The following is a 56,565-nucleotide window of genomic DNA, read 5'->3' as shown; positions in this document are numbered from 1 at the left end:
TGCCCCCTCAAGAAGGGCCAGAGATGGAAAATCAAGCCTCCTCAGCAAGCGTCGCTCTCCTGGAAACGCTCATTTCTTTCGCATCGGTTTCCCTGACGCCAAACATCGCGCTCATCAACACGGTCCAGGACATCCTGGCGGAAGCCGGCATCGAATCGATGCTCGCGCCCGACCCGCAAGACCCCAGCCGCTCCAATCTGTTTGCGACGGTCGGTCCGGTGGGCGTTCCGGGCGTCCTGCTCTCCGGTCATACCGATGTGGTGCCGGTGGAAGGCCAGCCCTGGACTTCACCCCCTTTTGAGGCAACGCACCGGGATGGCCGCATCTACGGACGCGGCACAGCCGACATGAAAGGCTTCGTGGCCTGCGCCGTCACCGCCATGGTGGCAGCCGCCCGGCGGCGGCTCCAGCGCCCCTTGCAGCTGGCGCTGTCCTTCGACGAGGAAATCGGCTGCGTTGGCGTGCGCCACCTGCTGCGCCGCCTGGAGAACAGCCTCCCCGCACCCTACCTGTGCATTGTCGGCGAGCCGACCCTGATGCGGATCGGCACCGGTCACAAGGGCAAGGCTGCCTACCGGGCAGTCTGCTGCGGCCAGGCCGGCCACTCAGGCCTGGCGCCCAGGTTCTTCAACGCCATCCACATGGCCAGCGACCTCGTCGCATCCCTGCGGGACGTGCAGCGTGAACTGGCGCAAAGCGGCCCGCGCGAGGAGGGCTACGGCGTGCCCTACAGCACGGTCCACGCCGGCGTCATCCACGGCGGCCGCGCCTTGAACATCGTGCCCAGCGAATGCGAAGTCAGCTTCGAGATTCGCAACGTCTCGGAAGATAAACCTGAGGAGATCCTGAAGCGCGTCCTGGAACGCCTGGCCGAGCGCGTCAAAAATGAGGCGCTGGATCCTGCGGCGCCCTTGCCACACATCCAGATGACGAACAGCTATCCCAGCCTGAACACGCGCGAGGATTCGCCTGCTGTCGGCCTGCTTGCCTCGCTGCTCCCCGCGGGCACCCCATGCGCCAGGGTGGACTATGGCAGCGAGGGGGGATTGTTCCAGCAGAGCTGGAACGAAACGCCAGTGCTGATCTGCGGGCCCGGGAGCATTGAAGTCGCACACAAGGCCGACGAGTATGTGGAGCTGGCGCAGATCGAAGCCTGCGACCGCATGCTGGCCGGCCTCGTCGAATTTCTCTGTCAATAAGTCCTGGCATCCTGGCCAGCTTCGGCCCGGACGCCTCAGGACGCTATCAAAATGAAGTCAGCAGGATGCTCCGGTCGACCGACTGGATATCCGTCTTGCCGCAAAACGCCATGGAGAGATCAAGCTCGTTCTGAATGATGTTCAAGGCCGTGGTCACGCCTTGCTCGCCGAGGGCGCCCAGGCCATACATCATGGCGCGACCGATATACGTGCCACGCGCCCCGAGCGCGATAGCCTTGAGCACATCCTGGCCCGAGCGGATGCCGCCATCCATATGGACTTCCACCCGATCCCCGACGGCTTCCACGATGCGCGGCAATGTGGAGATCGATGACGCGGCGCCGTCCAGCTGGCGCCCGCCATGGTTCGACACAATGATGGCATCGGCGCCGCTTGCCACCGCCAGCCGCGCATCCTCGGGGTCCTGGATGCCCTTGACGATCAGCTTCCCATCCCATCGCTTCTTGATCCATTCAACATCCTGCCAGGACAGACGCGGATCGAACTGCTCCTGAGTCCACTCCACCAGCGACCCGATATTGTCGACGCCCCTGGCATGCCCGACGATATTGCCGAACTGACGGTGTCTGGTACCCAGCATGCCCATGCACCAGCGCGGCTTGCTCGCCATGTTCACAAGGTTGCGCAGGGTCGGCTTGGGCGGCGTGGACAGACCGTTCTTCTTGTCCTTGTGCCGCTGGCCGAAGACCTGCAGGTCCATCGTGACCACGAGCGCCGAACAATTGGCATTCCTGGCACGGTCGATCAGGCTTTCGACAAAGGTCCGGTCGCGCAGCACATACAACTGGAACCAGAACGGATGGCGTCCGGTCGCTTCCGCCACCGCCTCGATCGGGCAGATGCTCATGGTGGACAAGGTGAACGGGATGCCGTGCCGCTTCGCCGCGCGCGCGGCCAGGATTTCTCCATCGGCGTGCTGCATGCCGGTCAACCCGGTGGGCGCGATCGCCACCGGCATGCTGACCGGCTGGCCCACCATGGTGCTGGCGGTGCTGCGCTCGGTAATGTCAACCGCCACGCGCTGGCGGAATTCGATACGCTGAAAATCCGCCTCGTTGGCACGGTAGGTATATTCGGTCCACGATCCGCCGTCGACATAGTCATAGAACATGCGCGGCACGCGCTTTCTCGCCAGCCTGCGCAGGTCTTCAATGCACGTCATCTCGGCCATGGGAACTCCCTTGAGAAAAACAAAAAGCTGCCGGATCACCCGATCCGGCAGCTCGTGCGTGCAACCTCGTTACCAATGACAGGTCACCGTGCAGCCTCAAGAACAAGCTCAAGACCGCTCATACGTCATGTAGCCGTTCTGGAGCACGATATGGTCAGCGATGTATTTCGCATCGTGCCAGACGCCATAGATGAAGGACGACGCCCGGTTGACCAGATTCGGCAGGCCCAGGAAATAGATGCCGCTTTCCGCGGAGATGCCGCGCTTGTGGAACGGATCTCCCTTCTCGTCGAAGGCATTCTTCACGTTCAGCCAGTTGAAATCAAACTTGAAACCGGTCGCCCAGAGAATCGTGGTGATGCCGGCGTCAGCGAGGTCGAGGCTGAGGATCGGGTGCTTGAGGCACTCCGGGTCCGGCAGCAGCTCCCAGGCGTCAGGTTCCGGCGGAAACGGCAGGCCATTCTCTTCGATATAGGCATCCGCTTCGCGCAGCACGTCGAAGTAGGCGCGGTCGCCCTCGGCGATGTTCTCGGGCAGGCCTGGCTCGAACGTCATGACGCCATCCTTGTAGGATTGGGTCAGGCCGACCAGGTTGATGCCCGCGTGCGCCAGGCGCCGGAAATCGACGGTCTTGCCGCCTTCATAGCCGCTCACGGCGAAAGCGACGTGCGCCTTCTTGGGCCGGATCCTCACTTCATCCCACAGCCCGAGGGCGCCCAGCCACCAGCAGTAGTCCCGGCCACGGTACGCGCGCGGCGGACGGTAATGCTCGCCGACCGAGAGATAAACCGTCTTGCCGGCCTGGCGCAGCTCTTCGGCGATCTGTGAGCCGGAAGCGCCCGCGCCCACCACGAGCACCCCGCCTTCCGCCAACTGGCCCGGATTCTTGTAGGCCGAGGAATGCAGCTGCCGGATTTTTTCGCTCTCGGGCACGATCTTCGGATAGGCCGGCGTCTGGAACGGGCCGGTTGCGGCAACGACGTTGTCTGCGTCGATGATGCCGTCGGATGTCGTCACCCTGAAGCCGGGACGTCCTTGATGCCGTTCCACCCGCCTGACTTCCACGCCGGTACGGACCGGCGCCTTCAGCATGGCGGCATAGCTCTCGAAATACTGGGCCATGCGCTCTTTCGACGGAAAGGTCTCCGGCGAAATGCCCTCGAATTTCATCCCGGGAAAACGGTCATGCCAGGCCGGTCCATTCGCGACCAGAGAATCCCAACGTTCCGAGCGCCAGCGTTCTGCGATTCGGCTGCGTTCCAGCACGACATGCTGCACACCCATGTGCGCGAGATGCTCGCTCATCGCGATGCCCGCCTGGCCAGCACCGACCACCACGGTGTTGATTTTTTCCACTGACATTTGAATTTCCTAAGAATGATCGCCCCGGTCAGTCGCCCCGGCACGGAAGCTTCGACGGCAAGGCGTACTGGCGCCCTGGAGACATCGCTCATCGACGGTGGCCAGTTTGATGAAGCCCACCTCGTTTGAAAATCACGTTTTTCAAACTCAGGACTTAGGAAAAAGTAAAGCGCCGGCCGAAGGGTGCCGCACCGCCACCCCGCACCCGCGCACCACCCGCGCACCACAAGGCGTTCCCGGCCATCGCATCCGCGCCGCCGGCGCAGAAACCGGGCATTTCGTTTTTTCCGAGGGACCGCATCAGTTTCTGCAAAGTCCCGATACTGGCTGTTTGACTTATCCTGCTTGCCAGTACCAGCTCGGCCTCGATGTCATTGGGCCCAAGCCTGGAGCACGGCATACTCCTCAATCTCTGTACACCTATGAACGTAGCCAACTCCGAGCCTGCCGCACAGCAACACAACGCACAGCCCGATACCGCAGTCAGCCTGGAACGGGTGGTCAAGAAGTATCACGACCACACCGTGCTGCACGAGCTCTCGCTGAAGATACGACGCGGGGAGTTCCTCACCCTGCTGGGCCCGTCCGGCTGCGGCAAGACGACGCTCCTCAACCTCATCGCAGGCTTTGCGGAAGCCGACACCGGCGAGATCTTCATCGATGGCCAGCCGGTGACCTGCGAGCCGCCGCACAAGCGGCAGATCGGCATCGTCTTCCAGAATTACGCGCTCTTTCCCCACATGACCGTCGAGCGCAATATCGGCTATGGCCTGCGTATGCGGGGCGTGGGCAAGGACGAAATCGCACAGCGCGTGAAGCAGGTGATGGACCTGGTGAAGCTGGACGGCCTCGGGCACCGCAAGCCGCGCGAACTCTCGGGCGGCCAGCAGCAGCGCGTGGCGCTGGCGCGGGCGCTGGTGATCCAGCCCAAGGTACTGCTGCTGGACGAGCCCTTCTCGGCCCTGGACAAGAACCTGCGCGGCTCCATGCAGGTAGAGATCCGGGAAATCCAGCGCCGCTTGCGCCTGACCACGGTATTCGTCACCCACGACCAGGGCGAGGCGCTGGCCATGTCCGACCGGATCGCGGTGATGTCGAACGGCACCATTCGGCAGATCGCGTCGCCGGCCGATCTGTATCAGAACCCGCAAGACCCGTTCGTGGCGTCCTTCCTGGGCGACGTGAATATCCTGCCAGCGCATTATCACGGCCAGACGGCAACGGACGTGCAACTGCGCCTAGGCTCGGGGCTCATCAGCTTTCCACATGCCCGCCTGGCCGACGCATCGCACGACGGGGAAAGGCTGGACGTGTACGTGCGCCCGGAGCACATCAAGCTTGAGCATTTGCATGCCGAATCGGTGTTGAGCGGCACGGTGATCAATCACGTCTACCAGGGCGATCACATCAATACGTTCATCGACGTGGACATTCCGATGACGGCCCGTCAGGTCGTCACGGTGCGCAGTGCGGGCCTGGGCGCCATGCAGCAATGGCCCATCGGCTCGGTCGCGGGACTTGCGCTGCCAGATGAGGGTGTCAGCATTTTCAGTCCGCAGAAGCGGACGTAAGAGCAGATGCAAGAACGCAACGCGAAGGCATGACACAACGCGTCAGACAACGCCGCCTGAGAGAACACACCCATGACCAGTCTTCCCCGCTCCATGCAAGCCATCATCGCCCGTGAACCCGGCGACGCCGGTGTGCTAACGCTGGCCGAGCGCCCCATGCCCGAGCCCGGTGCTGGCGAAGTCCTGCTACGCGTGCTCGCCGCCGGCGTCAACCGGCCCGACATCATGCAGCGTCAAGGTATCGCCAAGCCCGCGCCCGGCATCACCGACGTGCTCGGGCTGGAAGTCTGCGGCGAAGTGGTCGCCTGCGGTCCCGGTGTGGACAGCCAGCTGATGGGCCAGCGGCTGATGAGCCTGGTGCCCGGCGGCGGCTATGCGCCGTGGTGTACGGCGCCGGTCGATCAGTCCTTCATCGTGCCCGGCACGCTTTCCGATGTTGAGGCAGCCGCCTTGCCCGAGGGGCTGTTCACCGTGTGGCACAACCTGTTCGAGCTGGGCCGCCTGGCCATGGGCGAAACCGTCCTGATCCACGGTGCAGCCGGCGGCATCGGCACGCTCACGATCCGCATGGCGCATGCCGCCGGCGCAACCGTCATCGTCACGGACAACGACGAAAGCCGTTTTCCGGAACTGCGCGCCATGGGCGCCGATGCGACGATCTGCTGGCCCACCACCGATTTCACCAAGGCCTGCCTGGAGCACACCGATGGGCGCGGGGTCGACGTGGTCATCGATATCGTCGGCGGCGACTATGTCCGCCGCAATCTTGCCGCCATGGCCTTCGGCGGCCGCCATGTCAGCCTGTCCTTCATGCAGGGTTCGGCGGTCAATGTCGAACTGCTGACGCTGATGCAGCGCCAGTTGAGCCTGCACTCGTCCACCATGCGCCCCCAGAGCCATTACGAAAAGACCCGGATGGCCCAGAGCCTTGCCCGCCATGTCATCCCGCTGCTGAAGAACGGACGGGTCAAGCCGCGCATCCACGCCACCTTCCCGCTCGCGGAAGCAGTCGCGTCCCACCAGATGCTGGAAAGCGGCAAGGTCTTCGGCAAGCTGGTCCTGATCCCCTAGAGGCCAATTAACCATGCTGAAACTCCTTTTCGCTCCGACCTCGCCATTCGTGCGCAAGGTCATGGTCTGCGCACACCTGACGGGGCAGGCCGAATCCATCGAGCTGCTGGACAGCGCCGCCCATCCGGTGCGGCGCGACCCGCGCATCGCGGCCCACAACCCGCTCGCCAAAGTCCCGACGCTGATCCTGGAAAATGGCCAGTCCATCTATGACAGCCGGGTGATTTGCGAGTACCTGGCCAGCCGGGCAGACGCCGCGGACATCTTTCCCGCCTCCGGCCCCGCGCGGTGGACGGCCCTGACCCGCCAGGCGCTCGGCGATGGCCTGCTCGACGCCGCGCTGCTCGCGCGCTACGAACGGACCGCGCGCCCCGAGGAAGTCCAGTGGCCCACGTGGCGCGAAGCGCTGCTGACGAAAGTCAGCGCCTGCCTCGAGTCAATCGACGCCATCGCACCGGACCTGGTGGAAGAACAGCCCACCATCGGTGAAATCACCATTGGCTGCGCGCTGGGGTATCTGGACTTCCGGTTTCCCGAACTCGACTGGCGCGCCCAATACCGCAACGCGGCACGCTGGAATGAGGCTTTCCAAAGCCTGCCCGCCATGCAGGCCACGCGCCCCCACGAAGGTTGAGATACAGAGGCAGAACATGAGCGAGAGAATCACCATCTGGTTCCTGAACGGCCCCAACGCCAATCTATATGGCCTGGACGCCAACAAGACCTACGGCAGCGACAGCTTTCCGGTGCTGCAGTCTCGATGCGAGAAAAAGGCCGCGTCCCTGAATGCCGACCTGCGCTTCTTGCAGTCGAACTACGAGGGACAGCTGGTCGACTGGATCCAGGAAGCGCGCGGCGTGGCGGACGGCATCATCATCAATGCGGCCGGCCTGACCTACTCGTCGATTCCGATCCTCGATGCCTTGCTGTCTTTCCCCGGCAAGATCATCGAAACCCATATGAGCAACATCTGGAAGCGCGAGCCGTTCCGCCACCACTCCTACATCTCCAAGGTGGCGGATGGCGTGATCGCCGGGCTGGGCGGCGACGGCTACGAATTTGCCATCGAGGCCGTCACGCGGCTGGTGCAGAAGGGCAGAGCAGCGGTCTGATTTCCCATGCGCACGCGGAACGGCAGCAAGATGTACTCTCGCTGTCGTCCTTGCCATTATTCTCAATGCAGTTGCCAAGATGCCAATTTCTGAAGACACCCCCTCGGGCGCGCTGGCCTTCTACAGCGCATTCGACGATTTCGACACGTGGAAGCGCGCGCTCCAGGCCCAGCTCCCGAAGCTGAAGGTCATTCACTCCAGCGAAATCACCCGGCCGGCCGACATTCACTACGCGCTCGCCTGGAAACCGCCGGAGAATTTCTTTGCCGGGATGACGAACCTGCGCCTGATCGTCAATCTGGGGGCGGGGGTTGATTCACTGGTTCAGCGGCAGGACCTTCCCCAAGGCATTCCGATCACACGGCTCACGGACCCGCAGATGGCGCGCATGATGGCCGGGTACGTGCTGTTCGCTGTGCTGCGGCACGCCCGGGACATCCCGTACTTCGAGCAGGCGCAGCGGCGGGGTGAGTGGGCCTACCGTCATCCCCGTTCTCCGGAAGACATCCGCGTGGCGGTTCTGGGGCTCGGTCAGCTGGGCGCGAGAGCGGCGCACGAACTGCAGCGCCAGGGGTTCGAGGTGATCGGCTGGTCGCGCAGCCCGGCGCAGATCGAAGGCGTGGAATGCTTTGCCGGACTGGAAACGCTCGACACCGTGCTCGGACAGGCGGACATTGTCGTCGTGATGCTGCCGCTCACGCCGCAGACGGCTGGCATCCTGGATCGGGCGCGACTCGAGCGGCTGCCGCGAGGCGCGGCCTTCATCAACGTCGCGCGGGGCGCACTGGTCGATCAGGCGGCGCTTACGGACCTGCTCCAAAGCGGCCACATCGGCGGGGCAACCCTGGACGTTTTCGAGCGCGAACCTTTGCCTGCCGGGGATCCGCTGTGGAGCATGCCTAATGTGCTGATCACACCCCACCTGGCTTCGGTGGCGATTCCGTCGTCTGCGGCGAGGCAGATTGCGGAGAATATTATTCGCGTTTCTGCCGGGGAATTGCCGGAGAGCATCATCGATCCAGCACGTGGATATTGAGGTATGGACTACGTCCGGCGTAATGCGCCGGACACGTGGAAGGGGTGAGAGACGCGATCAAAATGGAGCGAAGCGGTTCTGGCTTGGCGGCGAAGAAGGGACTCGGGTCGCGAGCCCGGCTTGTTCCAATCAGGCAAGTAACCCTGACCGGCTGCTTTCTCCATAGCGGGCGTCTACATCAGACTGCTGTTTCGCTGGGTGACATGTCATCACGCAGAGGGGCACATCACCCGACACGTTGGATATCCGGCAGCTTCCAGGTCTTGTCGAACCAGGGCTGCAGCGGACCGTAGAGGCGGAAAATCGTAAACCAACTCTTGCCCGGAACCGTCTGTACCCAATTGTCAACATTCGTGGGTCGCTTAGGGCTGAAGTAGACATCCACGCTGCCGTCCGGATTCGCCTTTGGTTTGGTCTGGCTGGAGAGGCTGGGGAAGCGCTGATCAGTTTGCAACATGGAGCGCGTCTGTGTGTCATACAGGACAACCGACCAGAAATCTTTGGCCGGCACATCGGCGGGAACGCGCAAACGATAGGTCTTTGCACCATCGAAAGCCTGGCCGTTCGCATCCAGATTGGCCGATGCGTATTGTGACCCAACCCCCGGCATCGCTACGGCCATTGCGGGTGTGTTGACCGTGGCCGCATAGAAGAACATGGTTCGCGCGTCGAAATTGCGCGCCCCGCCCTTGGTCAGCCATTCGTAGCTGCCGCCAATGAACGGTGTATTCCAGTGGGCATTAGGATAGATTCTTGCTTCCTTGGCTCGGCTGCGAAAATCAATCGAACGGGCAATGGCGTTCCCGGTGGCGACTGCGTCGGTGAGGATCTTCTTCATTCGGGCATCGGGCGCAAAGGGCTGGCCCTTGACCAGTCCGATGTCATTAAAGATGCCCATCATGTCGGGGCCGTACGAATCCTCAGGTTCTTCCTGGACGATCTGGTTAAGCTCGGAAAAGAAGCTGAAATCGTTGGCGTGCACCGTATTCATTTCCCGGCCAGAAAGTTCGACGAAGTTCGGCTCGTGCGGCCGACCAGCCTCGGAGAGCGGGTAGACGCGCATATGCTGCCGGATGCTGTCCACTGCCGCCCGGGTCGACCCGTCCTTCATAAAGCCGCGACCCAGCACCAGGTTGCCGTAGGTCGGGGATTTGAAGGTGAAATAGCCTTCCGGCACGGTGCCCTTGTAATCCGGAGGCAGGATCAGGTACTTCCCGCCCTTGCCCTTGTCAGGGCCGGCATTGCCAAGGTCGGCAACATAGCGGAACCAGAAGTCGTTGACTACGCCCAGCACGTTAGGAGGACTCTCGATGACGACGGGGCCGTTCTTTAGGTCAATCCACGTTGCGTAGTAAATGCTTTCGGTATTGGCCGTCAGGTACAGCGACCTTGAATCCATCAGGTCCTGAAAGATGCCGATCGTTCCGTTGACTGCGCCGACGGCGCGACTGCCAGTGCGCAGGCCCACCATGGAGGCGCCGGGAATACCGTTGAGAAAAGCTTCGATGCCGCGGCTGAAATCCAGCTGATCATAGACCTTGGAAGCGGTATCCTCTGTCGGCACACCATCGAAGAAGCGCAGCGTGCCGATGCGCGTTTCAACCTTGTCCGGCGTCGTGATCTGCGGCGGAATAAGCGTCGTCATTTTGTACTGCCGCTCGTCGGCACTGGCGGACGGCGTGGCGAGGGTGGCTATTGCGACGGCCAGTACAGCCCTCTTTAGTACCGTTGGACTGCTTTCCGAGCGGTTCAACATGAACGCCTCCTTCTCATCATTTCCGGATCTCCGCCTTCAGGCGCCGAAAAGCTCGCTTGGGACCAAAACGCGGGCGACCCCGAAGAGTCATCCTATAGTTTTCGTCTCACAGAAAATGCAATGATGAACCCCGCGCCCCGCGCACATTATTCGCTACGAGTCGTCCGCGGTGTTTCGCGGCACATATTGGCACAATGACGTTACGGATCATCCTTTAAGGATCCTCTCTTCGGCAATTGAAAGATTTAGTGTTGCGAAGTAAAAATATCCGTCGTTGGTTCAACGAGTCGGCGACTCGACAGGTGCCGAATGACTGGTTCAACGACAGCAGACGTAGTCTGTCGGTCTTCGAGGGGGCAGCAACTAGCTTAAGGAGCAGTCACTCAACTGTAATTTCCCGATGACCGCTACTGGCCGTCTGCGGGCATAGTCGGCACGAACTACCCCCGGCTCAAACGCGTCTTTGGTTCCCGCGAGGCGATCATGGAGGCTAACGACTCCGACTTGTTCGACGCCTTGGCGACCCTTCATTCATTCCACGATCGATTCCGCTTCTTCGACGGAGGACTTGCCACGTGGAAGCGACAGTTCCCAACATTCAACGACCCAAAGCGGGTGCGAGAAACTTTGGCATATTTGGTCCATGGGGCCGGTGACATTGTGGAACGCATGGCAAATGCCATTTACTCCCCTCGCTACAAGCTTGACGAATTCGGCTGACGATGAGGACTGGCCATTTCCCACGCTCACGGAACTTGTGAAGTTACGGTGGTAAGGGAAACCCAGGGTCGCCTATCGACCCCAAATTTCTCCTCACGCACTCCATAACCGGTTTGCAGCGATTGCGGTCCATCGAGGAGGAATGGTCCTGTAATCGGCCAGACCCGGAAGCTCAGAAGAGTCAACCAGGCGGCGAACAGCCGCGCCTGCTCCGTGCGCGGGTCGTGGCGCAGGAAGCGAATGCGCCTGCGCACCTGGTCCAGCAGTCGAACGGTGCGCAACGGAGGTAGTCTGTCTGGTGCGCTGGGAGGGGGGTTCCGCGTAGGTGCGATTGACGTGACAGACATGCGGTATAAACGCGTCGGCGGTTAAGCAGCCATAGAGGAGGAGCAAAAATGAGAAACCTGAATCGATACGTTTTGGTGTTTGCAATGCTTGTTCTGCAAGGGCATCAATCTCTCGCGCAGGTTCCGCCAGACCTGCCACAGGCGTTAGTCGACGCAAACGAGGCGTACGAGAACATTGTGAGCGTCGAGAAGATTCTTCGTCGCATTGAGAACGGCGAAGACCCTGGAGCCGAGCATTTTGGAAGCGACTGGAGCAAGCTCGTCGACGGCTACCGGCGAGCAGGACAGAAACTCGACGCTGCAAGCGAGGGCGACTACAAAGATGTAGTGCTCACACCTGTCTCAGCCGAGGCGTTGGCCAAGTGTTCATCGCGACCTGCAGCCGTGGAGGTGCTCAGGGAGAATGCGAAGGCGCTGAGCAGTAAGGCAGCCGCTCACAAGAGCGAATTGCGCGATCTAGATGAGCAGAAGAAGCGCATCGACAGCAATCGAGAAGCGCTTAAGTACATGATCGACATGACGAGGCAAGCCGCCCATGTCCCGGTGATCGGATCAACCTTTGTGTGGGACTGGTATGCCTTGGAAGCTGGGGTGCGGCCTGCGCTCGGCGCCTATGACCAATCGGTTTCGCGTTACCGAAGGAAGGTGGTGCGCGCACGCGATAGAACGGAAAGCCAGCTCGAGAATCTCAACCACAACTGGATGATGCTTCCGGCATGCGAACCGAACGCCCATCCAGCCGCAGGAACGTACGTGGGAAACAAGGGTAGTAGTCAGCAACACCGGCTCGTTATCAATGCCGATGGCCGAACGGGACTCTACGTCGTCAGGAATGCGTCGGGCTACACGGCCAGCGATGCAGTTCGCAACATTTCCATCAATGGTACTTCGATAAGCTGGATGGATAGTGCGCCAAGGAGTGGCACGATAAGCGCAAACTACAAGACGATCTCCCACAAGTCCTGCTCGCAGTGTACCCCGGCAGTGTTGAAGCGGATCAACTGATCCCGCACCGCGCGATTCTCAATGCAATGCAGGAACCTTAAACGACAAAACCCCGAGACGCTGGGCCGCCGGGGTTAAGTCTTTCTTGAAACATAGATCATCATAGAGGTCGTCGTAGTAATCGTCGTCAGGCGACTGCTCTCGTGGCTCCTCGCAGGCAGCCAGCCTCGTACCGTCCCCCCCAAAAAAATAACCGCAGCCGAAGCTGCGGTTATTCCATCCCACCGGAGCTACACCCCCGGCCACATCAGCATCCCCACGCCACCGGACAAATCTCCGCCGCCGTCCGATCAAACTTCGCCTTGATCATCTCCACCAGGCACCGGATACCAAAGCAAGCATCCGAACATTCGCTTTCCACTTCCAACAGAACCAGCACCCTGTCCAATCCAGCACTGATGCAATTCAGCGATTCGCGACAATCTTCCAGATTGGCGATCAAGACGGTTTGTTGTTTCGACGCGGTTTGTTCTTCCATTGCGAGCTCCTATCAAAGTTGGAAGTCCCGCCTGATACCTGCATTAAAAGGGTGGCGGGCCTGACAGCGGGGGTACCAATACCGGCTCATTAACAGGATAGTCCGGCCAGCCTTGCGGCTGCCCCGCCCCGGCCCGCCATTAAACTGAGGGATGTGGACGTGCGACTTTGGCCGCATGAGACGGCCACCTGTAATGAGATCCGGGTTGGTACGCCCGATCACCGTTGTCTCGGTGATGGCTCTAGTGTCCCCATCTCTGTCGTCTATGGCGATCAGACGATTCGCAATCTTCCGGCGCTTCGTTGTCAGGCAGTTGCCTAGCGAATCCTGTCGAACCCGCCAGCGGCCCAGCGCTCGGCGCTGTCCCGCGTCAGCCGAAAGTCGGGCCGCACCTTCACAGTCGCCAGCACATCGCCGAAGGCATCTTCAGCCGTGAGCGTGCCAAAGGGCTCGAATTCGTCCGGCGTAATGACGAGCTTCACAATCACAGTGCCGGATTCAGACTCGATACTGACCTGCTTGTTGAGCTGCGCATGCAGTTGCTGCTCATGCCGCCGGATCACCTCTGAAGCGGTCTTCACCAGCGTCTGGTGCGCGGTGGCATCCAGCGGCTTGGGATCGACCTTGTTCCGTCCCATGGTCCAGGGCCCGACCAGCGCGGGCTCGGCGCTGCCGTCGCGGATCATTTCGACTGCCCAGCCGTCGCCATCCTCGTTCTTGATGACGCGGGCGGTCCAGCCCTTGTCGCGCCAGAGGCGGGGTTCGTGGATGGCGGTGGATTCGTGCTCGGGGAGCGCGTCGTCGGTGTGGTGCATCAATCTCGTGGTACGGGTCGGGGAACCCGCGAGGATACTATAGGGGCCGGCAGGCAGCGTTCGGCCGTGCGTGTTGGCGCCCGGCAGTTGCTGAAAGGCCGGCCGGCGGCGGGGTTGCTCCCCTCTTAAATGAGTTCCTTCATCAAGCGCTCGACAGTCATCGGTCGATTGAAATTCAGGAGTAATGCTCGCATTGCGGACGCACCTTCAGGAACATGCCGGAAGGTCATGCTATCCCTGATCCTTCTCAAACAGCGCGCTTTCCAGTAGCTCACGTGCCTCCCTTCCATGAAGCCAAATGCAACGCTTCCATTCTTCGGTGGCTCCGTGTCTTCCTAAATATGCCTCGCGCTCTTCGGCGGTTAAGGATTCCCAGAATGGAGACCAATAGTTATCCCACCAATATTCAAGGTCGCCTTGCAGGAATCCCAGCTTAAGCGGTTCGCTAATCTCCGGGAAGGCGACCCACGGAGGCGGTGGACTTGAGTTGGCCACTACTATGCGATCAAACACCGAAGTATCGTTGGTCATCACTGACACTATTGATCCAGTAAACTCATTACTGAACGCAATGGAAATGAGAAAATCTACAGCCTCATTGCCGCTGCGTTTTATATACAAGTGCTCATCAATTTTATCGAATCCGATTTTAATGTCTTCGATAAACCCATGCACCTTATCCGACTCCAGCTGAAAGTGAGCGTAAAAGGCATTTATGCCCGCTCCGGGTAATAAGCTGGAAATTTCAGGGTACTTAGATGGCCTCTTTTCAGTCACTGATAGTTGCATCGCATCTAGCGGACGAGCAAATAAACGTTGCAATTCTTCCCGCGAGCGGCCGAAGCGTGCTCGGAGAGCTCGATTCCGCTCCTCGGCGATACGCCTGTGAGTCAACATGTCGCGCAATTTCTTGAGCACTTATCTCACTCCATTTGATCGACCACCCAGTCCGCGCCCCAATAACCTAGGCTTCCGCCGATGATGCCATGGCTAGCGCCGCGCCGGCAGTAGCCGGGGCGCTTGCGCTATCGATCACGGGACAGCCCAGCAGGCTGCCGTTCGCGGCCAGCGTCGGATACGCATATGGGTCTTGCGCCGTGCGACAGCCTGCTAGGCGCGGCTGAACATCGACTTCCTGATAATGGCATGCACGCCCCAGTTGCCATTGACCACCTGCGTGATACCAAAATCCACCGCAACCGAGATCAGCGCGACCGCCTCGTCCTCACTCAGCCCCTTGACCGACATAAGGAAGCGGCGTGTCTTGCGGAAGGCGTCGCGCATGGCGTCGTCCAGGGTGGACTTCAGGTAGATATGGCTCTGCGCCATCTGGCCCAGTTCAGCCAGGTGGTTCGGCGAGCTGAAGCCGTGCAGGATCCATTCGTCGGCGGTTTCCACCAGCGGGTAGCTCAGGTCGGCGAAGGGGGCGCCGCGGTCGATCATGGTGCTCTTGTGCAGGATGAGCTGGAAGTCACCGGTGAGCGAGCATTCGATGGCCGTGCCGCACAGCTCGGAGTCTCCCTGGGAGGCATGGGGATCGCCAATCGACAGCAGGGCGCCCGGTACGGCTACCTTGAGGTAGACGCTGGCGCCGCGGGTGACGCGCCAGTTGTCCAGGTTGCCGGCGAAGCTTGAGGGCGGGATGGAGTCGATCAGGCCGTCCTGCGCCGGCGCCACGGCGATGACGCCGAAGTGGGGGCGGACCGGGATCTCGATATCGCGCAGCACGTCGTAGTTTTTGACGATGGTGTCGTGGTCGACTGGCACGCCGGGATAGTCGATGGTCGGGTGCAGCACGCCGAACGGATCGCGCTGCGGCGTCCAGCGGAAGTTGTAGACCGCGCGCGCACGGCTGTCGGCGCGTTCGCAATCGATCTCGAAGATGGTGACCACTTCGCGCTCGCGCGGCTCGGTCAGCATGTCGCGGTAATGAAAGCCCCACCAGGTCGCGGCGTTGCTGCCGAAGGCCCTGCCGGCAAAGCGCGGGTTGCAGCATGGGCGCGGCCGCACGTCCAGGATGCGCACCTCCAGCACATCGCCGGGCATGGCGCCGCGCACCGCGACCGGGCCGGTGCAGATATGCACGCCAAAGCCTTCGCCCGCGCCGCGGCCATAGACCGAGGCGTCGATGGGGCCCGCGCCGCGCCGGTTGACGTTCTTTTGCTCCGCGGTCCAGTGAAAGACGCTTTCGGCGCCGGCGTCGCCGTCGATCATGCGTTCCCGGTCGTCAGAGGCGTGCTGCGTCAGGGTTTCGATGGTGACGGTGTCGCCGGGCATGACCTCGAGCACGGGCGGCAGATCGTGGCTGAGATAGCCCCAGTGCACGGTCTTGTCCGTGGCCTGCAGCCAGTGGTGCCGGCCTTCCGGGCGCGCGGCGTGCGAGCGGGCCTGGGTGATGGGGACGATGGTGGGCGCCGCTTGCAGGCGCGCAGCAGAGCCATCGTTCGCGGGCGCGCCAGGACTGGCCGGAGCGCGTTTCGCATGGGCCGGAAGCCCGCGGGAGACATTCTGCGGTGGGCGATGCTCGGGCGTGTTCGCGGCCTGCTCACGGTAGGCGCGGGGCGAGATCCCGAACTGTTCGCGAAACGCGTGGCTGAAGTGCGAAGGGTCGTTAAAGCCCCAGCGATAGCAGATGTCGGAGACCGAGAGCTTGTCGTATTGGTGGTTGGCCAGGTCGGCCCGGCATCGCTCAAGCCGGCTGGTGCGCAGGTAGGCGGAAAAGCTGCTGCCGGATTTCTCGAAGAGCTTCTGCAGGTAGCGGGCCGACATGCGCTCGTCTGCGGCGATGGCGGCGAGGCTGAGCTCCGGCTCGGCAAGGCGTGCGTCAATGCGGCTGCAGACGCGCGCAAAGACGGCCGCGCGCGAGGGCGTCATGTCCGGCGGTGCGCTGGGCTGGCTGTCGGCCAGCGCGGCGTCAAGGCAGGCGGTGATGGTGTTGTCGAAGGGCTGGATGGCCTTGGCGTTTGCGGACACGATGGTGTCGAAGCTGGCCGCCATGGACTGGAGCAGGCGGGCAAACAGTTCCGCGGCGTCGCCGCTCAGCACCAGCGCGGAGCGAGGCAAGGGGGCGGTGATGCGTGCGCTCAGCAATGCCTGGCCGATGTGCACGATCAGCATCCGGAAGCTGGTGGCCAGGGCCAGCCTGCGGGCGGCGTGTTCCGGCACGCAGACCACCTGCCCCGGCCGCAGCGGTTCACGCAGTTCCGGCGCAGCGAGGTGCGCTTCGCCTTCGGTCAGCATCAGCAGCATCAGGCCGCGGCCGTCGCCGCTGGTGATGGCCAGCGTCTGGGGGACCGATGCAATGCAGGTCAGCTCGATGCCCGCGGGGGTGGTCCGCGACTCGATCGTGCCGTGCAGGGTGTGATCCGCGCACAGGCTTTCGCAATGCAGGCGTGCGGCGCGGAGTTCGTCACGCCAGGCTGCGCCGCGCCGGTTGCGTGGATAGGCTTCGGTGGAAAAACGCAAAAGGTGCAATTGAGCCTCCCTGGCATCACGCTGCAACAGCGAAAACGGGCGGACATTGCTGTCCGCCGCGCATCCAAAGCATTTCTTGCGAAGGCCAGGCCCTCCGCTAGCCGAACAGCAACTGCCCCCGCATCGCGGCCACCAGTACGAATCCCGCGAACGTGCCAAAGATGGCGAAGATCCCGCCGAGCACGTTCGGGGCCGGTATCGGCGCACGTACCGCAGTGTAGATAACGCCAGTCACCAAGCCAACGGCTGCGGCCTGCAGCTCGGTGCTGCCCAATGCAATTTCCACCATGTCATTCCCCCATCTCATGAATTGCGCGTGATTCAGCGGCTTTCCGGCGGCCGCCCGAAGGCGATGGTCCTGCGCCACGCGTGCACCATCAGATAGCCGATGTAGGTGAAGAGGATGGCGCAGATCCCGCCGGTGACGTTTGGCGCGGGGATCGGCAGGTTCAGCCAGGAATACAGCGTGCCGGTGACCAGGCCGACAATCAGTGCAACCAGTTCGTTGCGTCCTATATAGACGTATTGCATGCGGCGCTCTCCCTTTGTATTGAGTTGACGGCTCAGCCCTTGTCCTTGGGCGGGAAGATCGAGCGCGGCATGGTGCAATGGATGCCCTGGGTGCCATCGACGACCTGCGTCACGCCGAAGTCAGCCGAGACGCTCATGAGCGAATAGGCATCGTCGCGCGAGAGTCCCTGTTGCTCGGTCAGCAGGTGGATCATGTCGCGGGCCGCGTTCTTGCCGGCTTCATCCAGGTCCTCGTGGAAGCCATGGACGACCCAGCAATCCGGCGTTTCCAGCAGCGGCGACGGGAAGTGGAAGTCCTTGCGCAGGACGATCTGGAACAGGACGTTCAATGAGGCCTCGATGGCGGTGCCGCTGATCTCGCCGTCGCCTTGCGAGATATGCGGGTCGCCGATCGAGAACAGCGCGCCATCCACCTGCACCGGGTAGTACATGGTGGCGCCCGCGCCGATGCGCCAGTTGTCGATATTGCCGCCATGCAGGCCGGGCTCGACGGTGGTGACGCGGCCGCGTGCGTCGGGTGCGACGCCAGCCGTGCCAAGATGCGGGCGCACGGGAACGCGCACACCGGCCAGCGCGGGCTGCCGGCAGCACTCCCGGTCATCCACGAGCTTGCCGGGGATGGTCATCTTGCCGGGGTAGTCGAAGGCGTACAGGGCATGCGCGGTGTTGGAGCGCTGGTCCAGCTCATAGATGGTGACCCGCTCCTTCTCGAACTCCTTGTACAGCTGGCCCCAGTGGGCCGCGGCATTCGCCCCGAAACGGAAGCGCGGAATCATCTGCAGGTAGCGCACCTCCAGCACGTCGCCGGGCTTGGCGTCTTCGACATAGATGGGGCCGGTCATGATGTGCACGCCGGGGTTGCGGTCGTCGTGGGGAATCGCCCGGAAGATCTCGCGAATGGCGTCGTCCATCATCAGGTCGGGGGCATCGCCGGCATGGTGGGTCACCGCTTCGGCGCGGATGAGGTCACCGCTTTTCACGGTCAGGGCGGGCGCCTTGGCGGCATCGAAGTAGCCCCAGTGGACGGTCTCGGGGCGGGCGGGCAGGTCGTGCAGCATGTTGTCTCCTATGTTTTCTTGCAGCCGTGTCCGCAGCCGTTCACCCGGTGAGCGGCTGGATTCGATGAGGTAATCAGGGACACTGGCTATGCGTGGCAGGCGGGGTATGCCTGGTACCGCGCGGCAGTCCTGCTGGCGCCGCGCGGTGAGTCAATACTAGGGACAGGGCGTTGCGGGGCAGTAGGGCGATTCACCCCAAACTCTTGTGTTGCTGCGTACTAAGGTAAACCCGCTGCACGATGCCGGGTCGCGGCGGACTGTTAATTCTTGGTTGACATCGTGTCAACGATCTATGGAATTGTCGACAACGCCTTGACAGTGCAGAAGCCCGGCAGAGCCCGGGGCTGATGCTGAGGATGGCAGGGGCCCCGGGGATGGATGCCGCGCAGGTTGCGGGGCTGAAGGCCGCCGGGGGTGGTGTAAGTGGCTGTGCGGCGCCGGCAATGCCGGCGCCTGCTATTGCTGTTGCGATGGCGCCTCGGGCCATTTCCCCTTGCGGGGAAAGCGCATATCGAACTCGGTGAACACGTGCTCTTCGGAGCGGCAGCTGATGCTTGCCCCCCAGCTGTTCAGCACCTTCTGGCAAAACGCCAGTCCGATGCCGGTGCCGCGATGCGCCGGGTAAGAGAAGAAGGGCTGGAACATCCGGGCCAGCACTTGCGGCGGCACGCCAGTGGCGGTGTCGCGGAACATTACATGGACGGCGTCGGGCCGGACCTCGCAGCGGATATGGATGGTGCCCTTGCCGGCCCGCTTGGTCGCTTCCAGCGCGTTCTTCAGCAAGTTGGTCGTGACCAGCCCGAACAACTGGGCGTTGCCCATCACGTAGGCGGGGCCAGGCAGGTCGACGGTGACCAGATCCAGGTCGCTGTGCTCGAACGGAAACCGGCCGACAGCGTCGCGGATCACACCGCCCAGTTCGAACAGCTCCTGCGTGGCGTTGTCCGGGTTCTTGGAGTTGGCGACCAGCAGTTCAATGCTGTTGCTGATATGGGCCAGGTCTGATTCCATCCGGGCCACGGCCTGCATCAGGCCGTCGCGCTGCGGCGTGTCCTGGTCCAGGGCCGCCGGCAGCCGCGCCTTGAGGCCCCTGGCAGTCATGGCCAGGCTGGTCAGCGGCGTGCGTAATTCGTGCGCGACGGTGGCCAGCGCGGCGGCCATCCCGCGCCGCTTCTGTTCGGCCAGCAACTGGCGGTCCAGCTTGATCACCACCAGCACCGCGATGACAAAGCCGATCACCGGCAGCTGCAGCAGTACCGGCTCCCACGGGATTACGCCCATGGAGTTGCCCGCCAGCACGAACAGGGCGATGGCTGCGGCGGCCCCTGAGAACAAGGCAATGGTCGCGAACGCGGTGTTGAAGTGATACAGGATCACCACCGCGATGATGACCGATTCGGCCCACACCATGGAGCCGCCGTTCTCCAGGTAGAAGAAGATGAAGGCGAACGGCAGGCCTACGGTAATGGCAAAGAGCGCATAGGGCGGCAGCCAGCGACGGTCCGAGAAGGCGGAGGCGAACAGCAGCGGCACGAACAGCGCGGTGCAGACCAGGCGCAGCCAGAGGTTTTCATAGGGCTGCGGGAAGATGTAGGACCAGATCACGTAGTACAGCGGGTGTCCGATCACGCCCAGCGCGCCCACCATCTGGATCCGGCGCAGCCGGATGACGCTCTCCTCGTCCAGCAGGGTGGCCCGCGCGGCGGTCTCGAACACGGTCTGCCACGCATGGCGGGCGACGCCGGCAAGTGAGGTGCGGCCGTCTTCCGCTTGCGCTACCTTTGCATCCATCTCCAGGACTACTCCTCGCGGGAGCCTGCCAGCGGCCCGCTTGTGGGATTTTGAGACTTGCGCCGGGCCCGGCGCGTCGAGGACCATTCATCCAGCCGGACTTCGTCGCGGATACTGGCGAGCACGCCGACCAGGCGGTCGATTTCATTGGCGGCAAGTTTCGCATGCAGCGTAAGTCGCATCAATGCCCGATTCTTGGGTGTTGCCGGCGCACAGAATACCGCGCCGAAGATCCCGCGGCTCTGCAGCGCATCGCGCAGCACCTTGACCTGCGGCTCGGTTCCCGCCTCCAGGCCGATGATCTGCTCGGAGCCTTCGCTGATGTTGTAGCCCAGTTCGGCAATCGCAGCCCGGGTGTCGCGGGTGATGGCGTGCAGGCGCGCACGGCGCTCATCCGCCGTGGCGACGAAATCCGTCACGGCATCGAACCACGCAACCTCATGGCGCAGCAGCCCGGAACTGAAAATGGCCGGCCGGGACTCAACCGCGAAGAAGTCCTTGAAGTCGGTCGAACAGGCAACATAGCCGGCGCGGCCGGCAAACGCCTTGGCCAGCGAGGCCGTGCGGAAGTGTACGCGCTCGGACAGCCCGAGCGCGCGCACCAGGCCGCCGCCAGATGGCCCATGGGTGCCGAGCGAGTGCGACTCGTCCACCACCAGCACGCAGCCAGACGCCTCCGCCAGGTCGACATAGTCCTCCAGCGGCGCCACGCTGCCGGTGGTGCTGTAGACCGAGTCCACCATGATCACGCCCGGGCCGAAGCGCTCCAGCTGGCGGCGCACGTGCTCGCAATCGTTGTGGCGCACCGGCACGGCCTGCGCGCCCGCGGCGATGATGCCCTCCCAAAGGGAGGCATGCCCGTTCATGTCGATATAGACCGGAATGCCGGGGCCGGCAATGCACTGCACCAGGCCGACGTTGGCGGCCCAGCCGGACTGGGCGATCAGCCCGTCCTCGGCCTGCATCAGGTCTGCGATCTTGCGCTCGACCCGCCGCTGCGGGGTGTCGCCGTGCTGGAACACGGACGACATCAGCAACTCCGGCTCCTCATTGAGGAAGGCCCGCGCCTGCGCCTGTACCAGCGAGGATTCGCCGAGCAGGCAGAGATAGTCGTTGCTGCTCAGGTGCAGCGCATCGGGCCCGGGCGTGCGTCCGTGAAGCAGATGATCGCCGCCCCAGAGCTTGCCCATCCGCTCGTCGAAATGTTGTGCCATCCGCGCCGTGATCCATGGCGGCAGCGTGGGGGCTTTGGCGCGAGAGGCGTGGCGCATCGGGTGCGGAGGCTCGGCTTCGGAGAACATCGGCTTTCCTTCTACAGGTCGGGTAATCAGTGAGATCGGTGGCAAGGCTCTGCATGGCGGTTGCGGCAAAAGCTGCCGTCCGCGCGCGACGCGGCCGCACCCAGTCCTTCCGGCGAGGTGCCATTGCTGACAAGTCGGGGGAGTCCTGTTGACGTAGCGACCACTGTGCCAGCCTTGCTCAGCGATTGTGACCGGACTTCCACCAATCCAACGTCCGTTTGGAGTAGGGGGTGCCGGGTTGAGACAGCCGCGTCGTGGCCGCACCTTCGCCGGCCAATAGGCCGATTTCTCACTACAAAATGCTTTTTGCATCACTTGTGTGATGCTTGCGCTACCTCTTGCGCCGGTCCTTGAAGCCCGGACCGGGCGTGGCTCGCGCTTGGCGGGACCTTGTCAGGCCCGGGACTGCCGAATGCTCATCATCAGTTTTGGTGAAGAACGCCCTTTTTGCACGCCCTGTTTACAGGCAGGCGGCTGCGGCAGCGCGCCATAGCCAGGAAGCGGGGCAACATCGGACTTGGCACCAAGGGCGGGAGACAAGGGGACTGCCAGGTACGCAGGTTGCGGCCGGCGGCAATTGTCGCCAGCGTGACCCGGCTGGCGGCGTGTGGGGGAGGGGGGCTTCGGAGAGAGGGCGCTGCCCATGCGCTTCCAGGCTGGTGCCTTTGGCGCAGGGGTACAGGGCAGCAGCGTGCTGCGACGCTTGTGTCGGGGGGGCGCCTTACGCCTGGCCTGCCTCGTCGGTCAGCGCGGAAACGTCGACGATATACATCTGCCGCTCGGAGTCGTGGATCGAATCGATGCACACGTGCCGCCCGTCGCGGCTCCAGCGTGGATGCAGGTCGCAGCGGTTTTCCTTCTTCAGGACCGGGCTGGTGTAGTAACTGCCCAGGACATGGCGCACGCCCTGCGCCATGTCGAAGAGAAACAGCACGCGCTCGTTGGTGTGCGCGTCGGGATAGGTGTCGCTGAGCAGCCAGCGCTTGTTGGTGGGCGAGAAGGTCATGTGACCGTTCTCGGTCAGGATGCCGTCGCCGATGACTTCAACCTTGCCGCCGGGGCTGTCGTGGTAGAGGTGGTAGTGGATGCTGCCCGCGTGCGGTCCCCACACGATGATACTGCTATCGTCTTGCCAGAGCGGATGGGAGATCTGGTACTCGGACTTCTCATAGTCGAAGGTGCCGACCGCGTTCGGATCGAAATCTTCGGCAAGCTGCGGCAGCGGATGGTCGGAGCATTCGAGCAAGCGCATGTCGCTGCCGTCCGGATTGACCGTGATCAGCCGGTGCAGGAAGCAGGTTTCGTCCTCGACCCGTTCGGTCCAGCGGTGCAGCAGCAGCACGCGCGATGAGGACGGGTTAATTTCGATGTGGCTGACCCAGTGGATGGCCTTGTCCATCGAGGCGCGCGGATGGACGTTGCGCAGGTCAGCGTAGCTCACGATCAGGCGCGTCTGCCCGGTGCGCAGGTCCATGTAGTGGATGCCGTCGTCGGCGGGCGCATTGTCCAGCGCGGGCTGGGTGCCGTGGTCGCTGTAGCCGATGGTCTGGTGCGTGACGTAGAGGCGGCGGTAGTCCGCGCACAGCGCGTAACGGCTGTCCGGCGCGACCACATAGACCGGCATCGGCAGCTGGCGCGCTTCGCCGGTGTCGAGGTTGAAGATGGTGGCGCCCAGGTGGGGATAGAAGGCCTTCGCGTCCCGGCTGCGGCAGTTGTAGACAAGCTGGCGCTGTGCTTCGCCATCCAGCCATTGCAGCTGCGAGCCCATCTGCCAGTTCCACGCGGTGGTTTCCCCCACGCGATGGAAGCGGTCGTTGTCATGCAGGTCGAAGTAGCCGATCTCGGCAACCAGGCCGGGCGTCAGGTCGGCATCTGCCATCGGCACACGCTGCGCCAGCAGGTAGCGGCCGCTGCGGTCCCAGTTGGTCTTGTTGTAGTAGCCGAAGAAGTGATGATGCTCGCCCGCGCCGACGCGGCGGCAGGGCAGCGGCGTGGCAATGATGCGTTCCGTTGACATGAAGCGTGTGTGTCCGTGTTGAAGCTGAAGTCTGGAAAGGTCAATGGCTGGCCGCGCGTCCAGCCATGAAGGGGAGTGTCCGTGCGCGGATGGAAGCCGCTTATTCGGCGGTGATCTTGCCCTTCAGGATCACCTGGTCCCAGCGCACTTTCTCCGCGGCGACGAACTTTTGCGCGGCATCGCGCGTATTGGCCACCGGGGTCATGCCCTGCTCTTGCAGTCCCTGCCGGAACTCCGGCGTGGCCACGATCTGGCGGATATCGGCGTTGACTTGTCCGCGATCGCATCGGGCACCCTGGCGCCAACCGCAACCGTGGTCCAGGAAGTCGCCACGAACGACGGGTAGCCGGCTTCGCTGGCAGTGGGCACATCGGGCAGCGCGGCCGAGCGGGTCTTGCCGGTCACCGCCAGCGCCTTGAGCTTGCCGGAGCGGATATAGGCCAGCGTGGTGGGCGGATTCTCGAACATCATGTCGATCTGGCCGCCGAGAAGATCCGTCATGGCCGCTGAGCTGCCCTTGTATGGCACGTGCGTGATCGGCGCATTGGCGTTGAGGCGGAACAGCTCGCCCATCATGTGCACCGAGGACCCGACGCCGGCCGAGCCGAAGGTCCGCGTGTCTGGCTGCTGGCGCGCCAGGCTGGCCAGTTGCTGCAGGTTGTTCACCGCCAGCTTCGGGTTGACCACCACCACGTGCGGCATCTCGGCCAGCACCGTCACGACCTTGAGGTCGGTGGCGGGGTTGTAGTTCAGCTTCTTGAAGGTGGCATAGGTGGCGTGCAGGCCCAGCGAGCCCAGCAGCAGCGTGTAGCCGTCGGGCGCCGCATCGACCACGGCCTTGCCCCCGATATGGCCGCCGGCGCCGGGCCGGTTCTCGACCACTACCGATTGCTTGTAGAGCTTGCCCAGCCGGTCGGCCAGCATGCGTGCCTGCAGGTCCGAGCTGCCCCCCGCGCTGAACGGCACGATGATCCGGATCGTGTGGTCCGGATAACCCGGCTGGGCGAGCGCGCTGCCGGTGCCGGCGATGGCCAGCACGGCCGCAACGATCCCGCCTTTCCAAACATTTCGGGGCGAATGCCGCTTCATCACTTTTCTCCTTGGGTTCTGGTCCTGCCGTCCGGAAGCGGCAATGCGAAGCGAGTGTAGAGGAGGGGTTGGCATTCTGAATAATTCTTTGTTCAATGCACCCTATGCAGATTTGATATACATTGCGCGACTCGCCCGTCCCTTGCCGATGCCATGTCCCGTCCCCTTAACTTCCGCCAGATCGAGGCGTTCCGCGCGGTCATGCTGACCGGAACCACGACCGCGGCCGCTGCCATGCTGCATACGACCCAGCCGTCCGTGAGCCGTTTGCTGGCCCAGATGCAGGCGGCGACTGAACTGAAGCTGTTCGATATCCAGAAGGGCCGGCTGCGGCCGACGCAGGAGGCGCGGCGCCTGTTCGACACGGTGCAGAACCACTTCCAGGGGCTGGCGCGGATCGAGCAGGACGTGGCGGTGCTGCGCAAGTCCGGCACCGGCGTGCTGCGTATCGGCTGCACGCCTTCGCTCGGGCTGGGGGTGATGCCCAAGGTGATCCGGCCGTTCACGGAGCGGCACCCGGACGTGCATATCAGCCTGCAAACGGTCGGCGGGCACCAGCTGCGTGAAGGGTTGCTGCATGGCCTGTACGACCTGGTGCTGACCACCAGCGAGATCGACCATCCGCACCTGGATGTCAACGTGGTGCATCAGTCGGGAGCGGTGTGCGTCATGCACCCGGAACACCCGCTGGCGGCGCGCGACACCCTTCGCGTGCGCGACTTGCGCGGGCAGTTCCTGATCCTGCTGAACGCAGACGATGCGCTGCACCTGGCGGTGCAGCGGCTCATGCAAAAAGCCGGCGTCGAGCCGTCGGCGACCATCGAGACCACTTACTCAGGCACGATTTGCACGATGGCGGCCGAAGGGGCGGGCATAGGGATCGTCAATCCCTATGTCGCGGCGGTATTCGGGCACGGCTTGCGGGTGGTGCCGCTCGCACCGCGCTGCCCGGTGGAGGTGCGCATGGCGTTCTCCGGGCATTCCGCGCCATCGGAGATCGCGGAGGAATTCGCGGCGCTGCTGGCGGCGCATTTTCGCGTGCGCTCGCCGCTGGCGGAGAAGGCGGGGCGGGGGCGGGGCTGAAGGCCCCGGGCAGTCGCTCAGTCCAGCGACACGCCGAGCTTGCGGATCAGTTCGCCCCAGCGCGTACGCCCCGCGGCGAGCCATTGCGCTGCCGCTGCGCCGTTGCTCGTCTGCGGCCGCACGCCCTGCGCCAGCAGCTTCTTCTGGAAATCCGCGTCCGCGAAGACGGTCTTGAGCTGCTGCTCCCAGCGTGCACGGATGGCTGCGGGCGTGCCTGAGGGCAGGAACATGACGAAGGCGAACTCGGCATCGAAGTTGGCGATGCCGGTCTCTGCCACCGTCGGCACGTCCGGGAGCAAGGGGTCGCGCTTGAGGCCGGACACCGCAAGCGCGACCAGCTTGCCGCCCTTGATGTATTGCACGGCGGTCGGCGTGGCCAGGAATCCTGCCGGTACCTGGCCCGCGAGCACGTCGCTCAGCGCTGGCGCATTGCCCTTGTAGGGGACATGGGTGCCCCGGATCTGCGTGCGTGCCTTCAGCATCTCGAACACGATATGGCCCGGCGATGCTACGCCAGCCGATGCATAGGACAGGTCTTTGTCCTTGCCGGCAGCCAGGAACTGCTTCAGGTCGCGGATTTTCAGGCCGGGATGCGTGACCAGCACCTGATTGAAGGTGCCGGCCAGGCCAACCGGCTCCAGGTCGCGGACCGGGTCGAACGACATCTTGCGATAGGCGAACGGGTTGACGGTGACCACGGTGTCAGTCGACATCAGCAACGTGTAGCCGTCCGGCGTCGCATGCGCGACGGCTTCGGCACCGATGTTGCCGCCGGCGCCGGAGCGGTTCTCCACCACGACCGGCTGCTTCAGGTCGCGCCCGGCACGCTCGGCAATGAGTCGTGCCACGGTGTCGAGCGGGCCACCTGCAGGAAAGTTGACGATCAGGCGAACCGGCTTGGCCGGGTAGGCATCCTGCGCGCAGGCGGGGACCGCGGCCGCCAGCATGGCTGCGGCGATCAGCATTCTGAAGGGGCGGGGTGTCATGGTTGTCTCCGTGGATATTGTTGTCATGGGATGCTGCCGCTGGTGGTGCGGGCGGACCAGATTCAGGCAAGCGCGGTCGGATTGGGGCTGGCGTCGCTGTGCGAGATCATCGTGACCAGCAACTGGTGCAGCAGCGCCTGGCGCGTGCCTGCCAGCGCCGGCGCATCCCACAGGTTGTGCGATTCGGTTGGGTCGCTTTCAAGGTCGTAGAGTTCGCCCCACGGCGCGCCTTCGTACACACTGAGCCGATAGCGCGCGGTTTGCAGCGTCCGCATGCGCGTGCGCATCGGGAAGCCGAACATGGTGCGCTGATTCTCTTCCTCGATCAGCAGGGCTTCCCGCGGCAATGCCTCGCCGGCGATGGCGGGCAGCAGCGACAGGCCTTGCATGCCGTTGTAGGGCGCGCAGCCCGCGCGCGCGAGGATCGACGGCGCGATATCGATGCTCGAGCACAGTGCCTGGCTGCGCGCGGCGCGGGCATCGGTGGCCGTGCGCGCTGCGGGTTCCGACCAGATCAGCGGCGTGCGGATCAGGCCCTGGTAGTGCAGCGGCCCTTTCCAGAGCAACTGGTGATCGCCGAAGAAGTCGCCATGGTCGCTGGTGAACAGGACCACAGTGTTGCGATCCAGGCCGAGCGCGGCCAGGTGCGTCATCACGCGGCCGATGGTGTCGTCGATATGCGCGATCGAGCCATAGTTCAGCGCCAGCGCTTCGCGGGCCTCGCGCGCCGTGCAGGCGAACATCGCCGGCGTATGCTTGACGGCGCGGCCGGCGTCGCGCTGCGCGTGCATCCAGCGCAGGTGCGGCGGCGCCAGCGCCGGATCGGCGTCGAACGAGGGCGGCAGGGCCATGTCCTCGGGCCGGTACATGTCCCAGAAGCGGCCGGGTGGCGTGAACGGGTGATGGGGATCCGGAAACGAACACTGGATCATGAAGGGGGCGTCCTCTTGCGCGTATTGCCCGAGCAGGTCAATGGTGCGATCGCCGATCCATGCCGTGGTCGACAGCGTTTCCGGTACGCGTGTGCGCCAGGCCTGCCGCGCTTCAGCCAACACATAGCCAGGTGTCGGGATGGCATGCTCCTGGCCGCACGCGCGCGCTACCTCGGGATGGCGCTGCTCCAGCCAGCGCCGGTAATGCCCGCCGGCCGTGTCGCCATGGTCGGTCACCAGCTGCACGTCGGCAAAGCCGTAATACGGCAGTGACATGGCGAAGTCAGGATCGTCGCGCCAGGCCGGTCCCCATTCCTGGTCGAAGCGCCCGCTTTCAGGCCGGCGCGCTTCGCCCTCCGTGCGCGGATCGCCGGGACGTGGCCAGACTGGCGCAAGGCCGGTCATGTTCTGCAGATGCGATTTGCCGACCAGCCCCGTGCGATAGCCGGCATCGCGCAGCCGCTCGACAAACGTCGTCTGTGACAGCGGCAAGGGAATGCCATTGTGGCGCGCGCCATGGACCGACGGCATGCGCCCGGTCATCAGCGATGCGCGGTTCGGCATGCAGATCGGCGAGGCCACATAGCAGCGCTCTGCCACCCAGCCATGGCTGCCGAGCCGGTCGATATTGGGCGTCTGCACCACGGCGTTGCCATAGATGCCGAGATGGTCGGCGCGATGCTGGTCGGTGATGAACAGCAGGAAATTGGGGCGGGCGCTGGCGGGAATGCTGGACGGGGGCATGGCAATGGCGGCTTGCGGGGGATGGAAAAATTATTGCATCGTCCGCGATTCCATTGAAATGATTAATATGACCTCTGCTATAACCTGAAACTCATACCATGGATTGGACGCAACGGATGCGTATCCGCCAGCTGCATGTGCTGGTGGCGCTACATGAAACCCGCAATGTCAGCCGTACCGCTGCGCGCCTGAACATGACCCAGCCGGCCCTGTCCCGCTGGCTGGCCGAGCTGGAGAGTGAACTGGGGGTGGCACTGTTCGAGCGGCATTCGCGCGGCCTGGTGCCGACCCGCTTCTGCGAAGCGCTGGTGGTGCATGCCCGCACCATCCTCAATGAGATCGAACGCACCCAGGCCACCATTCGCGTGATGGCGGAAGGCGCGGCCGGGCAACTGGCGATCGGCGCGACGCCAACCGTATCGGTCGATCTGCTGCCGTCGGCGATCAGCCGGTTTCGCGAGCGCTTTCCCGATGCCCACCTGACGCTGGCAGAGGGCACCGTCGAAGAGATGCTGCCGGCCCTGCGCGAAGGGCGGCTGGACTTCGTCATGGGACGTACCGAAGTGCAGGGCATCGACGGCGCGCTGCGCTGCGACCTGCTATATCCGGAGACTATCCGCGTGATCGCCGGCCCCACGCATCCGCTCGCGCGCAAGCGCAAGGTCGGGTGGGCGGATACGCGCGCCTACACCTGGGTGGGGCCGCCCGTGACCAGCCAGATCCGGCGCGAGCTGGACTACGAACTGGCACTGGCCGGCGAACCCGCGCCATGCGTGCGGATCGAGAGCGCGACGTTGCTTGCCAACGTGTCGCTGCTGCAGCAGGGAGAGCTGCTGGCCGTGATGTCAGGCCGGATGGCAGCATTCTTCAGTCGCCTGGGGCAGGTGGCGATATTGCGGCTGCCATACCGGCGCGAGGGCATGGTCGGCGTGCTCCGGCGCCGGGACACCGAGCAGACGCCGCTGCGGCAGGCGTTCATGGACGCGCTGGCTGCCAGTGCGCACGGATAGTCAGATAGTCAGCAAGGACGCCATCCGGCTACCGCGCCGGTTGCCTCGCATCTGGCTCAGGCCCGCTCCCCTCCAGCGCCGCCCCCCGCGCCTCCATCGTCCTGCGCGCAATATTGAGCTGGTGGATCTGCGTCGTGCCCTCATACAGCCGGAACAGCCGCACATCGCGGTAGAAGCGCTCGGCCACGGTGCGTGCCATGTAGCCGCTGCCGCCAAATACCTGCACCGCGCGGTCGGCCACGCGGCCGGCCATCTCCGAGGCGAACAGCTTGCACATCGACGCCTCCATGGTCACGTCTTCGCCAGCGTCGCGCTTGCGCGCGGTGTCGAGCACCAGTGCGCGGGCGGCGTGCAGTTCCGTATTGCTGTCGGCAATCATCTGCTGCACCAGCTGGTAGTCCGCGATCGGCTTGCCGAACTGCCGGCGCTGCGCCGCGTAGCGGACCATCTCGTCGACCAGCCGGATGGCGGGCCCCACGCACAAGCCGGCCAGGTTGATGCGCTGCTTGTTGAGCGCCTTCATCGCCGTCTTGAAACCGACATTGGGTTTGCCGCCGACGATGGCGCTGGCCGGCACGCGGCAGTCCTTCAGGTAGACATCGCCCACCGGCGAGCCGTGCTGTCCCATCTTGCGTTCCGGTTCGCTGGTGCTGAGGCCGGGAGTGCCGCGTTCGATCAGGAAGGCGCTGATGCCATGCGCGCCGGGCGTATCGGGATCGGTGCGGGCGAACACGGTGAACAGGTCCGCGATCGGGGCATTGGTGATAAAGCACTTGCTGCCGTTCAGCACGTAGTGATCGCCGTCTTGCCTTGCGGTGGTTTGCAGCGATGTCGCATCGGAGCCGGCTTCCGGTTCGGTCAGCGCAAAGCAGCCGGTCACTTTGCCGGAGGCCAGTTGCGGCAGGTAGCGCTGCCGCTGCGCTTCGGTGCCGTCGGCCACCAGCGATTCGGAGGCGATGCCGGTGTTGCCGCCAAAGCGGGCACGGAACACGGTGGCGGCCTGCGAGACCTCGATGTTCACCAGCGCCAGTTCCTCGGTGGTCAGCCCTGCGCCACCGTACGCTTCAGGGATGCTGTGGCCGAACAGGCCGAGGCGGCGCATCTGCTCGACCACGGGCTCGGGGATGACATCGGTGCGGTCGATCTCCGCTTCTAGCGGGATGCAGGTTTCGAGCACGAAGCGGCGGATATCGGCAAGCAGCGCTTGCTGGCGGGCGGAGTCGCGGATCATGGGATGTTTCCGGTAGGTTGGATGAGCGTATGCGGCTACTGTGCCGTGATGCCGGCGGTCTTCAGCACGCCGGTCCATTTCCTGGTTTCCGTGTCCAGGAAGCGGTCGAATGCGGCGGTGGATTGCGGTGCCAGGTCCATGCCGAGTTCGGCCAGGCGGCGTGCCGTGGTGGGGTCCGATGTGGCCTGCGCGGCGGCCTCGGCCAGCTTGCGCACCACCGCGTCCGGCGTGCCCTGCGGCGCGACCAGGCCGAACCACCCGCCCACTTCATAGCCGGGCAGGCGCGCGGCTTCGGCCACGGTGGGCACGTCGGGCATCACGGCCGAGCGCTTTGCCGAAGTCACCGCCAGCGCGCGCAGCTTGCCGCTTTGCACCTGCTGGCGGGCAATGGCCGAGGTCAGCGCCATCATCGAGACGCGCGCGCCCAGCAGGTCGCTCATGGCCTCGGGCTGGCCCTTGTAGGGCACGTGGGTGAGCTTCACTTGCGTCATCTGCGCCAGCAGTTCCGCCGAGAGATGGTTCGAGGTGCCGACGCCCGCGCTGGCGTAGGTCAGCGTGCCGGGCTTGCTGCGCGCGGCATCGAGCAGTTCAGGCAGCGTGCGCAGCGGCGACGAAGCCGGCACCACGATCACGTTGGGTACGGCACCAATGCCCGCCACCGCGCGGAAGTCCTTGCCGCTCTTGCCCTGGATCGACGGGTTCAGCAGCGGCCCGACCACATAGCTGGGGCTGACCGCCAGCAGCGTATAGCCGTCGGCGGGCGACCTGGCGACGAAGTCCGCGCCGATGGCGCCGCCGGCGCCGGTCTTGTTCTCGACGATGACGGGCTGCTTCAGCACCCGCGCCATGTTATCCGCGGTGATGCGGGTGACGGAGTCGACCACGCCGCCCGCCGAGAACGGCACGATGATCCGTATCGGGCGGTCCGGGAAGCGCGCCGCATTGTCAGGGGCGGCCGGCAATGGCAGCGGCATCAGCGCGGCGCAGGCCAGCATGCCGGCAGCGAGCTGGCGCAACGGTTGGATGGCATCCATCTTGTCTCCTTGGGTTGCCTGCGCCGGGGGATTTCCCGCGGCGCGTTTTCATGCGGGCCTCTGGCGGGCCGCTTGTCATTGCCGGCGACATCGCCGGCGGACTGCATTGCTGCGTCCTGTCGGCTAGCGCGCGCAGCTCAGTTCGATCTGCCGCACCGCCTCGCGCAGCCTTGGCGCCACCTCGCGCTCCAGCATGTTGTCGCGGTTGCGCGATGCGGCGATGGTGCAGTTCAGCGCAAACGGGTCTTCGTGCAGCGACTGGCGCACGGGTGCCGCGATCGCGTGGATCTCTGGCCGCCACTCGCCGCGGCTCAGGCAGTAACCGTGCGCGCGGAAGTGCTTCTGGTCGTCCGCCCACATCTGGCGCTCGACGTTGAAGCGCTCCGGATCGTCCACGCGCAGCCGGTTCAGCAGTGCCGTGCGCTCGTCGGCGCTGCAGGCCAGCAAGACCGCGCGGCCGATCGCGCTGGCCAGCAGCGGCCGGGTGCTGCCGATGTCCGGCTGGTAGAGGTTGCCGGGATCCAGCCGGCAACTGTCCACGTACACTACCGACAGCCGCTCGCGCATGCCCAGGTTCACCGTGCAGCCGGTTTCACGCGCAATCGCCTCCATATACGGCCGCGCCACCTGGCGGATCGCCAGCCCGGCCAGCATCGGGTAGGCCAGCGCCAGCACGCCGGCGCCCAGCCGGTACTTCTGGTTGCCGGGCACGCGGCTCAGGAAGCCGAGCAGCCCCAGCGTGTAGGTCAGCCGCGACACCGTCGCCTTGGGCAGCCCCGTGCGCGCCACGATGTCCTGGTTGCCCAGCACCGGGCTGGACGGCGTGAAGGCACGCAGTACCTCCAGCCCGCGCGCCAGGTTGGTGGCGAACTGGCGGTCAGTGGCCAGTGCATCTTCGCTGGCCAGGCCTGGCAGGGGCAGGTGTTCCGGGTTGCGGTCCATGCTGTGCGGTGGTTGCTTGGGTTCCATGCTGGGATCCGGAGATGGGGGCGTCAATGTTGTAGCACGACCGTTCCGCACAGCGAAACCGTGCTTGCATCCGGGCCAGCCGCCTGCCACCTTGCAGCAGACGCCAATGCCGCCGGAGGCCCGCCATGCAAGACCAGGACACACACGCTGTATCGCCAGACGCACACTGCACGGGCCCGCTGGGCGGACTGCGCATCCTCGACATGGCCACCGTGGTGGCCGGCCCGTTTTCCGCCACGCTGTGTGCCGACATGGGCGCCGATGTGGTCAAGCTGGAGTTGCCCGACGGCAGCGATCCGCTGCGCGGGCTGGAGCCGGTTACCGAGGACCACGCCCTGTACTGGAAGGTGACCAATCGCGGCAAGCGCGGCATCTCGCTCGACGTGCGCACGCCGCGCGGCCGCGAGATCTTCCTGCGCTTGCTGCCCCAGTTCGATGTGCTGGTCGAGAACTTCCGCACCGGCACGCTGGCGCGCTGGGGGCTGGATCTCGACACCCTGCATGCGGCTAACCCGAAGCTGATCGTGCTGCGGCTGACCGGCTTCGGCCAGACCGGGCCCGATGCGGCGCGGCCGGGCTTTGCCCGCATCTTTGAAGCCAGGAGCGGCTTCACCAACCTGGCGGGCACCGCGCAGAGCGGGCCGATGCATATGAACTACCCGGTGGGAGACGTGATTGCCGGGCTGTTCGGCGCCTTTGCGATTGCCACTGCGGTGGCAGAGCAGCACGCCAGGCCCGGCCAGCGCGGCCGCGAGATCGACCTGGCCGCCACCGAGGCGTTGTTCCGCCTGCTGGATCCGCTGGCCATCGAATATGAACAGTTGGGGCATGTGCGCCAGCGCGCCGGCAACCGCACCACCTACGCGGCGCCGTCCAACATGTACCGCACCGCGGACGAGATCTGGGTCACGGTAGTGGCCTCCTCCGACGCCACCTTCCGCCGGCTCGCCGAGGCCATGGACGCGCCGCAACTGGCGCAGGCGCCGGAATACGCCACCAACGCCGGGCGCGTGCGCAATATCGAAGCGCTGGACGGCAGCATTGCGGAGTGGTTTGCCGCGCAGCCCTATGCCGCCGTGGCGGCGCGGCTGGTGCAGTGCCAGGTGCCGTTCAGCAAGGTATTCAGCATCGCCGACATCGTCGACGATCCGCAGATGGCGGCGCGCCAGGCCATCGTCCGGCTGCCCGATCCGGATCTGGGCTCGGTGCCGGCGCCATGCGTGGTGCCGCGCTTCTCGGGCTATGCGCCGCCGTCACCGCGTACCGGGCCGGATGTGGGCGAACACAATGCCGAGGTCTATGGGCGGCTTGGCATCGGGGATGAGGAGCTGGCCCGGCTGCGGGCAGAGGGCGTGGTCTGATCGGCGCTCGGCGAGTTCAGCGGCGCGGACCGTTTCACTGCAGCGCCGCGCGCAACTGCATTTCCGCCTTCCGGACTTCCTCAAGCACCAACCCGGCCACCCATGTGCGCCTGGCCTTGTTCATCCGGGACATCACCGAGGCGACACTCAAGGCGGCGTAGTGCCCCTGGCTGATCTCGAACGCGGCGCCAACCCCACCGGCGCCCGCGGTCACCAGGTTTTCGCTTTCCGAATAGCCCTGGCGCCGCGTGCGCTCCACCAGTTCGAGCAGGCGCAGCCGCGTCAGGCCGGCGGCGTCGTATTCGTCGCGATGGCGCCGGTATAGCGCGTCGATCTCCGCATCGGACAGCCTGGCCAGCAAGGCCAGCCCGGCGGTGCCGATCCCCAGCAGGCGCAGGCTGCCGACCATCAGGGTATGGGCCTTGATCGGGTAGCTGCCTTCTTCCATATGCAGGCAGTGTCCGTAGTCGCCGTTGCGGATGACCAGGAACACCGTGTCCTCGGTCTGGCGGGCCAGCGACTGCAGCATCGGGCGGCAACTGACCAGCACTGGCGCCCGGCTCATCGCAGTCAGGCCAAGCTGCATGGATTCGATGCCGAGGCGGTACTTCTTGGTGTCCGCCTCGCGCTCGACAAAGCCCGCATGCACCAGCCCCGACACCAGCCGGAACGCGGTACTGCGGTCCAGCCCGGTTGCCGCCAGCAGTTCCGCCAGTTCGATGCCGCGCTCATGGGCGGCGCCGATGCACTTGAGCAGAGCCAGTGCGCGCGACAGGCTCTGGGTGCCTGCCACGCCGGTTTCCGCCGGCCCCTTGGCAGCCTGGTTTTTGGTCATGATCACAATGTAATCAAACTAATCAAAATTGCTTGTAGTGTAATCGACGTTCCGCTGGAATAGAAAACAGAGACCACGGCCAGCGTCCGGGAGCCGCGCCCGGCACCGGGACGCCAGTGGCCACCATTCCAGAGGAGACGACATGACCCAGTACAAGTACGTGCACGCCCCCCATGCCCGGCCGGTTGAAGGTGCCGCAACCCGGCGCACGGCGCGCTGGCAGCAACGGCCCGAGCAATCCAACTGGGGCGATTTCGGGCCCGACGACCAGTTGGGCCGCCTCAACCTGATCACGCCGGAGAAGGTCAGGCAGGGCGCGGCGGAGGTCAGGGAAGGGCTGCGCTTCTGCCTGAGCCTGCCGCTGGACTTCCCGGGCGGCAACGCCCTGAACCCGCGGCGCCACCCGCCCGTCATCAAGCCGACGCCGCGCGCGCTGGGGCTGGGCATGAACTTCGCGCTGGCGCGCGAAAACGCCGACCTCACTGACGTGGTCTGCGACGACTACGTGCACATGTTCCTGCAGTACTCGACGCAATGGGATGCGCTGGCGCACGTGGGCGGGCATTTTGACGCCGACGGCGACGGCGTCAGCGAGATGGTCTACTACAACGGCTTCCGGGCGGGCATCGACGTGCAGGGGCCGGACGATGATCCGGCGCTGGACGGCCAGTCGCGCGCACTGGCGCTTGGCATCGAGAAGATTGCCGAGCACGGCGTGCAGGGCCGTGCGGTGATGGTGGACCTGCGCGCGCACCTTGGCGACGGGCATACCCGCGTTGGCTACCGGCAACTGGCGCAGATCATGCGCGACGATGGCGTGACGGTCGAGCCGGGCGACATCCTTTGCCTGCACACGGGGTTTGCGCAACTGCTGCTGAAGCGCAACCGCCAGCCTGAGCCGGACATGGCCGAGCGTTTCGGCGCGGCGCTTGACGGGCGCGACCCCGAGCTGCACCAGTGGATCATCGACAGCGGGATCGCCGCCATCGTGGCTGACAACTACGGCGTGGAGGCCATCCCCGCGCGCCCGCAGGCGGGCCCGTGCGCGTTCCTGCCGCTGCATGAGCTATGCCTGTTCAAGCTGGGCATGCCGTTTGGAGAGCTCTGGTACCTGACACCCCTGGCGCAATGGCTGCGCGCCAACGGGCGCAACCGCTTCCTGTTGACCGCGCCGCCGCTGCGGCTGCCTGGCGCGGTGGGCTCGCCGGTGACACCGGTTGGCACGGTCTGAGCGGGAGCGATCATGGTGGAACGTACCTTGTTCGACTTGCTTGACGCCGCGCCTGCCGATGCGGTGGCGCTGCGCTTCGAGGGCAGCGCGATCACGTACGGCGCGCTGCGCGAGCGCGCCTTGCGCATCGCCGGCGGCCTGCGCCGGCATGGCATAGGCCGCGGCGACGTGGTGGGCCTGTGGCTGCCGAACGTGCCGGACTGGCTTGGCGTTGCCTTTGCCTGCGCCCGCATCGGCGCAAGCGTCATGAGCCTGAACATGCGGTATGGCGCAATGGAAGCCGGCGACTTCATCCGCCGTGCCCGCTGCAAGGCGCTGGTGTACATGCCGGCGTACCGGGGCAAGGATTATGACGCCCTGATGGGCGCGGTGGAGCCGCACAGCCTCGCCACGCTTGCGCTGGCGGTGCCATTGCTGCAGACGCCGGTGCACGCGCCCTTGGGCCGCGCCGGCGCGGTGGCGCACCCGTGGCCACGGCTGGCGCGCGTTGACCTGGATGACCTGGCTGGCGCTGCGCCAGATGCTGTTGCCGGTGGCGAGCCCGGCGATGCGTGCATCATCCTGTCCTCGTCCGGCACCACCAGCCAGCCCAAGCTGATCGTCCATGGCCAGGGCCGGGTGGCGCGGCACGCGGGCGACGTGGCGGCCGCCCTTGCCATGCAGGGCGGCGACGCCAGGCTGCTGCTGGCGATCCCGCTTTGCGGCGCCTTCGGCTACACCGTTGCCATGACCGCGCTGGCCGCCCAGGCGCCGCTGACGCTGGTCGAGAACTTCGAGCCGGCCGAGACCGCGCGCCTGCTGGTGGCGGACGGCATCACGCACATGTTCGGCACCAACGACATGCTGGACAAGCTGCTGGACGCGGGCGGCCCGGAATGGAAGCCGCCTGTGCTGCGCATGTACGGGCATGCCAACTTCACGCCGGGGCTGACGGCTTTGCCGCAACGGGCGCAGCAGCGCGGCATTGCCATGCGCGGCTGCTATGGCCTGAGTGAAACCCTGGCGCTGTTCGCCAGCCAGCCGGCACAAGCCCCGCTGGCGCGGCGCGAGCAATCGGGAGGTGTGCCGCTGGCGCCGGCGGCGCGCGTGCGCGTGCGCTCGCTGGAGACCCGCGAGTGCCTGCCGCCGGGTGAATCCGGTGAACTCGAGCTGCTCACCCCCGACGTCATGCTTGGCTATCTCGATGACGCCGCGGCCACTGCCGCCGCCTTTACCGACGATGGGTACCTGCGTACCGGCGACCTGGCCTACCTGAACGGCGATGGCGGCTTCACGCACCTGTCGCGCATCGGCGATGTGCTTCGCATCGGCGGCTACCTGGTCAATCCGCTGGAGATCGAAGAGGTGGTGCTGTCGGCCAGCGGCGCCGCTGCGTGCCAGGTGGTCGCCGTGGAGGCCCACGGCAGCGCCCGGCCGGTGGCCTTCGTCATGGGCGGCAGCGGCTATACCCATGCCGAGGCCGCGGTGCTGGCCGCATGCAAGGCGCAGCTGGCGGTGTTCAAGGTGCCGATCCGCGTGTTCCGGGTCGATGCCTTTCCGGTGACCCCGAGCCCGAACGGCGAAAAGGTCCGCAAGAACGAACTGCGCACGATGGCCCAGCAGATGCTGGCGGCCGAGGAGACTGCACGATGCTGAAATGGACCCATTGGGATCTTCCCTTCTTCGACGCCAGCCATGCCGCCCTGGCGCGCGAACTCGATGACTGGCAGCAGCGCCAGGCCGCGCTGGCGCCGGAACTGGAGGCCCTGCCGCTGCCGGCCCAATGCCGCCGCCTGGCCGCCGAGCTGGGCCAGGCCGGGCTGCTGCGCTACTCGGTGCCTACGCTGCAAGGTGACGCACGCCCGGCGCTGGACCTGCGCTCGGTTTGCATGGTGCGCGAAGCCTTGTCGTATGGCTCGGCGCTGGCGGATTTTGTGTTCTCGATGCAAGGCATCGGTGCCGCCCCGCTGTGGCTGCATGGCAGCGCCGCCTTGCGCGAGCGATTTCTGGACGGCTGCCGGCAAGGCGGGCAGATTGCGGCCTTTGCGCTGACCGAGCCCGAGGGCGGATCGGATGTGGCCGCTACCGCGACCACCGCCACGCGGCGCGGCGATGTCTATGTGCTGGACGGCGCCAAGACGTATATCTCCAACGGCGGCATTGCCGACTACTACGTGATCGTGGCGCGCTCCGAACAGGCGCCCGGCGCCAAGGGGCTGTCCGCCTTCCTGGTCGAAGCCGGCAGCCCCGGGCTGACCATCGACACCAGCCTGGAGATCGTCGCGCCGCACCCGCTGGCCACGCTGCACCTGCGCCATTGCGAAGTGCCGGCCGCCCACCTGCTGGGTGCGCCGGGCGACGGCTTCAAGGTGGCGATGTCGGTGCTGGACATCTTCCGCTCGTCGGTCGGCGCCGCCGCCGTCGGGATCGCGCGCCGCGCGCTGGACGAGACCGTGGCGCGCATGGGCAGCCGCTCGCTGTTCGGCAAGCCCATGGCCGAGATGGACACGGTGCGCATGCGCGCGGCCGACATGGCGCTGGACATGGAAGCCGCCGCGCTGCTGGTCTATCGCGCCGCGTGGCTGCGCGACGTGCGCCAGGCCACCATCACCCGCGAGGCCGCGATGGCCAAGCTGGGCGGGACCGAGGCCGCGTTCCGCGTGGTGGACAGCGCCGTGCAGCTGTTCGGCGCGCTCGGGATCACGCAAGGGTGCGTGATCGAGCAGCTGTTCCGCGACGTGCGGCCGATGCGCATCTACGAAGGGGCTTCGGAGATCCAGAAGCTGATCATCGGACGCAAGGTGCTGGGCGCACAGCGCCAGGGACCGCACCGCATTTCTTAATACAAGGAGTATCGATGGCTACGAGACGACGCGTGCTGGTCACCGGCGCGAGCAAGGGTATCGGGCGCGCCACGCTGGCGCGCCTGCGCGAGGATGGATATGAGGCCATTGGCCTGGCACGGACCCGGCCGGCAGACCTGGCTGACGACCCGGCCTTTCATTGCTGCGACCTGAACGACCTGGCGCAGACGCGGGCGCTGGTGTCGCGGCTGGCCGCGCAGGAACCGTTCTATGCGCTGGTCAACAATGCGGCGATGGCGCCGACCACCTCGCTGGACGACGCCTCGCTCGCCGACATGGACGACGCGATGCGCGTCAATGTCAATGCGGCGCTGGTGTGCGCCCAGGCGCTGCTGCCGGGCATGCGCGCGCAGGGCGCCGGGCGCATCGTCAACCTGTCGTCGCGCGCGGCACTGGGCAAGGTGAACCGCACCGCGTACAGCGCCAGCAAGGCCGCGGTGATCGGCATGAGCCGCACCTGGGCGCTGGAGCTGGCGGCGTCCGGCATCACGGTGAACGTGATCGCCCCCGGGCCGATCGCCACCGAGCTGTTCCGCACGGCCAGCCCGCCGGACGACCCCAAGACCCGGGCGCTGATGGCGGCGGTGCCGGTTCAGCGCGTGGGCGCGCCGGAAGAGATCGCGCATGCGATCGCCTTCCTGCTGGACGAGCGTTCCGGGTTCATGACGGGGCAGACGCTGCATATCGACGGCGGCCTTACGGTCAGCGCGGTCCGGGTCTGAGCCGGGCCGGGCGCCAGTGATTTCCCGACGCCGGCACCGAACCGTGCGCGGGCCACGCAAAGAGAGGAGACACGACATGAAAGTGCTGGATGCAGAGGGCCGCGGCCAAGGCGGCACCGAGACGGGTGGCGATCATGATGTGGGCGCCGCGAGCGGCAAGGGGAGCGCGCGGGAGCGCGGTGTGTCAGCGCGGCGGCGCAGCGTGCTGCGCGGCCTGTCCGCCGGCCTGCTGGCGCCGCTGGGCTGGCCGGCCACGTCGGCGCTGGCTACGACCGGTGCCGGCGCCTATCCGAACCGGCCGGTGCGCCTGGTCGTTCCGTTCGCCCCCGGCGGCGCCACCGACACGCTGGGCCGGCTGCTGGGCCGCGCCATGGAGTCCTCGCTGGCCCAGCCGATGGTGGTGGACAACCGCGTTGGAGCGGCGGGCGCCATCGGGGCCACGGCCGTGGCCAAGAGCCCGGCTGACGGCTATAGCGTGCTGCTCGGGGGCGTGGGCACCAACATCGTGCTGGCCTACACGCAGCCGTCGCTGCCGTATGACCCGGTGCGGGACCTGATGCCGGTGGCCTACCTCTGCAATGTCGACTATGTGCTGACGGTCGCAGCCGGCAGCCCGTACCGCTCGCTCGACGATCTGCTCGCGGCGGCGCGCAAGCGGCCGCGGGCGGTTTCCTACATGTCCACCGGCATGCTTGGTCCGCTGCATGTCGCACTCGAATACCTGAGCAAGCGTGCCGGCGTATCGATGGTGCACGTGCCGTACAAGGGCGAAAGCCCGGCGCTGGCCGACCTGCTGGAAGGCCGCATCGACGTGGCCGTGATGACCGTGCCATTCACGCGCCCGCTGGTGCAGGACGGCCGCGTGCGCGTGCTTGCCACCATCAGCGCCGAGCGCACGGCCAGCATGCCGGACGTGCCGACCGTGGCGGAACTGGGCTTTCCCGGTTATGCCGTGCCGATCTGGAACGGCCTGTTCGTGCCGGCCGGGACGCCGGCGCCGGTTGCCGAGCGCCTGCACACGGCGGCGGCAGCGGCCATCGGCGCGCCCGCGATGCGCGAGCGCATGGTGGCGCTGGGGGTCACGCCCACCGGCGGCACCATTGCCGGCTATGCCAGGTTCCTGCAGTCCGAGCGCGAGCGCTGGACCGCAATGATCCGCGACACCGGACTGATGGCCGGGTAGCCGTCCGCACCAGCGACGCAAGACGCTCCCACCCCATCGCAAGACCCGACAACGCCGCATCGTACGGCGAGGAGACAGCTATGCAACTTCAATGGCAGGGCCTGGCACGCGCGCGCCGATTTGCCGCGGCATGTGTATGCGTGACGGTATGGTCCGCGCTGGGCCTGGCGGCGCAGCCCGCGCGCGCCGCCGAGTCCGTCAAGATCGGCCTGATCCTGGACATGAGCGGCGTCTACGCCGACATCTCCGGCAAAGGCACCGCCACGGCAGCCCAGCTTGCCATTGCCGACTTCGGCGGCAAGGTGCTGGGGCGCGACGTGGAACTGGTGGTGGCCGACCACCAGGGCCGCGCCGACATTGCCGCCAGCAAGGCGCGCGAATGGTTCGACGTGCGCAAGGTCGACGCCATCCATGACGTGACGGGCTCGTCGACGGCGCTGGCCGTGCTCAACGTCGCCCGCGAGAAAGGCAAGGTGCTGGTGCTCAGCGGTCCGGCATCGGACCGGCTGACCGGCGACCTGTGCTCGGCCACTGCCGTGCATTACGCCTACGACTCCTATGCGCTGGCCAACTCGGTCGCGCGTACCGTGGCCAGGCAGGGCGGCAAGCGCTGGTACTTCATCACGGCCGACTACGCCGGCGGCCATGACATCGTCAATGCGGCCCGGGCCGCGCTGGAGCAGGAGGGCGCCAGCGTGGCCGGCGAGGTACGCCACCCGCTGGGCGCGTCCGACTTTTCGTCCGCGGTGGTGCGGGCGCAAGGCAGCGATGCCGGCGTGATCGGCCTGGCCAGCTTTGGCGGCGACCTGGTCAACGTCATCAAGTCGGCGCGCGAGTTCGGTATCCGTGCCGGCGGCAAGCAGCGGCTGGCCAGCCTGCTGATGTATATCAACGACGTCCATGCCATCGGCCTGCAGACCGCACAGGGCATGGTCCTGTCCGAAGCGTTCTACTGGGATATGAACGCGGAGACGCGGGCCTTCTCGCGGCGCTATTTCGACAAAGTCAGGGCCATGCCGAACATGAGCCAGGCGGCCGTCTATTCGTCCGTGCTGCACTACCTGAGGGCCGTGCAGGCCGCCGGTTCGACCGAGGCGCCCGCGGTGATGCGCAAGATGCGCGAGCTGCCCGTGGCGGACTTCTACGCGAAGAACGGCCGCATCCGAGACGATGGGCTGATGGTGCACGACATGTACCTGTTCGAGGTGAAGCGCCCGTCCGAATCGAAATACCCGTGGGACTACTACAAGCTGCTGGCCACCATTCCGGGCGACAAGGCCTTCAAGCCGCTGGCGGAATCGGGCTGTCCGCTGGTGCGTCGCTGACCGGGCGCAAGGCCGCCCAAGGAGATCGTGATGAATGCAAACCTGTATCGGAACGCTGCCCGCCTTGCCTGGCTTCGCATGGCAGGCATCGCCTTGCTGGCGATGCTCTGCAGCGGCGTGGCGCATGCCGCCGGCTACCCCGACCGTCCGGTCACGCTGATCGTGCCAGGCCCGCCTGGCGGCAGCGGCGACATCACCGCGCGGCTGCTGGCCAAGGAACTGGCCGGCAGCTGGGGCCAGCCGGTGCTGGTCGAGAACCGGCCCGGCGGCGGTGGCATTGTCGGCGCCCAGGCGCTGATGCGGGCACCGGCGGACGGCTACACGCTGATGATGGGCAATACCGGCGTCAATGCCATCAACTACAGCCTGTACCCCAAGCTGCCGTACACGCCCGCCGACATGGCCGGCATTGCCGACGTGCTGGTGTTTCCCAATGTGCTGGTGGTCAAGGCCGACTCGCCGGTGCGCAACGTCGCGGACCTGAAGCGGCTGGCATCGGCGCAGCCGGGGCGCCTCACCTTCAGCTCATCCGGCATCGGCCAGACCACGCACCTGTCGGGCGAACTGTTCAAGCTACGCACCGGCATCGACGCGCTGCACGTGCCGTACAAGGGCGCCAACCTGGGCCTGGCGGCGGTGATGTCTGGAGAGGTGGCGTTCATGTTCGACAACCTGCCGTCGGCGGAGGGTCAGCTGCGCGCGGGCACCGTCAGGGCCCTGGCGGTGACGGGCACGGAGCGCGTGCCCGGGCTGCCGCAGGTGCCGACCATGGCGCAGGCAGGCGTGGACGACTTCGTGGTCACCGGGTGGTTCGGGCTGGTGGCGCGCGCCGGTACGCCGCAGCCGGTGATCGATGCGGTCCACCGGTCGGTAGCCGCCATCCTGGCGCGCAAGGAGTTTGGCCAGCGGCTGCAGCAACTGGGCGGCCGGCCAGGCGTGCTGGGTCCGGCAGCCTTCGATGCCTTCATGCGCAGCGAGCGCGACCAGTGGGGCAAGGCGGTGAAGGCCTCCGGCGCAACGGCGGAGTAGGGCCTACTCCCCAGTCATCAGCGCCGAGAAATCCCCCACGATCTGCCGCAACAGCCGTGCCGCCGGCGGCGACAACACCCGGCCCTGGCGCGACACGGTCTGGATTTCCCCCTGGTAAAGCAGGGGGTTTTTCATTGGCAGCGACACCACGGGCGCCTCGTTAAGCTGGTTCCACAAGGCCAGGCGCGTACACAGGACATAGCCAAGCCCCGCCGCCGCGAAATGCCCCAGCGCATTGAATGACGAGGTGGTCAGCAGCGACTGCAGGCGCACGCCCTCGCTGATCTCTGCGGCCTCGATGTGCTGGCGCACGCCGAAGGTCCGGTGCAGGGTGGCGCCGGGGTAGGGCAGCAGGTCCTGCAGGTCCAGCGGCCGGCCCAGCTGCGCCAGCGGGTGCGAGGCCAGCACCTGGGTCTGGATCGGCATCGGATGGGCGTGGTGGCAGCGCAGCCGCGCGTCCCTGGGCGGCTGGAACACCAGTCCGATATGGGCGCTGCCATCGACAATGCGCTGCACGATCTCGTCGGTGCTGCCCACCGACAGGTCCACCGTGATGCCCGGGTGGGCCAACATGAAGGTGCGCAGGCTATGGCGCATCAGCCATTCCACGAAACCTTCGCCCGCCACGATGTCGATATGGCCGCGCGCCACCTTCTGGATGCTGTCGAGTTCGGCCAGCAACTGCTGCTTCTGGTTGTTCTGGTTGCGGACATAGGCGGCCAGCAGATCGCCCGCCTCGGTGGCAACCACGCCGCGGCCATGCCGCTCCAGCAGGCGCGTGCCGCAGTCTTTCTCCAGCACGGCGATGGCCCGGCTGACGGCTGAGGGGTCCATGTCGAGGACTTCGGCGGCGCCGCGGACCGAGCCGCTGTCGAGCACCTGCATGAAGTAGCGCACGCGCCGCGTGTCCAGTTTGTCGTCCATCGAAAGCACGTGTCACTCCGCTTGAGCGTTGCATTGAATGCAACAAGTTTCCCATATCACGATCATTGATGAAACGCTCAGGCGCCGGAATACTAGCCTGATCCTTCTCGGTAAGCGGTCAAGATCGAACCGGAATGCCGAAGAGAGCACGTTTGTGCGACATAAGCAGCCTTCCCGCGGAGACACCCGATGACCAACCCCATTGCCCAGCCGGCGCTTGCGTCCGCTTCCCCGATTGCCGCCGTCACCGGCAGTGGCAAGGTACGACTGGCCGTTGTCACGCTGGCCGTGGTGGCGATTGCCGAAACCATTGGCGCGGTGCAGTTCAAGCTGGGACCCGGCAAGGTCGTGCTGATGCCGATGCTGTGGGCGCTGCTGATGGCCGCGGCGTGGGGCATCGCGGCCCGGAACGTGCCGCGCGCGGTGCGCATCGACGCGCCGCTGCAATCGCTTGCCACCGGGCTGCTCAATGCCGGGCTGCTGCTGTTCGTGGTGAAGCTCGGCCTGACCGTGGGCGGCGCGCTGCCGCAGCTCAAGGACGCGGGCTGGGCGCTGCTGTTCCAGGAGTTCGGGCACGCGCTCGGGACGCTGGCGCTGGGCCTGCCGCTGGCCTTGCTGCTCGGCATCAAGCGCGAGGCCGTCGGCGCGACCTTCTCGGTTGGGCGCGAGGGCAATATCGTCATCATCGGCGAGAAATACGGCATGGCGTCGCCGGAAGGCCGCGGCGTGCTGGCCGAGTACATCACCGGCACCGTGCTGGGCGCGCTCTTCATCGCGGTGCTGTCGGGGTTTGTCAGCAGCCTGGGCATCTTCGATCCGCGTTCGCTGGCCATGGGTGCCGGCGTGGGCTCGGGCAGCCTGATGGCGGCGGCCGTCGGCGCCATCGTCGCGCAGCACCCCGGGCAGGCTTCCGAGATCATGGCGATTGCCGCGGCGTCGAACCTGCTGACCTCGGTGGCCGGCTTCTATTTCACGCTGTTCCTGTCGCTGCCGCTGTGCTCATGGCTGTACGGCAAGCTGGAGCCGGTACTGGGCCGCTTCTCGCGCCGTGACGCCATGCGCGAGGTGCAGGACGTCAAGCTCGATGGCGCGCTGGCGCATGGCACCTCGGCGCGGGATGCCGCGCTGGGCTGGTTCGTGGTCGGCGCCGGCGTGCTGATCGGCAACAAGTTGTCATACAACGTGCCGCTGTCGGTATCGCTCAAGGGCATCCTGGTGGCCATTGCCATCGTGGCGGCCTGCGACCTGCTCAAGCGCGTGTTCCCGCGCGTGCCGCTGCTGCTGACGATGTCGGTGGTGGTCACGCTGATCGGCGTGCCGGGGATGTTCCCGTTCTCCGACGCCGTCATCGCCATGACGGAAAAACTCAATTTCATGACCTTCACCACGCCGGTGCTGGCGCTGGCGGGCTTCTCGGTGGCCAAGGACCTGCCGGTGTTCCGGTTGCTCGGCTGGCGCATCGTGGTGGTTTCGCTGACGGCCACGGCCGGTACCTTCCTCGGCGCCACGCTGATTGCCGAGTTCTTCCACTGAACCCCACCCGTAGCAGGGATTACCCATGTACCGCGACCCCGACATTGCCGACGACATCCGCCAGGACATGCTGGCCTGGCGCCGCGACATCCACGCTGTTCCGGAAACCGCATTCGAAGAACACCGCACTGCCGGCATCGTGGCGCAGGCGCTGGGCCTGATGGAGATTGAGGTGCAGCGGGGGCTGGCGACGACGGGCGTGGTCGGCACCCTGCGCAACGGCGACGGCCCCAGCATCGCGCTGCGCGCGGACCTGGATGCGCTGAACATGCAGGAGCTGGGCAAGGCCGCCCACGCTTCCACCTGCGCGGGCAAGATGCACGCGTGCGGCCACGACGGCCATACCGCCATGCTGCTGGGCGCGGCCGCGCACCTGTCGCGCCACCGCGATGCCTTCCGCGGCACGGTGCATTTCGTGTTCCAGCCCGCCGAGGAGAATGAAGGCGGCGGCCGCGTGATGGTGGAAGAGGGCCTGTTCGACCAGTTCCCGGCCGATGCCGTCTATGGCATGCACAACTTCCCCCAGTTGCCGCGCGGCAAGTTCGCCATCCGCGCCGGCACCATGACCGCGTTCCTCGACAACTTCGAGATCGTCATCACCGGCAAGGGCGCACATGGCGCCCAGCCGCACCACGGCATCGATTCCGTGGTCGTGTCCGCGCACCTGGTCACCGCGCTGCAGACCATTGCCAGCCGCCGCACCGATCCCACCGATGCGGTCGTGGTCAGCATCACGCAGATCCACGGCGGCGATACCTGGAACGTGCTGCCTGAGTCGGTGGTGCTGCGCGGCACCATCCGCACGCTGAACCCCGCGGTGCGCGACCGCATGCAAACCGCGATGCGGCAGATCTGCGAGGGCGTGGGCACGACCCACGGCGCGCGGATCGCGATTGACTACCGCCCCGGCTACCCCGGCGTGGTCAACACCCCCGCCGAGACCGACGCTGCCATTGCCGCCGCCGCCCAACTGGTGGGCGCCGACAACGTGAAGACCGATATCAAGCCGGCAATGGGATCGGAGGACTTCGCCTTCATGCTGGAAAAGCGCCCCGGCGCCTATATCGGCATCGGCGCGGGTGAAAGCGCGGAGGACCCGCCGCTGCATAATCCCTACTACGACTTCAATGACAGGATCCTGCCGCTGGGCGCGGCGTATTGGGTGGCGCTGGTCGCGCAGCAATTGCCGGCCAGATGACCCGCGCCCGTCAAGGCATGCGGGCCGCTTGCGCGAACACATTCAGGAACCCCAGCGCGGGTTGCGCGCTGGCTTGCGCTTGGATGCTGGCAGCAAGCACCGGCGCCGGCAGCCAGGGATAGGGCAGTGCCGCCTGCAAGGCCGCCAACGTGACCGCGCCGGGATCGGCGATCGTGTCCATCCGTTCGATATGGATATGCAGGCTGGCGATACGGTACGTGCCGTCATCGCCGGCGGCAAAGCCCCAGCGGTAATAGCCCTTGCCGACGCGCAAGGCGCTGGCCGCGGTTTCCCGCATCACCACCAGCCAGGGGATCGTCATGGCGTTGCCGTCCAGCGCCGCCGCAACGTCGCCGAGGTAGTAGGTCCGGCAGCGGTCGAACGTCTTCGCAAACTCGCTGACCAGCGTCGCGGCAATGGCATCCGCGCCTTCGGCCTTGGGCGGGAAGCTGATGGAGTCGGTATCGATCGAGAAGGTCAGCGACGCATCCGGAGCGAAGGCTTCGTGGATCAGCGCCGGACGATTGTTGTCTTTGGCCTCGACGTATTGGGCCAGCCGGGCTTTGGCGGTGGCGAGCGGGATTGTGTTCATGCTGGACTCAGGCGTTTGGATTAAGGGAGGGGCGGGTGTTGCGGGGAGTTTGATAGAATTTGGCACAAAGCTTGCATCAAAAGCTAAGTGGACATTCCGCCGATGGCAACGACTTCTGCAAACAAGAACCTGACCGTTACGCATCCGGCGTGCCTGGTCGACGGCTCGGACCGTGAATTCCGGCACCTGGTGAATGGCCTGCTGCCGTTTGCCGCGCGCCTGCTGTCCGTGCGCGACGGCTTTGGCAGCCTGATCGGCCTGACGGGGGTCCAGTATTCGCTGATCCGCTCGATCCTGCACCTGTCGCAGCAAGGCGAGGTGACGGTCAACCAGCTCGCCGACCATCTGCACCTGAGCGGCCCGTTCATCACCATCGAGACCGGCAAGCTCAAGAAGCTGGGGCTGATCGACAAGAAGGCCCATCCCGAAGACAAGCGCAAGATGCGTCTGACCATCACCGCCGCCGGGACCCGTCTGCTCAATGAACTGCTGCCGGTGCAGCAGCAGATCAACGACGTATTGTTCGACGGCGTTTCCCGCACCGAATTCAAGGTGCTGTGCTCGGTGGTCGACCGGCTGGTCGCCAACGGCGATCGCGCCGCGCTGGATCTCGAACATCTGCAGGCGCGCCGGCAGAAGGGCTAGTGCGCGGCCCACTGCACCGTGCCGACATCGATGCCCTGCTGGTGCATCTCCCATAGCGGGCTCAGTTCACGCAGGCGGGTAACGGTCTCGCTGACCTGCCGGATGACCTCGTCCACCTCTGCCTCGGTGGTGTATCGCCCAAGCGCAAAGCGGATCGAGCTATGTGCCAGCTCGTCGCTGCGGCCCAGCGCCCGCAGCACGAACGAGGGCTCCAGTGAAGCCGAGGTGCAGGCCGAGCCTGACGACACCGCCACGTCCTTGATGCCCATGATCAGGGACTCGCCTTCGACATAGTTGAAGCTGATGTTCAGGTTGTGCGGGATACGGTGCGCCAGGCTGCCGTTGACGTAGACCTCGTCCAGCCGCGACAGCCCCGCCAGCAACCGGTCGCGCAACGCGCCCACGCGGCGCGCTTCCTCCGCAAGTTCGAGCTTTGCCAGCCTGAAGGCCTCGCCCATGCCCACGATCTGGTGCGTTGGCAGGGTGCCTGAGCGCATGCCGCGCTCATGCCCGCCGCCGTGGATCTGCGCCTCGATGCGGATGCGCGGCTTGCGCCGCACGTAGAGCGCGCCGATGCCTTTCGGGCCATAGACCTTGTGCGCCGTCACGGTGAGCAGGTCGATCTTCAGGGTATCCAGGTCGATGGCGATCTTGCCGGCGGCCTGCACCGCATCGCAATGGAACACCACCCCCGCCGCGCGGCATAGCTCGCCGATCTGCGCGACTGGCTGGATCACGCCGATCTCATTGTTGACCATCATCACCGAAACCAGGATGGTGTCCGGCCGCATGGCCGCTCGCAGCGCGTCAAGGTCGACCAGGCCGTCGGTGCCGACGTCGAGATAGGTCACCTCAAAGCCCTGCCGTTCCAGCTCGCGGCAGGTATCGAGCACGGCCTTGTGCTCGGTTTTGACGGTGATGATGTGGTTGCCCTTGCCGCGATAGAAATGCGCCGCGCCCTTGATCGCCAGGTTGTTGCCCTCGGTCGCGCCGGAGGTCCAGATGATCTCGCGCGGGTCCGCATTCAGCAGCGCCGCCACATGCGCGCGCGCGGCCTCGACTGCCTCTTCCGCCTGCCAGCCGTAGTAATGGCTGCGCGATGCGGGGTTGCCGAACTGCTGGTGCAGGTAGGGAACCATCTTCTCGACGACCTGGGTGTCGACCGGTGTCGTCGCGCTGTAGTCCATGTAGATCGGAAGGGTCTTCGGCTCGGATTGCATAGCGCTCATTCCTGGAGGCGGATGGGGACGACCGTGGGCAAAGCGTACCCGCTGGTCAAGGAAAGTGGGGCCGAGTCTAGCACCGGGTAGCGGCCGTTCGCGGCAGCGCCATGCTGCCGGTAGGGTTGCTTGACGCGCGGACAGCTGCAATTCCGGTTGCATGGCGCCACCTGTTCGCTAACCGGAAAGCCTTGTCCAGAAAGGGTTTCCGAACTTCATTGAGTCGCCTCGGAGGGCTGTCCGGCTCCGCATTCTAGGGTTTCCACCAACTTGAATAGTGTTGTTTTTTAGCATTCAATAAAACCTAAATTACAAAGGTAAATAAACAAAGTAACCGGTTTGGTGAGAACACTTGCGTAGGAGTCGTGATGGCTGAGTCATCTGTTGGTCAGGGCGTCAAAGCGGACGCCGAAGCGGACGCAGAAGCGCACCGCCGCTTCAGGAATGCGTTGGCGATGTTTGCAACAGGCGTTGCCGTGATTACCGCGCCGCGCGAAGAAGGGCTGCCGGTCGGCATCACGGTGGCGTCGTTCAACTCGGTATCGCTGGACCCGCCGCTGGTGCTGTTCTCGGTGGACCGCCGCTGCCTGAGCCTGGGCGACCTGCGCAGCGCGCGGCGCTATGCCGTCAACGTGCTGGCCGAGGCGCAGCAGGATATCTCGAACCGCTTCGCCAGGGCCAATTCCGGCAAGTGGGAAGGCATCGGTTTCAGCAAGCGCAACGAGGACAGCCACGTGCTGCTGCCGGACGCGCTGGCCACCTTCGAGTGCGAGCCCTATGCCATGCACGACGGCGGCGACCACGTGATCTTTATCGGGCGGGTGGTCCGTCACCAGGCCCGCCAGGACGGCCGGCCCCTCATCTTCTTTGGCGGCAAGTACCGGGCACTGGAAGACAGCCCGGCCGCCGCCTGAATCCACAAGAACAGACAGTCAGCACAGGAGAACGACATGATCAAGACCGGTAACCAGCACATCGCCATGCTGCGCGATGGCCGCGAGGTGTACCTGGACGGCAAGCGGGTGACGGATGTCACCAGCCACCCGGCCTTCCGCAACTCGATCCGCAGCTACGCCAACCTCTACGACTTCCAGGCGCAGCCGGGCAATATCGACAAGATGACCTTCCAGCCGGCGGGCACCGACCGGCGCGTCAGCCGGATCTGGGAGCTGCCGGCCAGCTACAACGAACTGGTCGAACGCCGCCAGATGCTGGAAGCCTGGACCGAACTGCACTACGGCTTCATGGGCCGCTCGCCCGACCACGTGGCTTCTTGCATCTCGGGCATGTACATGGGCATCGATGTCTTCGAGCAGGCCGATCCGGCACGTGCCGGCGCGCTGCGCGACTACTACCGCTATGCCCGCGACAACGACCTGTTCCTCACCTATGTGATCGTCAACCCGCAGGCCAACCAGTCCAAGTCCGCGCACGAGCAGGAAGACAAGTACCTGGCGGTGGGCATCGTCGACCAGGACGCGGAGGGCATCACCGTGCGCGGCGCCAAGATGCTGGCGACCAGCGGCATCATGGCCAATGAGGTCTTCTGCAGCTGCATCCAGCCGCTGCGCGAGGGCGACGAGATGTATGCGCTGTCCTTCGCAGTGCCGATGAACACCAAGGGCCTGAAGGTGATGTCGCGCAAGTCGTATGAAGCCAATGCCACCTCGGTGTTCGACAACCCGCTGGCCAGCCGCTTTGACGAGAACGACGCGGTGCTCTATTTCGACGACGTCAAGGTGCCGTGGGAGCGCATCTTCGTCGCGGGCGACGTGGGCTTGTGCGCCAGGCAATTCCACGCCACGCCGGCGCACGTCTACCAGAACTACCAGTGCCAGGTGCGGCTGATGGTGAAGCTGCGTTTCCTGGTAGGCCTGGCGCACCGCATCACCGAGATCAACGGCACCAACAGCTTCCCGCAGGTCAGGGAAATGCTGGGCCAGCTCGCCGCCGAAGCAGGCATGGTCGAGGCCTGGGTCTACGGCATGGAGGCCAAGGGCCAGGTCGGCAAGCATGGCTACTTCGTGCCGGACCGCAGCATGCTGTACGGCTCGCAGGTGGTGACCCAGCAGCTCTACGGCAAGGTGCTGGCCACGCTGCGCGAGCTGGCCGGCGGCGGCATGATCATGCTGCCGTCGAGCATCGAGGATTTCGCCAATCCGTCGCTCGCCGGGATCATCGCCAAGACGCAGAAGTCGCCGGTGTGCAGCCCGGAAGAGCGCGTCAAGTTCTTCAAGCTCGCCTGGGACGCGGTCGGCTCCGAGTTTGCGTCGCGCCACAACCAGTACGAGATGTTCTATGCCGGCGCCACCTTTGTCACCAAGGGGCATGCCTATCGCACCTACGACTGGCAGAACGCATCCGGCCTGGTCGACAACATGCTCGGCAGCTATTCCCTTGAAAGCGAACTGGCCAAGCTGCCGCAGGCCGCCTGACGTTCCGCACCTTTCCCAATTCCCGCATCGAACACGGAGATCGACATGGCAATCACCAAACTTCACGACGAGTTCCACACCCTGGACCTGGAGTCCGGCTGGGAGGTCCCCCACGGCTATCCGTCGGGCATCCAGCAGAAGATCCTGGCCGGCTCGCTGGACGAGAACGGCCGCAGCGGCAGCCGTACGCGCCTGCTGCGCTTCCAGCCCGGCGTGTTCACCACCTCGCCCTTCGTGCATGAGTACTGGGAAGAGGTCTATCTGCTCAGCGGCGACCTGACCGTCGGCAACGACGCCAATGGCAAGGGCGGCGAAGCCTTCGTCCCCAACACCTACGCCTGCCGCCCGCCCGGCGCCTTCCACGGCCCGTTCAAGTCCGACGGCGGCTGCATGCTGCTGGAGATCCACTACTACGACCCGGCCTGATCATGGAAGCGACCATCGCAACCGCGCAGCGCCAGCTTGCCGCGGGCAGTGCCAACGCGCTGTCCCTGCTGGCGTCATGCGTCGAACGTATCTGCAATCCAGGCGGCGAGGGCGCGCGCGTATTCCCGCATGGCGTGAGCATGGCGGCGCGCAAGCAGGCCCAGGCCAGCGACATGCTGCGCGAGCAGGGCGTGGCCGGCCCGCTGGCGGGCGTGCCGGTGTCGGTCAAGGACCTGTTCGACGTGCAGGGCGACGTGACCCGCGCCGGCGCACGTGTGCTGCCGGAGCGTGCGGCCAGTGCCGACGCGCCGGTCATCGCGCGCTTGCGTGCGGCGGGGGCGGTGTTTGTCGGGCGTACCAATATGACCGAGTTCGCCTACTCGGGCGTCGGCATCAATCCGCACTACGGCACGCCACGCAATCCCTACGACCGGCAGACGGGTCGCATTCCCGGTGGCTCGTCGTCGGGGGCCGCGGTGTCGGTGACCGACGGCATGGCCCTGGCCGCGATCGGCTCCGACACCGGCGGCTCGTGCCGGATCCCGGCCGCGTTGTGCGGCATCGCCGGCTTCAAGCCCACGGCGCGGCGCGTGCCGCTGCAGGGCACGGTGCCGTTGTCGCCCAGCTGTGACTCGGTGGGCTGCCTGGCCAACACCGTGGCGTGCTGCGCCGCCGTTGATGCCGTGATGGCGGGCGAGGCGCCGCCCGCGGGGCCGGCGCCGCTGGCAGGGCTGCGCCTGGCGGTGCCCACCGGCCTGGTACTGGAAGGCATGTCGGACGAGGTGGCCGAGGTCTTCAGCCGCACGCTGCGCCGGCTCTCCGCGGCGGGCGCGCTGCTGCAGGACGTGAGCTTCGAAAGCTGGGACCAGCTGGCCGGCATCGGCGCGAACGGCGGCCTGGTCGCCGCGGAAGCCAGTGCCTGGCACGGCAGCCTGCTGGCTGAGCAGGCCGATCGCTATGACCCGCGCGTGCTGTCGCGCATCCGGCTGGCTGACGGGCAGCGTGCCGCCGACTACCTGCGCATGCTGCAGCGCCGGGGCGAGCTGTGCCGGCAGGCCGATGCCGAGCTGGCGGGATTCGATGCCGTGGTCCTGCCCACCGTGCCGGTCGTGGCGCCGCGCATCGCGGACCTGGACGACGACGAAGCCTTCTTCAGCACCAACCGGCTGCTGCTGCGCAACCCGGCCATCGCCAACATGCTCGACCTGTGCGCGCTGTCGGTCCCATGCCATCGCCTGGGCGACGCGCCGGTGGGCCTGATGCTGTTCGGGCGCCACCTGTCCGACCGCAGGCTGCTGGCCATCGGCATGGGCATCGAGGCGGCATTGCGGCACGAGCGGGGCTGAGCCCCCGCAGCAGTACAGAAGTACCCATAACTACAGTGGAGACAACAATGCCTGATATCCGTACCGGCGCCGCCGTACTGGCCTGCGCCATCCTGTTTGCGGCGACTGCTTCTGCAGCCGACCCGGCCCCCATCAGCGACGGCGTGGTCAAGATCGGTGTGCTGACCGACATGTCGTCGATCTTTTCCGATATCGGCGGCAAGGGCTCCGTGGTGGCCGCGCAGATGGCCGTGGACGATTTCGGCGGCAAGGTGCTGGGCGCCCCCATCCAGGTGGTCAGCGCCGACCACCAGAACAAGACCGACGTCGCCGCCACGCTGGCGCGCGGCTGGTTCGACAACCAGAAGGTCGACGTGATCCAGGACGCCCTGCCGTCCTCGGTCGCGCTGGCCGTGTCCAACCTGGGCAAGCTCAAGCACAAGATCGTCATCGCCAGCGGTGCCGGCACCACGCGCCTGAGCAATGAAGACTGCTCGCCCTACACCATCCAGTACTCGTACGACACCTACGCCTTTGCCGCCAACACGGTCAAGGCGCTGGCCCGGCGCGGCGACAACAGCTGGTACTTCCTGACGGTCGACTACGCCCTGGGCGCGTCGCTGGAGAAGGACGGCACCGAGGCGCTGTCCAGTGTCGGCGGTACCCTGAAGGGCAAGGCCAGGCATCCGATCAACTCCGCCGACCTGTCGTCCTACCTGCTGCAGGGACAGTCCTCGGGTGCGAAGGTGATCGGTTTGGCCAACGCTGGCGCCGACACGGTCAATGCGATCAAGACCGCCGCGGATTTCGGCATCAACACCGCGGGCAGGCAGAAGCTGGCCGGGCTGCACATGTTTATCAGCGATATCCACAGCCTGGGGCTGCAAGCCGCGCAGGGCATGACGCTGACCACATCGTTCTACTGGGATCGCGACGACGCCACGCGCGCGTGGTCGCAACGCTTCTTCGACAAGACCGGACGCATGCCGACCCTGGTGCATGCCGGTGTGTATTCGTCGACCACGCACTACCTGAAGGCGATCCAGGCCGCGCGCACCGATGACAGCGATGCCGTGCTGGCGCGCATGCGCGAGACCCCGGTCAATGACTTCTTCGCGAAGAACGGCACGATCCGCGCCGATGGCCTGATGGTGCACGACATGTACCTGGTCGAAGTAAAGCGGCCGCAGGAGTCGAAGCGGCCGTGGGACTACTACAAGATCAAGAGCGTGATTCCCGCGAGCGAAGCGTTCCGCCCGCTCAGCGCAAGCACCTGCCCGCTGGTCAGGAAGTAAGCCCATATCCCTCACCGAGGCCGGCATTCCAGCCGGCGCTCCACCCCATTGCAGAGAGGCAACCGATCATGAAGACCCTCACCTTTGAACTCGTCAGCCGCCAGGGCAAGTCGCAACGCACCGTCACCATCCACCAGCTCATCGTGGCGGGCTGGACCGGCCGCGACGTCGAAGCCATGGAAGCCCACATCCGGGAACTGGAAGAACTGGGCGTGAAGCGCCCGCCCTATACCCCGGTGTTCTATCGCGTGGCTGCGCAACGCCTGGGGCCGGCCCCGGAGATCCAGGTCAGCGGCGAGGCCAGCAGCGGCGAAGCCGAGTTCCTGCTGGTCCGGGACGGCGATGACATCCTGGTGGGCATTGCCTCGGACCATACCGACCGCGAAGCCGAGACCTACGGCATCACCGTGTCCAAGCAGATGTGCGAGAAGCCCTGTGCGTCGGCCTTGTGGCTCCTTTCTGAGGTGGAAGGCCACTGGGACCAGCTGGTGCTGCGCTCCTACGCCACCATCGACGGCGAGCGCGTGCTGTACCAGGAAGGCCCGGTGACCGCCATGCGCTCCCCGGCGGACCTGCTGCAGCGCTTCAGCGGCCATGGCGGCGACTTTGGCGAAGGCTCGGCGATGCTGTGCGGCACGCTGCCCGCGATCGGCGGCATCCGCCCGGCCGAGCGCTTCGAAATCGAGCTGGAAGATCCGGTGCTGGGGCGCACGCTGCGCCACGCGTACGCGGTCGCTGCGCTGCCCGTGGCGGGCTGAGCATGCCGCGCCATCCCAACCGACAAGGCAGCGCCACGGAGTCAAGGCCATGCACCAAGACCTGATACTAGAGACCCGCAACCTCGGCAAGGCCTTCCGCGGCTTTACCGCGGTGAGCGACGTCAACCTGCAGGTGCGCCGCGGGTCGATCCATGCGTTGATCGGGCCCAACGGCGCGGGCAAGACGACTTGCTTCAACCTGCTCACCAAATTCCTGGAGCCGACTACCGGCACAATCCTTTTCAACGGCATCGACATCACCCGTGAAAAGCCCGCGCAGATCGCGCGGCGCGGCGTGATCCGTTCGTTCCAGATCTCGGCGGTATTCCCGCACCTGACGGTGATGGAGAACGTGCGCATCGGGCTGCAGCGCCAGCTCGGCACGGCGTACCAGTTCTGGCGCAGCGAGCGCTCGCTGGACGTGCTCAATGACCGCGCCATGGAACTGCTCGAACAGGTCGGCCTGACCGAGTTCGCGCAGACGCTGACGGTGAACCTGCCATACGGCCGCAAGCGCGCGCTGGAGATCGCCACCACGCTGGCGATGGAGCCCGAGCTGATGCTGCTCGACGAGCCCACGCAGGGCATGGGCCACGAAGACGTGGACCGCGTCACGCAGCTGATCAGGAAGGTCTCGGCGGGCCGCACCATCCTGATGGTGGAACACAACATGAGCGTGGTTTCGTCGATCGCCGACAAGATCACCGTGCTGCAGCGTGGCGCGATCCTGGCCGAAGGCCCGTATGCCGAAGTGTCCAGGGACCCGCGCGT

General features: G+C 65.5%; 49 protein-coding genes and 1 pseudogene. 27 read left to right on the top strand and 23 right to left on the bottom strand.

Annotated features, from left to right (window positions below; all coding sequences use genetic code 11):
- Positions 1 to 23 precede the first annotated feature (23 nt).
- Complete coding sequence (gene argE / locus AC3WVS_RS07115; protein WP_492317992.1) at positions 24 to 1,199, top strand: acetylornithine deacetylase; 1,176 nt, start codon at positions 24 to 26, stop codon at positions 1,197 to 1,199.
- 46 nt (positions 1,200 to 1,245) lie between these two features.
- Here argE and AC3WVS_RS07110 read toward each other — a convergent pair whose 3' ends face one another.
- Together AC3WVS_RS07110 and AC3WVS_RS07105 are read right to left on the bottom strand one after the other, a co-directional pair.
- Complete coding sequence (locus AC3WVS_RS07110) at positions 1,246 to 2,391, bottom strand: alpha-hydroxy acid oxidase (protein ID WP_492317991.1); 1,146 nt, start codon at positions 2,389 to 2,391, stop codon at positions 1,246 to 1,248.
- A 108-nt stretch (positions 2,392 to 2,499) separates the two neighbouring features.
- A complete protein-coding gene (locus AC3WVS_RS07105; protein WP_427309073.1) occupies positions 2,500 to 3,753 on the bottom strand; it encodes a flavin-containing monooxygenase in 1,254 nt (417 codons plus the stop codon).
- 422 nt (positions 3,754 to 4,175) lie between these two features.
- Here AC3WVS_RS07105 and AC3WVS_RS07100 point away from each other — a divergent pair, with 422 nt between their 5' ends.
- The 5 genes from AC3WVS_RS07100 to AC3WVS_RS07080 all read left to right on the top strand — a co-directional run bounded on the left by AC3WVS_RS07100 (position 4,176) and on the right by AC3WVS_RS07080 (position 8,543).
- A complete protein-coding gene (locus AC3WVS_RS07100) occupies positions 4,176 to 5,324 on the top strand; it encodes an ABC transporter ATP-binding protein (RefSeq protein WP_427309071.1) in 1,149 nt (382 codons plus the stop codon).
- 72 nt (positions 5,325 to 5,396) lie between these two features.
- On the top strand, positions 5,397 to 6,395 hold the full coding sequence (locus AC3WVS_RS07095) for an NAD(P)H-quinone oxidoreductase (protein WP_492317990.1): 999 nt from the start codon (positions 5,397 to 5,399) through the stop codon (positions 6,393 to 6,395).
- A gap of 13 nt (positions 6,396 to 6,408) precedes the next feature.
- Complete coding sequence (locus tag AC3WVS_RS07090; RefSeq protein WP_492317989.1) at positions 6,409 to 7,029, top strand: glutathione S-transferase; 621 nt, start codon at positions 6,409 to 6,411, stop codon at positions 7,027 to 7,029.
- Between the two features lie 16 nt (positions 7,030 to 7,045).
- Positions 7,046 to 7,507, top strand: a complete 462-nt coding sequence (locus tag AC3WVS_RS07085) for a type II 3-dehydroquinate dehydratase (RefSeq protein ID WP_492317988.1) — start codon at positions 7,046 to 7,048, stop codon at positions 7,505 to 7,507.
- 79 nt (positions 7,508 to 7,586) lie between these two features.
- Positions 7,587 to 8,543 (top strand): 2-hydroxyacid dehydrogenase, encoded by a 957-nt coding sequence (locus AC3WVS_RS07080; RefSeq protein ID WP_492317987.1) that lies wholly within the window; start codon positions 7,587 to 7,589, stop codon positions 8,541 to 8,543.
- A 226-nt stretch (positions 8,544 to 8,769) separates the two neighbouring features.
- On the opposite strand, the gene AC3WVS_RS07075 is transcribed toward AC3WVS_RS07080, so the two are convergent.
- Complete coding sequence (locus AC3WVS_RS07075; RefSeq protein ID WP_492317986.1) at positions 8,770 to 10,299, bottom strand: DUF1254 domain-containing protein; 1,530 nt, start codon at positions 10,297 to 10,299, stop codon at positions 8,770 to 8,772.
- 1,115 nt (positions 10,300 to 11,414) lie between these two features.
- On the opposite strand from AC3WVS_RS07075, the gene AC3WVS_RS07070 reads away from it, so the two are divergent.
- Positions 11,415 to 12,371: a hypothetical protein gene (locus AC3WVS_RS07070; protein WP_492317985.1), complete on the top strand. Its 957-nt coding sequence runs from the start codon at positions 11,415 to 11,417 to the stop codon at positions 12,369 to 12,371.
- A 247-nt stretch (positions 12,372 to 12,618) separates the two neighbouring features.
- Here the strand turns inward: AC3WVS_RS07070 and AC3WVS_RS07065 are convergent, their stop codons facing one another.
- The 11 genes and pseudogenes from AC3WVS_RS07065 to AC3WVS_RS07015 all read right to left on the bottom strand — a co-directional run bounded on the left by AC3WVS_RS07065 (position 12,619) and on the right by AC3WVS_RS07015 (position 24,925).
- Positions 12,619 to 12,849, bottom strand: a complete 231-nt coding sequence (locus tag AC3WVS_RS07065) for a hypothetical protein (RefSeq protein ID WP_492317984.1) — start codon at positions 12,847 to 12,849, stop codon at positions 12,619 to 12,621.
- 317 nt (positions 12,850 to 13,166) lie between these two features.
- Positions 13,167 to 13,664, bottom strand: a complete 498-nt coding sequence (locus AC3WVS_RS07060; RefSeq protein ID WP_492317983.1) for a hypothetical protein — start codon at positions 13,662 to 13,664, stop codon at positions 13,167 to 13,169.
- 231 nt (positions 13,665 to 13,895) lie between these two features.
- Positions 13,896 to 14,582, bottom strand: coding sequence for a hypothetical protein (locus AC3WVS_RS07055; protein WP_492317982.1), 687 nt, complete (start codon positions 14,580 to 14,582; stop codon positions 13,896 to 13,898).
- Positions 14,583 to 14,774: 192 nt separating this feature from the next.
- The gene (locus tag AC3WVS_RS07050) at positions 14,775 to 17,138 is read right to left on the bottom strand and encodes an acetamidase/formamidase family protein (protein ID WP_492317981.1); all 2,364 of its coding nucleotides are present in this window, start codon (positions 17,136 to 17,138) and stop codon (positions 14,775 to 14,777) included.
- Positions 17,139 to 17,235: 97 nt separating this feature from the next.
- Positions 17,236 to 17,427 (bottom strand): DUF1427 family protein, encoded by a 192-nt coding sequence (locus AC3WVS_RS07045; protein ID WP_010812533.1) that lies wholly within the window; start codon positions 17,425 to 17,427, stop codon positions 17,236 to 17,238.
- A gap of 32 nt (positions 17,428 to 17,459) precedes the next feature.
- Positions 17,460 to 17,669, bottom strand: coding sequence for a XapX domain-containing protein (locus AC3WVS_RS07040; protein WP_492317980.1), 210 nt, complete (start codon positions 17,667 to 17,669; stop codon positions 17,460 to 17,462).
- A gap of 32 nt (positions 17,670 to 17,701) precedes the next feature.
- Positions 17,702 to 18,727, bottom strand: a complete 1,026-nt coding sequence (locus tag AC3WVS_RS07035) for an acetamidase/formamidase family protein (RefSeq protein ID WP_035827381.1) — start codon at positions 18,725 to 18,727, stop codon at positions 17,702 to 17,704.
- 456 nt (positions 18,728 to 19,183) lie between these two features.
- Positions 19,184 to 20,518 (bottom strand): sensor histidine kinase, encoded by a 1,335-nt coding sequence (locus AC3WVS_RS07030; RefSeq protein ID WP_492317979.1) that lies wholly within the window; start codon positions 20,516 to 20,518, stop codon positions 19,184 to 19,186.
- 8 nt (positions 20,519 to 20,526) lie between these two features.
- The gene (gene cqsA, locus AC3WVS_RS07025; protein ID WP_492317978.1) at positions 20,527 to 21,819 is read right to left on the bottom strand and encodes an alpha-hydroxyketone-type quorum-sensing autoinducer synthase; all 1,293 of its coding nucleotides are present in this window, start codon (positions 21,817 to 21,819) and stop codon (positions 20,527 to 20,529) included.
- A gap of 721 nt (positions 21,820 to 22,540) precedes the next feature.
- Positions 22,541 to 23,836: a hypothetical protein gene (locus AC3WVS_RS07020; RefSeq protein ID WP_492317977.1), complete on the bottom strand. Its 1,296-nt coding sequence runs from the start codon at positions 23,834 to 23,836 to the stop codon at positions 22,541 to 22,543.
- Positions 23,837 to 23,936: 100 nt separating this feature from the next.
- Positions 23,937 to 24,925, bottom strand: a pseudogene (locus AC3WVS_RS07015) (Bug family tripartite tricarboxylate transporter substrate binding protein).
- Between the two features lie 153 nt (positions 24,926 to 25,078).
- Here AC3WVS_RS07015 and AC3WVS_RS07010 point away from each other — a divergent pair.
- A complete protein-coding gene (locus AC3WVS_RS07010) occupies positions 25,079 to 26,008 on the top strand; it encodes a LysR substrate-binding domain-containing protein (protein ID WP_492317976.1) in 930 nt (309 codons plus the stop codon).
- Positions 26,009 to 26,025: 17 nt separating this feature from the next.
- On the opposite strand, the gene AC3WVS_RS07005 is transcribed toward AC3WVS_RS07010, so the two are convergent.
- Together AC3WVS_RS07005 and AC3WVS_RS07000 are read right to left on the bottom strand one after the other, a co-directional pair.
- Positions 26,026 to 26,994: a Bug family tripartite tricarboxylate transporter substrate binding protein gene (locus tag AC3WVS_RS07005; protein WP_492317975.1), complete on the bottom strand. Its 969-nt coding sequence runs from the start codon at positions 26,992 to 26,994 to the stop codon at positions 26,026 to 26,028.
- 62 nt (positions 26,995 to 27,056) lie between these two features.
- A complete protein-coding gene (locus AC3WVS_RS07000; RefSeq protein WP_492317974.1) occupies positions 27,057 to 28,670 on the bottom strand; it encodes a sulfatase family protein in 1,614 nt (537 codons plus the stop codon).
- A 98-nt stretch (positions 28,671 to 28,768) separates the two neighbouring features.
- On the opposite strand from AC3WVS_RS07000, the gene AC3WVS_RS06995 reads away from it, so the two are divergent.
- On the top strand, positions 28,769 to 29,680 hold the full coding sequence (locus tag AC3WVS_RS06995; protein WP_492317973.1) for a LysR family transcriptional regulator: 912 nt from the start codon (positions 28,769 to 28,771) through the stop codon (positions 29,678 to 29,680).
- 28 nt (positions 29,681 to 29,708) lie between these two features.
- Here the strand turns inward: AC3WVS_RS06995 and AC3WVS_RS06990 are convergent, their stop codons facing one another.
- The 3 genes from AC3WVS_RS06990 to AC3WVS_RS06980 form a co-directional block, all read right to left on the bottom strand.
- Positions 29,709 to 30,911, bottom strand: coding sequence for an acyl-CoA dehydrogenase family protein (locus AC3WVS_RS06990; RefSeq protein ID WP_492317972.1), 1,203 nt, complete (start codon positions 30,909 to 30,911; stop codon positions 29,709 to 29,711).
- A gap of 35 nt (positions 30,912 to 30,946) precedes the next feature.
- Complete coding sequence (locus AC3WVS_RS06985; RefSeq protein ID WP_492317971.1) at positions 30,947 to 31,945, bottom strand: Bug family tripartite tricarboxylate transporter substrate binding protein; 999 nt, start codon at positions 31,943 to 31,945, stop codon at positions 30,947 to 30,949.
- A gap of 123 nt (positions 31,946 to 32,068) precedes the next feature.
- Entirely contained in the window at positions 32,069 to 32,914 is an 846-nt protein-coding gene (locus AC3WVS_RS06980; protein ID WP_013952140.1) for an IclR family transcriptional regulator, read from the bottom strand.
- 125 nt (positions 32,915 to 33,039) lie between these two features.
- On the opposite strand from AC3WVS_RS06980, the gene AC3WVS_RS06975 reads away from it, so the two are divergent.
- A complete protein-coding gene (locus tag AC3WVS_RS06975; RefSeq protein WP_492317970.1) occupies positions 33,040 to 34,275 on the top strand; it encodes a CaiB/BaiF CoA transferase family protein in 1,236 nt (411 codons plus the stop codon).
- Positions 34,276 to 34,309: 34 nt separating this feature from the next.
- Here the strand turns inward: AC3WVS_RS06975 and AC3WVS_RS06970 are convergent, their stop codons facing one another.
- The gene (locus AC3WVS_RS06970) at positions 34,310 to 35,110 is read right to left on the bottom strand and encodes an IclR family transcriptional regulator (RefSeq protein WP_492317969.1); all 801 of its coding nucleotides are present in this window, start codon (positions 35,108 to 35,110) and stop codon (positions 34,310 to 34,312) included.
- Between the two features lie 142 nt (positions 35,111 to 35,252).
- Here AC3WVS_RS06970 and AC3WVS_RS06965 point away from each other — a divergent pair, with 142 nt between their 5' ends.
- The 7 genes from AC3WVS_RS06965 (at position 35,253) to AC3WVS_RS06935 (ending at position 43,443) form a co-directional block, all read left to right on the top strand.
- On the top strand, positions 35,253 to 36,341 hold the full coding sequence (locus tag AC3WVS_RS06965; protein ID WP_492317968.1) for a cyclase family protein: 1,089 nt from the start codon (positions 35,253 to 35,255) through the stop codon (positions 36,339 to 36,341).
- 12 nt (positions 36,342 to 36,353) lie between these two features.
- Positions 36,354 to 37,976, top strand: coding sequence for an AMP-binding protein (locus AC3WVS_RS06960; protein WP_492317967.1), 1,623 nt, complete (start codon positions 36,354 to 36,356; stop codon positions 37,974 to 37,976).
- Complete coding sequence (locus AC3WVS_RS06955; RefSeq protein WP_492317966.1) at positions 37,970 to 39,163, top strand: acyl-CoA dehydrogenase family protein; 1,194 nt, start codon at positions 37,970 to 37,972, stop codon at positions 39,161 to 39,163. Before AC3WVS_RS06960 ends, AC3WVS_RS06955 begins: the two co-directional genes overlap by 7 nt.
- A 14-nt stretch (positions 39,164 to 39,177) precedes the next feature.
- Positions 39,178 to 39,906, top strand: a complete 729-nt coding sequence (locus tag AC3WVS_RS06950) for an SDR family oxidoreductase (protein ID WP_492317965.1) — start codon at positions 39,178 to 39,180, stop codon at positions 39,904 to 39,906.
- A 76-nt stretch (positions 39,907 to 39,982) separates the two neighbouring features.
- On the top strand, positions 39,983 to 41,089 hold the full coding sequence (locus tag AC3WVS_RS06945) for a Bug family tripartite tricarboxylate transporter substrate binding protein (protein ID WP_492317964.1): 1,107 nt from the start codon (positions 39,983 to 39,985) through the stop codon (positions 41,087 to 41,089).
- Between the two features lie 80 nt (positions 41,090 to 41,169).
- A complete protein-coding gene (locus AC3WVS_RS06940) occupies positions 41,170 to 42,414 on the top strand; it encodes an ABC transporter substrate-binding protein (RefSeq protein ID WP_492317963.1) in 1,245 nt (414 codons plus the stop codon).
- Between the two features lie 30 nt (positions 42,415 to 42,444).
- Positions 42,445 to 43,443: a Bug family tripartite tricarboxylate transporter substrate binding protein gene (locus tag AC3WVS_RS06935; protein ID WP_492317962.1), complete on the top strand. Its 999-nt coding sequence runs from the start codon at positions 42,445 to 42,447 to the stop codon at positions 43,441 to 43,443.
- Between the two features lie 3 nt (positions 43,444 to 43,446).
- Here AC3WVS_RS06935 and AC3WVS_RS06930 read toward each other — a convergent pair whose 3' ends face one another.
- A complete protein-coding gene (locus tag AC3WVS_RS06930; RefSeq protein WP_492317961.1) occupies positions 43,447 to 44,367 on the bottom strand; it encodes a LysR family transcriptional regulator in 921 nt (306 codons plus the stop codon).
- A gap of 189 nt (positions 44,368 to 44,556) precedes the next feature.
- Here AC3WVS_RS06930 and AC3WVS_RS06925 point away from each other — a divergent pair, with 189 nt between their 5' ends.
- Positions 44,557 to 45,900: a DUF3100 domain-containing protein gene (locus tag AC3WVS_RS06925; protein ID WP_492317960.1), complete on the top strand. Its 1,344-nt coding sequence runs from the start codon at positions 44,557 to 44,559 to the stop codon at positions 45,898 to 45,900.
- A 25-nt stretch (positions 45,901 to 45,925) separates the two neighbouring features.
- Complete coding sequence (locus AC3WVS_RS06920) at positions 45,926 to 47,098, top strand: M20 aminoacylase family protein (RefSeq protein WP_492317959.1); 1,173 nt, start codon at positions 45,926 to 45,928, stop codon at positions 47,096 to 47,098.
- Positions 47,099 to 47,108: 10 nt separating this feature from the next.
- On the opposite strand, the gene AC3WVS_RS06915 is transcribed toward AC3WVS_RS06920, so the two are convergent.
- On the bottom strand, positions 47,109 to 47,690 hold the full coding sequence (locus AC3WVS_RS06915) for a hypothetical protein (RefSeq protein ID WP_492317958.1): 582 nt from the start codon (positions 47,688 to 47,690) through the stop codon (positions 47,109 to 47,111).
- A 102-nt stretch (positions 47,691 to 47,792) separates the two neighbouring features.
- Here AC3WVS_RS06915 and AC3WVS_RS06910 point away from each other — a divergent pair, with 102 nt between their 5' ends.
- Positions 47,793 to 48,335 (top strand): MarR family winged helix-turn-helix transcriptional regulator, encoded by a 543-nt coding sequence (locus AC3WVS_RS06910; RefSeq protein ID WP_492317957.1) that lies wholly within the window; start codon positions 47,793 to 47,795, stop codon positions 48,333 to 48,335.
- Here the strand turns inward: AC3WVS_RS06910 and AC3WVS_RS06905 are convergent.
- Positions 48,332 to 49,555, bottom strand: coding sequence for an IscS subfamily cysteine desulfurase (locus AC3WVS_RS06905; protein ID WP_492317956.1), 1,224 nt, complete (start codon positions 49,553 to 49,555; stop codon positions 48,332 to 48,334). The genes AC3WVS_RS06910 and AC3WVS_RS06905 overlap by 4 nt on opposite strands.
- 368 nt (positions 49,556 to 49,923) lie before the next feature.
- Between AC3WVS_RS06905 and AC3WVS_RS06900 the strand changes: the two genes are divergently transcribed.
- From AC3WVS_RS06900 to AC3WVS_RS06870, 7 genes are all read left to right on the top strand, one after another.
- Positions 49,924 to 50,469, top strand: coding sequence for a flavin reductase family protein (locus AC3WVS_RS06900; protein WP_013952145.1), 546 nt, complete (start codon positions 49,924 to 49,926; stop codon positions 50,467 to 50,469).
- A gap of 36 nt (positions 50,470 to 50,505) precedes the next feature.
- A complete protein-coding gene (locus tag AC3WVS_RS06895) occupies positions 50,506 to 51,990 on the top strand; it encodes a 4-hydroxyphenylacetate 3-hydroxylase family protein (RefSeq protein WP_010812511.1) in 1,485 nt (494 codons plus the stop codon).
- Positions 51,991 to 52,035: 45 nt separating this feature from the next.
- Complete coding sequence (locus AC3WVS_RS06890; RefSeq protein WP_492317955.1) at positions 52,036 to 52,416, top strand: cupin domain-containing protein; 381 nt, start codon at positions 52,036 to 52,038, stop codon at positions 52,414 to 52,416.
- Positions 52,417 to 52,418: 2 nt separating this feature from the next.
- Entirely contained in the window at positions 52,419 to 53,762 is a 1,344-nt protein-coding gene (locus AC3WVS_RS06885; RefSeq protein WP_492317954.1) for an amidase, read from the top strand.
- A 47-nt stretch (positions 53,763 to 53,809) separates the two neighbouring features.
- Positions 53,810 to 55,036 carry an ABC transporter substrate-binding protein gene (locus AC3WVS_RS06880; RefSeq protein ID WP_492317953.1) on the top strand — a complete coding sequence of 409 codons (1,227 nt, stop codon included), beginning with the start codon at positions 53,810 to 53,812 and terminating at the stop codon, positions 55,034 to 55,036.
- Positions 55,037 to 55,104: 68 nt separating this feature from the next.
- Positions 55,105 to 55,794 (top strand): DUF2848 domain-containing protein, encoded by a 690-nt coding sequence (locus tag AC3WVS_RS06875; protein WP_492317952.1) that lies wholly within the window; start codon positions 55,105 to 55,107, stop codon positions 55,792 to 55,794.
- Positions 55,795 to 55,843: 49 nt separating this feature from the next.
- Positions 55,844 to 56,565: ABC transporter ATP-binding protein (locus AC3WVS_RS06870; protein ID WP_492317951.1), on the top strand; the 722-nt coding region annotated here is incomplete at its 3' end.

The organism is Cupriavidus sp. CPT47-8839-RL05A, assembly GCF_058792255.1.
Note: the sequence above shows the minus strand (reverse complement) of the source record. Positions and strands in the feature narration are given on the sequence as shown.

Excerpts from the sequence above, each read along its gene's own strand:
- argE (WP_492317992.1), top strand. The coding sequence starts at position 24 with ATGGAAAATCAAGCCTCCTCAGCAAGCGTCGCTCTCCTGGAAACGCTC.
- AC3WVS_RS07110 (WP_492317991.1), bottom strand. The coding sequence starts at position 2,391 with ATGGCCGAGATGACGTGCATTGAAGACCTGCGCAGGCTGGCGAGAAAG.
- AC3WVS_RS07105 (WP_427309073.1), bottom strand. The coding sequence starts at position 3,753 with ATGTCAGTGGAAAAAATCAACACCGTGGTGGTCGGTGCTGGCCAGGCG.
- AC3WVS_RS07100 (WP_427309071.1), top strand. The coding sequence starts at position 4,176 with ATGAACGTAGCCAACTCCGAGCCTGCCGCACAGCAACACAACGCACAG.
- AC3WVS_RS07095 (WP_492317990.1), top strand. The coding sequence starts at position 5,397 with ATGACCAGTCTTCCCCGCTCCATGCAAGCCATCATCGCCCGTGAACCC.
- AC3WVS_RS07090 (WP_492317989.1), top strand. The coding sequence starts at position 6,409 with ATGCTGAAACTCCTTTTCGCTCCGACCTCGCCATTCGTGCGCAAGGTC.
- AC3WVS_RS07085 (WP_492317988.1), top strand. The coding sequence starts at position 7,046 with ATGAGCGAGAGAATCACCATCTGGTTCCTGAACGGCCCCAACGCCAAT.
- AC3WVS_RS07080 (WP_492317987.1), top strand. The coding sequence starts at position 7,587 with ATGCCAATTTCTGAAGACACCCCCTCGGGCGCGCTGGCCTTCTACAGC.
- AC3WVS_RS07075 (WP_492317986.1), bottom strand. The coding sequence starts at position 10,299 with ATGTTGAACCGCTCGGAAAGCAGTCCAACGGTACTAAAGAGGGCTGTA.
- AC3WVS_RS07070 (WP_492317985.1), top strand. The coding sequence starts at position 11,415 with ATGAGAAACCTGAATCGATACGTTTTGGTGTTTGCAATGCTTGTTCTG.
- AC3WVS_RS07065 (WP_492317984.1), bottom strand. The coding sequence starts at position 12,849 with ATGGAAGAACAAACCGCGTCGAAACAACAAACCGTCTTGATCGCCAAT.
- AC3WVS_RS07060 (WP_492317983.1), bottom strand. The coding sequence starts at position 13,664 with ATGCACCACACCGACGACGCGCTCCCCGAGCACGAATCCACCGCCATC.
- AC3WVS_RS07045 (WP_010812533.1), bottom strand. The coding sequence starts at position 17,427 with ATGGTGGAAATTGCATTGGGCAGCACCGAGCTGCAGGCCGCAGCCGTT.
- AC3WVS_RS07040 (WP_492317980.1), bottom strand. The coding sequence starts at position 17,669 with ATGCAATACGTCTATATAGGACGCAACGAACTGGTTGCACTGATTGTC.
- AC3WVS_RS07035 (WP_035827381.1), bottom strand. The coding sequence starts at position 18,727 with ATGCTGCACGACCTGCCCGCCCGCCCCGAGACCGTCCACTGGGGCTAC.
- AC3WVS_RS07030 (WP_492317979.1), bottom strand. The coding sequence starts at position 20,518 with ATGGATGCAAAGGTAGCGCAAGCGGAAGACGGCCGCACCTCACTTGCC.
- cqsA (WP_492317978.1), bottom strand. The coding sequence starts at position 21,819 with ATGTTCTCCGAAGCCGAGCCTCCGCACCCGATGCGCCACGCCTCTCGC.
- AC3WVS_RS07020 (WP_492317977.1), bottom strand. The coding sequence starts at position 23,836 with ATGTCAACGGAACGCATCATTGCCACGCCGCTGCCCTGCCGCCGCGTC.
- AC3WVS_RS07010 (WP_492317976.1), top strand. The coding sequence starts at position 25,079 with ATGTCCCGTCCCCTTAACTTCCGCCAGATCGAGGCGTTCCGCGCGGTC.
- AC3WVS_RS07005 (WP_492317975.1), bottom strand. The coding sequence starts at position 26,994 with ATGACACCCCGCCCCTTCAGAATGCTGATCGCCGCAGCCATGCTGGCG.
- AC3WVS_RS07000 (WP_492317974.1), bottom strand. The coding sequence starts at position 28,670 with ATGCCCCCGTCCAGCATTCCCGCCAGCGCCCGCCCCAATTTCCTGCTG.
- AC3WVS_RS06995 (WP_492317973.1), top strand. The coding sequence starts at position 28,769 with ATGGATTGGACGCAACGGATGCGTATCCGCCAGCTGCATGTGCTGGTG.
- AC3WVS_RS06990 (WP_492317972.1), bottom strand. The coding sequence starts at position 30,911 with ATGATCCGCGACTCCGCCCGCCAGCAAGCGCTGCTTGCCGATATCCGC.
- AC3WVS_RS06985 (WP_492317971.1), bottom strand. The coding sequence starts at position 31,945 with ATGGATGCCATCCAACCGTTGCGCCAGCTCGCTGCCGGCATGCTGGCC.
- AC3WVS_RS06980 (WP_013952140.1), bottom strand. The coding sequence starts at position 32,914 with ATGGAACCCAAGCAACCACCGCACAGCATGGACCGCAACCCGGAACAC.
- AC3WVS_RS06975 (WP_492317970.1), top strand. The coding sequence starts at position 33,040 with ATGCAAGACCAGGACACACACGCTGTATCGCCAGACGCACACTGCACG.
- AC3WVS_RS06970 (WP_492317969.1), bottom strand. The coding sequence starts at position 35,110 with ATGACCAAAAACCAGGCTGCCAAGGGGCCGGCGGAAACCGGCGTGGCA.
- AC3WVS_RS06965 (WP_492317968.1), top strand. The coding sequence starts at position 35,253 with ATGACCCAGTACAAGTACGTGCACGCCCCCCATGCCCGGCCGGTTGAA.
- AC3WVS_RS06960 (WP_492317967.1), top strand. The coding sequence starts at position 36,354 with ATGGTGGAACGTACCTTGTTCGACTTGCTTGACGCCGCGCCTGCCGAT.
- AC3WVS_RS06955 (WP_492317966.1), top strand. The coding sequence starts at position 37,970 with ATGCTGAAATGGACCCATTGGGATCTTCCCTTCTTCGACGCCAGCCAT.
- AC3WVS_RS06950 (WP_492317965.1), top strand. The coding sequence starts at position 39,178 with ATGGCTACGAGACGACGCGTGCTGGTCACCGGCGCGAGCAAGGGTATC.
- AC3WVS_RS06945 (WP_492317964.1), top strand. The coding sequence starts at position 39,983 with ATGAAAGTGCTGGATGCAGAGGGCCGCGGCCAAGGCGGCACCGAGACG.
- AC3WVS_RS06940 (WP_492317963.1), top strand. The coding sequence starts at position 41,170 with ATGCAACTTCAATGGCAGGGCCTGGCACGCGCGCGCCGATTTGCCGCG.
- AC3WVS_RS06935 (WP_492317962.1), top strand. The coding sequence starts at position 42,445 with ATGAATGCAAACCTGTATCGGAACGCTGCCCGCCTTGCCTGGCTTCGC.
- AC3WVS_RS06930 (WP_492317961.1), bottom strand. The coding sequence starts at position 44,367 with ATGGACGACAAACTGGACACGCGGCGCGTGCGCTACTTCATGCAGGTG.
- AC3WVS_RS06925 (WP_492317960.1), top strand. The coding sequence starts at position 44,557 with ATGACCAACCCCATTGCCCAGCCGGCGCTTGCGTCCGCTTCCCCGATT.
- AC3WVS_RS06920 (WP_492317959.1), top strand. The coding sequence starts at position 45,926 with ATGTACCGCGACCCCGACATTGCCGACGACATCCGCCAGGACATGCTG.
- AC3WVS_RS06915 (WP_492317958.1), bottom strand. The coding sequence starts at position 47,690 with ATGAACACAATCCCGCTCGCCACCGCCAAAGCCCGGCTGGCCCAATAC.
- AC3WVS_RS06910 (WP_492317957.1), top strand. The coding sequence starts at position 47,793 with ATGGCAACGACTTCTGCAAACAAGAACCTGACCGTTACGCATCCGGCG.
- AC3WVS_RS06905 (WP_492317956.1), bottom strand. The coding sequence starts at position 49,555 with ATGCAATCCGAGCCGAAGACCCTTCCGATCTACATGGACTACAGCGCG.
- AC3WVS_RS06900 (WP_013952145.1), top strand. The coding sequence starts at position 49,924 with ATGGCTGAGTCATCTGTTGGTCAGGGCGTCAAAGCGGACGCCGAAGCG.
- AC3WVS_RS06895 (WP_010812511.1), top strand. The coding sequence starts at position 50,506 with ATGATCAAGACCGGTAACCAGCACATCGCCATGCTGCGCGATGGCCGC.
- AC3WVS_RS06890 (WP_492317955.1), top strand. The coding sequence starts at position 52,036 with ATGGCAATCACCAAACTTCACGACGAGTTCCACACCCTGGACCTGGAG.
- AC3WVS_RS06885 (WP_492317954.1), top strand. The coding sequence starts at position 52,419 with ATGGAAGCGACCATCGCAACCGCGCAGCGCCAGCTTGCCGCGGGCAGT.
- AC3WVS_RS06880 (WP_492317953.1), top strand. The coding sequence starts at position 53,810 with ATGCCTGATATCCGTACCGGCGCCGCCGTACTGGCCTGCGCCATCCTG.
- AC3WVS_RS06875 (WP_492317952.1), top strand. The coding sequence starts at position 55,105 with ATGAAGACCCTCACCTTTGAACTCGTCAGCCGCCAGGGCAAGTCGCAA.